Annotated in this window: 46 protein-coding genes (2 of these 46 cut by a window edge); 24 read left to right on the top strand and 22 right to left on the bottom strand. The window is 61.5% G+C overall.

The genetic code is table 11. The features are described 5' to 3' along the window. From EKH80_RS07355 to EKH80_RS07320, 9 genes are all read left to right on the top strand, one after another. On the top strand, positions 1-483 hold the 3' portion of the coding sequence (locus EKH80_RS07355) for a thioesterase II family protein (protein WP_158628786.1). Its footprint begins 309 nt before the window's first position; 483 of the gene's 792 nt are visible here — the last part of the coding sequence; its start codon lies beyond the left edge, outside the window; it ends in the stop codon at positions 481-483. Beyond that, entirely contained in the window at positions 480-1256 is a 777-nt protein-coding gene (locus EKH80_RS07350; protein WP_126684073.1) for a 4'-phosphopantetheinyl transferase family protein, read from the top strand. Before EKH80_RS07355 ends, EKH80_RS07350 begins: the two co-directional genes overlap by 4 nt. A gap of 113 nt (positions 1257-1369) precedes the next feature. Beyond that, complete coding sequence (locus EKH80_RS07345) at positions 1370-2197, top strand: hypothetical protein (RefSeq protein ID WP_126684072.1); 828 nt, start codon at positions 1370-1372, stop codon at positions 2195-2197. Between the two features lie 478 nt (positions 2198-2675). Beyond that, entirely contained in the window at positions 2676-3431 is a 756-nt protein-coding gene (locus EKH80_RS07340) for a c-type cytochrome (protein ID WP_230473482.1), read from the top strand. After that, positions 3428-4705, top strand: a complete 1278-nt coding sequence (locus EKH80_RS07335) for a c-type cytochrome (RefSeq protein ID WP_196240350.1) — start codon at positions 3428-3430, stop codon at positions 4703-4705. The genes EKH80_RS07340 and EKH80_RS07335 overlap by 4 nt, the downstream gene beginning before the upstream one ends. A gap of 15 nt (positions 4706-4720) precedes the next feature. Next, positions 4721-4894, top strand: coding sequence for a hypothetical protein (locus EKH80_RS23965; protein WP_196240349.1), 174 nt, complete (start codon positions 4721-4723; stop codon positions 4892-4894). A gap of 10 nt (positions 4895-4904) precedes the next feature. Next, positions 4905-5474 carry a cupredoxin domain-containing protein gene (locus EKH80_RS07330; RefSeq protein WP_230473481.1) on the top strand — a complete coding sequence of 190 codons (570 nt, stop codon included), beginning with the start codon at positions 4905-4907 and terminating at the stop codon, positions 5472-5474. Further along, the gene (locus EKH80_RS07325) at positions 5464-7086 is read left to right on the top strand and encodes a b(o/a)3-type cytochrome-c oxidase subunit 1 (RefSeq protein ID WP_126684071.1); all 1623 of its coding nucleotides are present in this window, start codon (positions 5464-5466) and stop codon (positions 7084-7086) included. Before EKH80_RS07330 ends, EKH80_RS07325 begins: the two co-directional genes overlap by 11 nt. After that, positions 7086-7883, top strand: coding sequence for a c-type cytochrome (locus tag EKH80_RS07320; RefSeq protein ID WP_126684070.1), 798 nt, complete (start codon positions 7086-7088; stop codon positions 7881-7883). The genes EKH80_RS07325 and EKH80_RS07320 overlap by 1 nt, the downstream gene beginning before the upstream one ends. Positions 7884-8060: 177 nt before the next feature. Here the strand turns inward: EKH80_RS07320 and EKH80_RS07315 are convergent, their stop codons facing one another. The 5 genes from EKH80_RS07315 to EKH80_RS07295 all read right to left on the bottom strand — a co-directional run bounded on the left by EKH80_RS07315 (position 8061) and on the right by EKH80_RS07295 (position 11604). Beyond that, on the bottom strand, positions 8061-8435 hold the full coding sequence (locus tag EKH80_RS07315; RefSeq protein WP_126684069.1) for a carboxymuconolactone decarboxylase family protein: 375 nt from the start codon (positions 8433-8435) through the stop codon (positions 8061-8063). Positions 8436-8447: 12 nt separating this feature from the next. After that, a complete protein-coding gene (gene merP, locus EKH80_RS07310; protein ID WP_126684068.1) occupies positions 8448-8729 on the bottom strand; it encodes a mercury resistance system periplasmic binding protein MerP in 282 nt (93 codons plus the stop codon). Positions 8730-8740: 11 nt separating this feature from the next. Further along, complete coding sequence (gene merT / locus EKH80_RS07305; RefSeq protein ID WP_126684067.1) at positions 8741-9091, bottom strand: mercuric ion transporter MerT; 351 nt, start codon at positions 9089-9091, stop codon at positions 8741-8743. A 96-nt stretch (positions 9092-9187) separates the two neighbouring features. Further along, complete coding sequence (locus tag EKH80_RS07300) at positions 9188-10669, bottom strand: asparagine synthase-related protein (RefSeq protein ID WP_126684066.1); 1482 nt, start codon at positions 10667-10669, stop codon at positions 9188-9190. A gap of 11 nt (positions 10670-10680) precedes the next feature. Then, the gene (locus tag EKH80_RS07295; protein ID WP_126684065.1) at positions 10681-11604 is read right to left on the bottom strand and encodes a glycosyltransferase family 2 protein; all 924 of its coding nucleotides are present in this window, start codon (positions 11602-11604) and stop codon (positions 10681-10683) included. 274 nt (positions 11605-11878) lie between these two features. Here EKH80_RS07295 and EKH80_RS07290 point away from each other — a divergent pair, with 274 nt between their 5' ends. The 5 genes from EKH80_RS07290 (at position 11879) to EKH80_RS07270 (ending at position 17080) form a co-directional block, all read left to right on the top strand. Continuing rightward, complete coding sequence (locus EKH80_RS07290) at positions 11879-12259, top strand: hypothetical protein (protein WP_230473480.1); 381 nt, start codon at positions 11879-11881, stop codon at positions 12257-12259. A gap of 654 nt (positions 12260-12913) precedes the next feature. Next, positions 12914-13924 (top strand): right-handed parallel beta-helix repeat-containing protein, encoded by a 1011-nt coding sequence (locus EKH80_RS07285; RefSeq protein WP_158628785.1) that lies wholly within the window; start codon positions 12914-12916, stop codon positions 13922-13924. Positions 13925-14126: 202 nt separating this feature from the next. Then, positions 14127-14630 carry a YciI family protein gene (locus EKH80_RS07280; RefSeq protein WP_230473479.1) on the top strand — a complete coding sequence of 168 codons (504 nt, stop codon included), beginning with the start codon at positions 14127-14129 and terminating at the stop codon, positions 14628-14630. A gap of 266 nt (positions 14631-14896) precedes the next feature. Further along, positions 14897-16780 (top strand): AI-2E family transporter, encoded by a 1884-nt coding sequence (locus tag EKH80_RS07275; RefSeq protein WP_126684061.1) that lies wholly within the window; start codon positions 14897-14899, stop codon positions 16778-16780. 93 nt (positions 16781-16873) lie between these two features. Continuing rightward, positions 16874-17080: a dodecin gene (locus EKH80_RS07270; RefSeq protein WP_126684060.1), complete on the top strand. Its 207-nt coding sequence runs from the start codon at positions 16874-16876 to the stop codon at positions 17078-17080. A 210-nt stretch (positions 17081-17290) separates the two neighbouring features. Here the strand turns inward: EKH80_RS07270 and EKH80_RS07265 are convergent, their stop codons facing one another. Genes EKH80_RS07265 through EKH80_RS07255 form a run of 3 tightly spaced genes read right to left on the bottom strand, consistent with a single transcriptional unit; the run spans position 17291 to position 20929 of the window. Continuing rightward, positions 17291-18700 carry a family 4 glycosyl hydrolase gene (locus tag EKH80_RS07265; RefSeq protein WP_425481134.1) on the bottom strand — a complete coding sequence of 470 codons (1410 nt, stop codon included), beginning with the start codon at positions 18698-18700 and terminating at the stop codon, positions 17291-17293. Beyond that, positions 18690-19637 (bottom strand): carbohydrate kinase family protein, encoded by a 948-nt coding sequence (locus tag EKH80_RS07260; protein ID WP_329955472.1) that lies wholly within the window; start codon positions 19635-19637, stop codon positions 18690-18692. Before EKH80_RS07260 ends, EKH80_RS07265 begins: the two co-directional genes overlap by 11 nt. Beyond that, entirely contained in the window at positions 19616-20929 is a 1314-nt protein-coding gene (locus EKH80_RS07255; RefSeq protein ID WP_126684159.1) for an APC family permease, read from the bottom strand. The genes EKH80_RS07260 and EKH80_RS07255 overlap by 22 nt, the downstream gene beginning before the upstream one ends. Positions 20930-21906: 977 nt before the next feature. On the opposite strand from EKH80_RS07255, the gene EKH80_RS07250 reads away from it, so the two are divergent. Both EKH80_RS07250 and EKH80_RS07245 read left to right on the top strand, forming a co-directional pair. After that, a complete protein-coding gene (locus tag EKH80_RS07250; protein WP_126684058.1) occupies positions 21907-23628 on the top strand; it encodes an AMP-binding protein in 1722 nt (573 codons plus the stop codon). A gap of 582 nt (positions 23629-24210) precedes the next feature. After that, a complete protein-coding gene (locus tag EKH80_RS07245; protein WP_126684057.1) occupies positions 24211-32520 on the top strand; it encodes a beta-1,3-glucanase family protein in 8310 nt (2769 codons plus the stop codon). 310 nt (positions 32521-32830) lie between these two features. Here EKH80_RS07245 and EKH80_RS07240 read toward each other — a convergent pair whose 3' ends face one another. The 3 genes from EKH80_RS07240 to EKH80_RS07230 all read right to left on the bottom strand — a co-directional run bounded on the left by EKH80_RS07240 (position 32831) and on the right by EKH80_RS07230 (position 37194). Continuing rightward, positions 32831-33643 carry a PA3715 family protein gene (locus tag EKH80_RS07240; protein ID WP_126684056.1) on the bottom strand — a complete coding sequence of 271 codons (813 nt, stop codon included), beginning with the start codon at positions 33641-33643 and terminating at the stop codon, positions 32831-32833. Continuing rightward, complete coding sequence (locus tag EKH80_RS07235) at positions 33634-34896, bottom strand: PA3715 family protein (protein WP_126684055.1); 1263 nt, start codon at positions 34894-34896, stop codon at positions 33634-33636. The genes EKH80_RS07240 and EKH80_RS07235 overlap by 10 nt, the downstream gene beginning before the upstream one ends. 201 nt (positions 34897-35097) lie before the next feature. Continuing rightward, a complete protein-coding gene (locus EKH80_RS07230; protein ID WP_126684054.1) occupies positions 35098-37194 on the bottom strand; it encodes a phosphocholine-specific phospholipase C in 2097 nt (698 codons plus the stop codon). Between the two features lie 328 nt (positions 37195-37522). Here EKH80_RS07230 and EKH80_RS07225 point away from each other — a divergent pair, with 328 nt between their 5' ends. Beyond that, positions 37523-38653: a PilT/PilU family type 4a pilus ATPase gene (locus EKH80_RS07225; RefSeq protein WP_126684053.1), complete on the top strand. Its 1131-nt coding sequence runs from the start codon at positions 37523-37525 to the stop codon at positions 38651-38653. A 12-nt stretch (positions 38654-38665) separates the two neighbouring features. On the opposite strand, the gene EKH80_RS07220 is transcribed toward EKH80_RS07225, so the two are convergent. Further along, the gene (locus EKH80_RS07220; RefSeq protein ID WP_126684052.1) at positions 38666-39007 is read right to left on the bottom strand and encodes an ArsR/SmtB family transcription factor; all 342 of its coding nucleotides are present in this window, start codon (positions 39005-39007) and stop codon (positions 38666-38668) included. Between the two features lie 82 nt (positions 39008-39089). Here EKH80_RS07220 and EKH80_RS07215 point away from each other — a divergent pair, with 82 nt between their 5' ends. The 5 genes from EKH80_RS07215 to EKH80_RS07195 all read left to right on the top strand — a co-directional run bounded on the left by EKH80_RS07215 (position 39090) and on the right by EKH80_RS07195 (position 42430). Beyond that, positions 39090-40187: an NADH:flavin oxidoreductase/NADH oxidase gene (locus EKH80_RS07215; RefSeq protein WP_126684051.1), complete on the top strand. Its 1098-nt coding sequence runs from the start codon at positions 39090-39092 to the stop codon at positions 40185-40187. A 196-nt stretch (positions 40188-40383) separates the two neighbouring features. Further along, positions 40384-40812, top strand: coding sequence for a YeeE/YedE family protein (locus tag EKH80_RS07210; protein ID WP_126684050.1), 429 nt, complete (start codon positions 40384-40386; stop codon positions 40810-40812). Then, positions 40809-41210, top strand: a complete 402-nt coding sequence (locus EKH80_RS07205) for a DUF6691 family protein (protein WP_126684049.1) — start codon at positions 40809-40811, stop codon at positions 41208-41210. Before EKH80_RS07210 ends, EKH80_RS07205 begins: the two co-directional genes overlap by 4 nt. 12 nt (positions 41211-41222) lie before the next feature. Beyond that, positions 41223-42089 (top strand): MBL fold metallo-hydrolase, encoded by an 867-nt coding sequence (locus EKH80_RS07200; RefSeq protein ID WP_126684048.1) that lies wholly within the window; start codon positions 41223-41225, stop codon positions 42087-42089. After that, on the top strand, positions 42086-42430 hold the full coding sequence (locus tag EKH80_RS07195; RefSeq protein ID WP_230473478.1) for an ArsR/SmtB family transcription factor: 345 nt from the start codon (positions 42086-42088) through the stop codon (positions 42428-42430). The genes EKH80_RS07200 and EKH80_RS07195 overlap by 4 nt, the downstream gene beginning before the upstream one ends. A gap of 57 nt (positions 42431-42487) precedes the next feature. On the opposite strand, the gene EKH80_RS07190 is transcribed toward EKH80_RS07195, so the two are convergent. From EKH80_RS07190 to EKH80_RS07145, 10 genes are all read right to left on the bottom strand, one after another. Continuing rightward, entirely contained in the window at positions 42488-44320 is a 1833-nt protein-coding gene (locus EKH80_RS07190) for a nickel-dependent hydrogenase large subunit (protein ID WP_126684047.1), read from the bottom strand. Positions 44321-44334: 14 nt separating this feature from the next. After that, positions 44335-45153 carry a M15 family metallopeptidase gene (locus EKH80_RS07185; protein ID WP_126684046.1) on the bottom strand — a complete coding sequence of 273 codons (819 nt, stop codon included), beginning with the start codon at positions 45151-45153 and terminating at the stop codon, positions 44335-44337. Positions 45154-45171: 18 nt separating this feature from the next. After that, positions 45172-46068, bottom strand: a complete 897-nt coding sequence (locus tag EKH80_RS07180) for a hypothetical protein (protein WP_126684045.1) — start codon at positions 46066-46068, stop codon at positions 45172-45174. Next, positions 46065-46676, bottom strand: coding sequence for a hypothetical protein (locus EKH80_RS07175; protein ID WP_126684044.1), 612 nt, complete (start codon positions 46674-46676; stop codon positions 46065-46067). The genes EKH80_RS07180 and EKH80_RS07175 overlap by 4 nt, the downstream gene beginning before the upstream one ends. Positions 46677-46723: 47 nt before the next feature. Continuing rightward, entirely contained in the window at positions 46724-47830 is a 1107-nt protein-coding gene (hypE, locus tag EKH80_RS07170; RefSeq protein ID WP_126684043.1) for a hydrogenase expression/formation protein HypE, read from the bottom strand. Next, positions 47827-48981 carry a hydrogenase formation protein HypD gene (gene hypD, locus EKH80_RS07165; protein WP_126684042.1) on the bottom strand — a complete coding sequence of 385 codons (1155 nt, stop codon included), beginning with the start codon at positions 48979-48981 and terminating at the stop codon, positions 47827-47829. The genes hypE and hypD overlap by 4 nt, the downstream gene beginning before the upstream one ends. Further along, entirely contained in the window at positions 48978-49691 is a 714-nt protein-coding gene (locus EKH80_RS07160; RefSeq protein WP_126684041.1) for a D-sedoheptulose-7-phosphate isomerase, read from the bottom strand. Before EKH80_RS07160 ends, hypD begins: the two co-directional genes overlap by 4 nt. Next, the gene (locus EKH80_RS07155; RefSeq protein ID WP_126684040.1) at positions 49688-49966 is read right to left on the bottom strand and encodes a HypC/HybG/HupF family hydrogenase formation chaperone; all 279 of its coding nucleotides are present in this window, start codon (positions 49964-49966) and stop codon (positions 49688-49690) included. The genes EKH80_RS07160 and EKH80_RS07155 overlap by 4 nt, the downstream gene beginning before the upstream one ends. An 18-nt stretch (positions 49967-49984) precedes the next feature. Continuing rightward, positions 49985-52414, bottom strand: a complete 2430-nt coding sequence (gene hypF, locus EKH80_RS07150) for a carbamoyltransferase HypF (RefSeq protein WP_126684039.1) — start codon at positions 52412-52414, stop codon at positions 49985-49987. Positions 52415-52510: 96 nt separating this feature from the next. Next, positions 52511-54373: a hypothetical protein gene (locus EKH80_RS07145; protein ID WP_126684038.1), complete on the bottom strand. Its 1863-nt coding sequence runs from the start codon at positions 54371-54373 to the stop codon at positions 52511-52513. A 658-nt stretch (positions 54374-55031) separates the two neighbouring features. On the opposite strand from EKH80_RS07145, the gene EKH80_RS07140 reads away from it, so the two are divergent. Further along, positions 55032-56399 (top strand): porin, encoded by a 1368-nt coding sequence (locus EKH80_RS07140; protein WP_126684037.1) that lies wholly within the window; start codon positions 55032-55034, stop codon positions 56397-56399. 43 nt (positions 56400-56442) lie between these two features. After that, positions 56443-57671, top strand: the 5' portion of a protein-coding gene (locus tag EKH80_RS07135) for a 2-hydroxycarboxylate transporter family protein (protein ID WP_126684036.1). 124 nt of this gene lie beyond the right edge of the window; 1229 of the gene's 1353 nt are visible here — the first part of the coding sequence; its start codon is at positions 56443-56445; its stop codon lies beyond the right edge, outside the window.

The following is a 57671-nucleotide window of genomic DNA, read 5'->3' as shown; positions in this document are numbered from 1 at the left end:
TTCGAGTTAGCGCGGCAGCTGCATGAACGCCGTTTGCCCCTGCCACAACGGCTGTTCGTTTCGGCTTGTTCCGCGCCGCAACTGTGCCGGCGCGAAAAATCGCGCGCCAGCCTGAGCGATGCCGAACTGTTGCAGACACTGGAAAGTTTTGCCGCCACGCCAAAGGAAATCCTCGGGCATCCCGAATACCTGCAGATGGTGCTGTCGGTGGTGCGCGCGGACTTCAACCTCATCGACAGCTACGTGGTGCCGGAAGGCAGCGAGTTGCGGCTCCCGATCACCGCCTATGCCGGTGCCGCCGACAAGCACGTCACGCCGACCCGGATACTGGCCTGGGAGCGCTGGGCGCAGCCGGGCTTTGCCTGCCGCAGCTTCGAGGGCGATCATTTCTATCTCCATCATCAGCGCATGGCGCTGATCGACGACCTGCTCGCACGTTGGAGCGGTGTCGGAGTGCCGGGCATGGCCGGAGGCCACGCATGAACGGTGCTACCGGCGTGCAAGAGCTCACGCCGGCAGTTCGCACGGGATGCCGCCTCACCGTCATCCATGCCATGCCGGCCGACTTGTGGCAGGAGGCGCGCCGCCTCTGCGACGATGCGCTGGCGCGAGGTTCCAGCTTTGTGGCGATCCTGCGCGGGGCCGACGCATTCGGCGATGAAAGCCTGTTGGTCGACGCCGATCGCCAACGTGCCTCACGCTTTCGGCTGGCTGGCGACCGGCATAATTTCGTGCTGGGCCGCACGCTGGTACACCATCTGGTTCGCCCCTGTGGGGCGCCCGTGCCGTACGCCTTTTCCCTTGGGCGCCACGGCAAGCCTTTTTTACCCGATGCCCCGGCTTATAACGTGTCGCATTCCGGTCGCTGGCTCGCCTGTGCAGTAAGCTCCGGCGAGCCGATCGGCATCGATATCGAAACGTTTGCGCGCCTCGGCGACTATCGCGACCTGCTGCCTGCCATCACGCACGCAGCGGAGCGGCGTCACATCGAACAGGCTCCCGCCGAGGATCGACAGGCGCTGTTCAAGCGCTGTTGGACACGCAAGGAGGCGGTGCTGAAAGCCATCGGCACGGGGCTCAGCGACAAGCTACAGGCCATCGATGTTTGCCTGGACCACGACGAGCCCGTGCTCAGCCATCCGGCTCGCTTGCGTCTGATCGATTTGCCCATGGGCAAGGAGCCAGTGACGGCTGCACTGGCGCAGGCTCCCTCGATGCCGGGTATCGTGATGATGCTGGTCTTGGCCGACACCTGAGCGGACCTGCTTGTAAAATCCCCCTGTTGGAGCGAGGCTTTCATCCGAACAGGGCGGGGGCGCGGCAGTCAAACGCAGGTCAGGCGAAGGTATTCGCCTAGGGGGAAGGAACCATGTTCGGCAGCATAGTCCTTGAAGTCGCCATCGGCATGATCGTGTGCTTCGGTTCCGTCGCGCTGATTGCAAGCAGCGTGCAGGAGGCGGTCGCTTCCATGTTCCGGCTGCGCGCCAGAACGCTGTTGGCGGGCGTTACCCAGTTGTTGAATGGTCACGCCTTGGTGCTGGACATCTACAATAACGCACTCGTCAATCCACGCAGCGATGGCTGCGCGGCCAGCATCGGCAACCTGTCCATGAAGCTGGCGCCGTCCTATATCGCCCCGTTGAATTTCGCGCGCGCACTGGTGGACGTGCTGGGACGGGGCCGGGTCGCGTTCGGCAATTTGCGTCCCGCACTCGAGGCCATTTCCGATCAGCAGATCCGCGACTGCCTATGCAGCATGTACGACCGTGCTGCGGGCAATGCGGCAGCTTTCGAAACCGAGCTTGCGCAATGGTTTGATTCGGCCATGGACCGGATCTCCGGCGCGTACAAAAGACAGGCCCAATTCTGGGCATTCGTATTCGCCATGGCGGTGGCGATCGCCTTCAACATCGATGCGTGCCACGTGCTGACCAGCTTGTGGAAGACGGCCGCCACGGGCCTGTTGCACTTGCCTGTTCCAGCGCCGGAGGCCAATGTCAACGATGCCGTTTCGACGCTCGACCGGCTGCCGATCGGATGGAGTGATCCGCCCGGCTTCATCGAAACGCTCTACCGGATTCCCGGTTGGCTCATCACCGCAACTTCATCCCTGTTCGGGGCGCCGTTCTGGTTCGGCCTGCTCGGCAAGATCACCAATCTTCGCGGGGCAGGGGACAAGCCCAACGTTGCCGCCTGAGCAAGGCTTGACCGTGTAGGCTGGGGTGCAAACCCCAGCATTGCCATGTATGCAACCTGCGGATGCTGGGATTGTCATCCCAGCCTACGCTCGCTACAAGCGCATACGGTGCGGTCCCGACATGGTTCGATCAGCAACGCGCCAAGCCAGACATTCCCTTTTCATCACGCCAACCATCCAGGCATTTTGGATATTCATGACGTTTTTTGTACAAAACGTTCGTGCGGTGAATTGATCTGGATCAAGTCCTCGTTGCGCCATTGAGCTAAATTCTTGCCAGGCGCCATGAAGCATGGCGAAAGTCGGGTCGACGAGATGGATGAGCGGCGTCCTGCCCTTTTTGGGATGGCAGCGTTCGTCCTATTCGATGGGGACTATTGATCTTGCGGCACCAGACTGATGTTTGTACATTTCGCAAGAGAGATTTTTACTATCGGTGCTGGCCTGATCCATTCACCATAGGCATGGGGTTTATTCCATGAGCAAGATCGACTGTCGTCACGGCGGTTTTCTTGGAGCCTTGCGCTACGCCGCCGTGCTCGTGGCGATCACCATGCTTCCCATCGTCGCCGGCCGACTGCATGCGCAGTCCCAGAGTTCGGTAACGGCGTCCGATTCCACTGCAACGCGAGTCATGGCTTGCACCGCCTGCCACGGAGAGCGGGGGCAGGGTAGTGGGGACGATTACTTTCCTCGGCTCGCCGGCAAGCCGGCCGGGTATTTGTACAACCAGCTGGTCGCCTTCCGGGACGGTCAGCGCAAATACCCGCCGATGAATTATTTGCTCGCCTATTTGCCGGATACCTATCTGCAGGAAATGGCCGACTACTTTGCAACTCAGCAAGCGCCTTTTCCCGCGTTGCCAAAACCCACCGTAGGGCCGCAAGTGCTGGCCCAGGGAAAGAAGTTGGTGTTGCAGGGGGATGATGCCCGCCACATTCCGGCATGCGTCGCTTGCCATGGCGCGTCATTGACGGGCATGTCGCCTGACATGCCAGGCTTGCTAGGCCTGCACAGCAAATACATCAGCGCACAGCTTGGAGCGTCGCGTTATGGGACGCGCACGTCGAGCAAGCCCAACTGTATGCAGCAACTGACCATGCAGCTGTCGGAGGCCGACATCACGGCGGTCTCGGCTTATCTATCGTCGCTTCCGGCGCCAGCGAATCCTGCACCGGCTCCTGCCGGTTCGCTGAAATTGGCGCTCACCTGCGAAGGTGCCCGGACAAAATGAGCAAGCCATCGTCAACTGAAGCACGAAGTAGGCTACGGGGCGGCGCTTCACGCGCGATGCTTGGCCTGGCGCTGGGTCTGTTTGCCTTGGTTCAAGGCGCGCGAGGCCAGGATGCATCAACGATTGCGCAAGGCCAGTACCTGGCTCGGGCGGGCGACTGCATAGCGTGCCACAGCAATCCGGGCGACCAGCCCTTTGCGGGAGGCCGAGCGATGGCAACACCGTTCGGTACCCTCTATTCGCCGGATATTTCGCCGGATCCTCAAACGGGCATCGGGGCTTGGACGCCCGACGAGTTCTACAAGATGATGCACACCGGGCGAACACGATCGGGGGCACTGCTTTACCCCGCGATGCCCTTTGCCGCCTACACCAGGGTGACTCGTGCTGACGCGGACGCCATATTTGCCTACTTGAAGTCGGTGCCGCCGGTACGTCAGAAAAACCGGGAACAGGATCTGCGGTTCCCGTACAACAATCGCAATCTATTGCTTGGCTGGCGTACCCTCTACTTCAAGGAGGGTGAATTCCAGCCTGATCCGTCGAAGTCGAGCGAATTCAATCGTGGCGCCTATCTGGTCGAAGGGCTCGGGCATTGCTCGATGTGCCACACCGCGATCAATGCGCTGGGCGGCAGCTCGAAGTCGGAAACCTTTCAGGGCGGGCTGATCCCGGCGCAGGAATGGTATGCGCCGTCCTTGACCTCCAATCGCGAGGCGGGGCTCGGCGACTGGAGCATCAAGGATATCTCGGACCTCCTGCAAGCCGGTGTATCGGCGCGGGGGGCTGTCTACGGCCCCATGGCTGAAGTGGTCTACAACAGTCTGCAGTATTTGTCGGATTCCGACATCCGCGCCATGGCAGTCTATCTGAAGGCGTTACCGTCTACCGGCGAAACCGCGGCCCCCAATGAAGTACAGACGCAGGACAAGCTTCGTCTATCGCCGCTGGGAAAGAAGATTTACGCAGCACAGTGCGCGGTATGCCACGGAGCGAACGGCGAGGGCAAGGGCTGGGACTTTCCCCCGTTGGCCGCGAACCAGTCGATTCAAATGGCATCGTCGGTCAATCCGATTCGTATGGTCCTCAATGGCGGCTACCCGCCGGGAACCATGCGCAATCCCCGGCCGTACGGCATGCCTCCGTTCGCGCAGCAGCTGTCCGACGAAGAAGTCGCGGCGGTCGTGACTTACATTCGCACGGCCTGGGACAACCACGGAACGGCGATTACAGCCGAGGATGTCAATGCGCTGCGCTCGGCTCCGCTCAATTGAGAAGGCGAGATCCCCATGGGTAGTGACGACGATCAACAGGCACGCAGCGAAGACGAACGTGTCGAGGAAATCGTAAGAGCCGGTCCCCGGGGCGCGCTTACGGTCGTCGGGATCGCGGTGGCAATCGTTATCGCGCTGTGGTTCCTGTTCTATTTCCTGGTCTTCCTTCCTCGTGGCGTGATTCGCTAAAGGACCTGTCGTGGCCCAAACGTTTTCCGCTGATTCGCATGATACGGCTGCGCTATCTCAGCGTATCGAGAAGCGATGGGCCTTGTTGATGGTCAGCATCATCGGCCTGCTCGTCGCGGTGATGATTTTTACCGGCCTGCATTGGGCGATGATGCCGCCTTCCCGGGTCGAAACCATCGATCCCTCGACCCTGCACCTGTCGGGCGAATTCGTCGAGAGCAACCTCGGCAGCGCCGTCGAAGCGGACGGGTCGGTCACGGTGCGGGTGATCGGACAGCAGTACTCGTTCACACCGCAATGCCTTGTGGTGCCGGCAAAAACGCCCATCAGGTTCCGGGTAACCAGCGCCGACGTCATACACGGAATGCTCATCACCGGGACCAACATCAATTCGATGGTGGAGCCTGGCTACATTTCGACCTTCAAGACCGAGTTCAAGCAGGCCGGCGATCACTTGATGCCCTGTCATGAGTATTGCGGCGCCGGTCATGAAGCCATGTGGGCGAACGTGAAGGTGGTCGACAAAGACGCCTTTTCAAAAATGGCCGTCAACACCAGGAGGCTGACCTGTGATCTCTAACAAACGCCTGGTGCTCGCCCATTTTTGGCTGGCGTTTGCCGTATTCGGCCTTGCCATCCTGCTGGGCGAGTGGCAAATGTTCATCCGCAGCCCCTTGCACGGCTGGCTGCACAACCCCGATCTCTACTACCGCTCGGTCACCGCGCACGGCACCGTGATGGGATACGTCTTTCCGACCCTCATTGCGATGGGATTCGGCTATGCCATCACGGAGCTTTCCCTTGGCCAGGCCCTGATCGGCCGGCGTTGGGCATGGGCAGGGTACGTGATGATCATCGTCGGCTCGGTCGCGGCCGTGGTGCCGGTGGCCCTGGGGCTCGACTCGGTGCTTTACACCTTCTATCCGCCGATGATCGGTAACGCCTTCTATTACATCGGGGTCGTGCTGGTCGTGCTCGGCTCGTGGATCTGGGTCGCGCTGATGGGGATCAACCTGCAGGCGTGGAAGCGCGCGCATCCGGGGGTTGCCGTTCCGCTGCCCATGTTTGCGAATGTCGCTGCTGCCTACTTGTGGGGGTGGACGGCGGTGGGTGCGGCCCTGGAACTGCTGTTCCAGATCCTGCCCGTGGCGCTGGGTTTTTCAAACACCATCAACGCGGGTCTCGCGCGCGTGCTGTTTTCCTGGACGCTGCATGCCATCGTCTACTTCTGGCTGATGCCCGCCTATATCGCTTTTTACACGATCGTTCCCCGTGCCATCGGCGGTCGCCTGTACAGCGACACCATGGCACGAATTTCATTCGCGCTGTTTCTCGTGTTTTCGATGCCGATCGGGATCCATCATTTGTTCGCCGATCCGCAAGTCGGCTCCGGATTCAAATTCATCCATTCCGTGTTTACCGCCATGGTGACAGTGCCTACGCTGCTGACGGTATTCACGATCGGTGCTTCGGTGGAAATTGCCGCCCGCCTGCGCGGAGGGAAAGGCGTATTCGGTTGGCTCAAGGCGCTGCCCTGGGACAACCCGCAAATGCTCGCATTGGCCTTTTCGTTCGTGATGCTTGGCTTTGGCGGCGCCGGCGGCCTGATCAACATGAGCTACCAGCTGGACTCGACCATCCACAACACCCAATGGATCACCGGCCATTTTCACCTGATCTTCGGCGGCGCAGTCGTGATCATGTACTTCGCCATCGCCTATGACTTGTGGCCGCACCTTACGGGACGAGCAATGCGGGACCTGGGCATGATCCGTATGCAGTTGTGGCTATGGTTCGTCGGCATGATAGTCACGACGTTTCCATGGCATTACGTGGGTATCCTGGGCATGCCCCGGCGCATGGCCTACTACGACTACAGCGCCCCCGGCACGTCCGGTGAAGCCATCTCGGTCATCATGTCGACGATGGGTGGTGCGCTGCTGGTTGTTTCGGCCGTCCTGTTCCTCGTCATCCTTTATCGCAATCATTCCGCCAGCCGGGTCGAGCCGGCCCCGTTCACCTTCAGCCGGGCCATTCACGAGCCAAGCTCGCTGCCGTTGGCCTTGAACGGACTGGGGCTTTGGGTGGGCCTGATGATCGCGCTGACGATCACGAATTATGCTTATCCCATCGTGCAGCTGATGGGCTTGCCCGACGCCAGGGTTCCAGCGGTCTTTGTTGGAGCGAAGTGATGAACGCTGATCGCCCGCGCCTGATTTCGCTTCGGAACCCCTGGTTCACGGCAAGCGCCGGGGCTCTTTCCCTGTTGTTCGTGTTTTCAGCCTGGGTAGGATTCGTCTGGCTTCCTTCGGCTCAGGATGACGCCTTGTTCAAGGGGCTGTTGAATGCGATTTGCAGCGCCGCAGGTGCGCCCAGGGCTTGGTTGGGCGAAGCGAGTCCTCCGGTTCCGCCCAAGGCGCCAGTCTCCAGCGTGGTGCTGACGCCCGGTATGCTTGAAGGCGCGTCTGCCGGCGGTTCCATCGGTCGCGGCGCCACCTTGGCGCTACGCTGCACGATGTGTCATGGCGCCCGTGGCGTGAGTGCTGCAAATACGCCGAACCTGGCCGGGCAATACGCGCCTTCGATCTATAAAGAGCTACGCGATTTTCAAAGCGGCGCGCGCACCAGCGCCATCATGGTGCCCATGCTGGCGGGTCTTGGCGACCAGGACCTGCGTGACCTGTCGGCGTATTACGCTGCTTTGCCCCGTGATAGCGCGCCTGAAATGTATCCAGCTCCCGATATCGTCGCCACGGGTTCGCCCATGCGTAACATCGCTCCTTGCGAATCCTGCCATGGCGCTATGGCGACCAAGCTGGGCGCGCCCTGGCTCGCTCTGCAGCCGCGTGAATATCTGAAATCCCAGCTCGAGGCGTTTGCCGGTGGCAGTCGCCATAACGACATCAGTGCCCAGATGCGAAATATCGCGCGCAACATGACGCCGGACGAAATCAACGCAGCCGCGAGCTATTACACGCAAAACAGATAGGTGGCCCATTCCGCCGATTCGGCTGCGGCGGAGCGTAGGCCTGGATGACAACGCCGGCATCGCGCCGAGTGCATGCATGGCAATGCCGGGTTTCGCAGCGTAAGCCTACGATGGCCATCGCAGTCAACGCAGCGCCAGGCGCGCGTGCAGTGACGGGTATTGGATCAGGGCATGCCGCTAGGGAGCGCAGCAATGCGGCTCGACGACGGCAGCCGAGCCTGCCGCAAACTCCTTATAGGCCTTGAAGGCTTTCAGCGCCCACATTTCACCTACGCAGCCGCCCATCGCGGCCGCGACGGCCAGGACTTCGCCCAGCTCGGCTTCGCTGGCTCCGTACTTCACGGCCTGTTGCACATAGAACACGATGCAAGGTTCGCAGCGGGCCGAAATGGACCACAGCATGGCACCCAGCGATTTCTGCCGTGCGGGCAGCGCGCCATCCGTAAAGATCGCGGCCTGCCGCATCTGCTGGATAGGCCGGGTGACGCCGTGGGTGAGCTTGTCGAAATCACCCATCAGGCCCAGCGCCGGATCAATGCTTTTCATTGACATGTTCGACGCCTCTCAATGTTGCACGGAGGATGGATAACCGGCATTGGCCGTCGCTTGAATCAGCGCGGCCGGCTGCGTCTTGGCGTCGTCGTAACTGATCGTGACTGTCTTGCGGGCCAGGTCGGAGCTGACATCTTCCACACCGGCGACTTTTTGCAAGGACTTTTTGATCGTGACTGGGCACATGGGGCAGGTCATGCCGGGCACGGCGAGGGTGACCGTGCGGGTGGCGGCCATACCGGCCATGGGGACGACGCCCAGCAGTATCGCGGCAAGGGTAGCTATCGCTTTCATAGGTGGACTCCTCAATAGAACCAAGGCGCGGCATAGGGAAAACCGAACGCAATCAGCACCAGGGCCGCCACGATCCCGAACAACGCTTTGTAGACCCTGCGCACCGCCGGAGTTGCACAGACCTGGTCCGGACCGCAGGCACTGGCCGGTCGGAAGATCCCTCGATAGGCAAAAACCAGCGCCAGCATGGAAACGATCAAGAACCATGGACGCAACGGTTCCAGGCGGGTCAGTTGACCGATCCAGACGCCACTGAGCCCGATGCTCACCAGTACCAGCGGGCCCAGGCAGCACGCGGAAGCGAGGATGGCTGACAGGCCACCGATGGTGAGGCTGCTCTTCTCACTGTGGTTTTGCGCCATGTCTGCCGCCGATAAGGGAAAACTCGTTCGTGGCAAGCCTACTTCCGTAGTCGACTACGGAGTCAATCGCGAGGCTGGCCCGCAAGTCCTGATGCGCTATGGCAACCAAGCGCCGGTTTGAACCTCCCGGGACGCCGGCTGCAGACGGTTCAGCAGCCATGGCAGCACGACGGCCAGCAGGTAGAACTTGGAGGCGAAGTATTTGTTGTCCAGATGGGCCCGATGGGCATCCAGCCAGGCGGGCGCGCCGGGGAGCAAATCCTGCGCTTTGGCGTCGATGGCAAATTGGCGCACGCGGTCGTAGCGTACTCGCGCAAGTGCGCATACGTCGAAACGGAAGCAACCCTTTTTCGCGATATAGGGAAGATTCAAAAAAGATCGCGCAATGTGCTTGCGCACAAGGATCTTGTTGGTGCCGTCCGGCCCGATCAGATGGTCCTCCGGCACCTCATGGGTGAGCCATTGGCCGAGCCGCGCATCGCAATAGGGGTAGGCGAGCGGCAGGGCCAGGGCGCTCGCCGTATACAGTCCTTTGCCGAAGCTCGCCGCCTCGACGATTGCCGCGGCGATGCGCCGGCGATCGGCCACCGTACGGGCCGCCTGGATGGCGCAGAGGAAAACGTCCAGGCGCCGCCGGGAGTACATGGCCATGGGCTCGCCAAACAGTGCATCGACCTCCTCGTCGCTGAAGCGCGAACCGGGATAAAAGCGCTCGAACGCGCTCATCTGCATGGTGCTCAGGGCGTAGCAAAGGCGGAAACTACGCCGGATGCCCCACAGATTGAACAGATGGTCCGGGAGCGCGAAATGCTGCGCCAGGACACGGAAGATCAGGTGGCGCCAATGGCTCGGCATGCCGAAATACACATCCGATCCCAGTGCGTCGAGCACCCCGTCGCCACCATTGCCACGGATCTCGGCGACCAGGTCCAGGTAGGACAGCATGGCAAAATCCGCAGTCAGCAACGGAATCTGCTGCACGTGCGCGAGATAACGGTCATAGGCCCGTCCCGGATCGCAAACCAGGGCTTCATGGCGCAAGCCGAGATTGCGGGCAACCCATTGCGCCGATGCCAGTTCGTTTTCCTCGCGCCCGCCAAGATAAGTGATGCAGGTGACGTCCGGACGCGCGTCGGCCAAGGCAATCGCCATCGAGGTCGAGTCCTTTCCGCCGCTTTGCAGAAACCAGGGCTGTTGCATACGGGCGGTCGAGTTCGTCACGGCAGCGCACAACAGCCGGTGATAGGTCTGCACGAGCGCGTCACTGCTGCGAGAGGTGCAAGATGGCTTTGCCGTTATCTTCCACGCAGCCAGCGCGGCGTGCAGCACGGGGTCATCGTTGCTCCCGAGCACGAGATAATCGTCCGAGAAAACCACCTTGATCCGGCGATAGACGGAGTGTGGCGGATAGACAAAAGCATTGCGCAAAAGATCGGCGATCGATACGGGGTCGAACGATGCCCGGTCTTTTGGGAGCGCGTCGACGAGGGAGAAATCGATGTCCCGAGTATCGGCGCGCAGACGCAGCGCCAGCGGGGACATGCATTCGTCGTAATGAGAAGGGGCGACAGAAGCCATGGCTGCGTCCCTCACCGGGTACTGTCCCGCAACGTCACGACGCGACGGCGGATCAAGGTGATCAGGCAACGGCGTAGATAGCGCGCAAAGCCTGCGGCATGCGCGATATACAGCTGTTTCGTGGTCAGTAGCCGCTGCTTGTGCAAGGTATTACGCACGTCCACCGCAGCCCGATACATGGCCGTCAGATCGCCGCTCAGTCCACCTGCCCCGAAAGGCGGTTTGTGCCAGGAAGCCAGTACCTGGTTGAGCCGCGCGCAGCGGTAGCCTGACAGCAGAATCTGCGCCCACAGCATGAAGTCCTCGGCTCGGCGCCGATTCTCGTCAAAGCGGAACGGCAAGTCGCGGCGCAGCACTACTGAAGCTGTCGGAAAAGCCTTGTGCCACAACGACAGCCGGTTGGGGCAGGGCCGGCATCGAATGGGGTAGCGCAGTGCGGGCGCATGCTTGCCTCGCGCTTGCACGTTCATGTCGTGGGCGATCAAGGCGATACGTGGATCGTCGTCCACAGCCTGCATCTGCAGGCGGAGCTTGTGCGGGTGCCAGCTGTCGTCGGCGTCCAGGAAGGCGACCCAAGGCTGGGTAGCGTTCTCCCAGCCCCAGTTGCGTGCTGCCGAAGGGCCTCGATTCTCGGGCAAGCCCAGCACCTTTACCCAGCCCGGCGGATAACGCCGCGCGACACCCTTTAACCGTGCCAGCGTGTCATCACCGCTGCCATCGTCGACCAGCAGCACCTCCGCGGGGCGCAGCTTCTGTCTGGCCACCGAGCTCACTGCCTGCTCGATCGTATGCGCGCATCGAAAACACGGCACCACCACGCTTACCGGTGCCCATATGTCTCGATTGCGGCCGCTCGTCCTGAAGATCGCCCTGGCGATCGGAACCACCGTACGACCCGTGGTATCGGCACTGCCCACTACCGTTGGATAGGCCATCAAGAGCGCTCCCCCCACCCACGCGCACCCCTACAGTTGCGCGACAAGGCAATCAATCCTCTGCATGCGATACGTGGCATCGCATGTAGGACGTGTCCCCTATTGAGTACCGGGCGGTGAGGTGAGTTTAATTACAGTGTTGTCGTCGTTTGGTGTAAGCGAGTGAGTTGGCCTGAATTTTTACTTGCGCAAAGCTGTCGGCGGGACGGCGCGTTGGCGCATGGTTAGCCCGCAGCTTCGTGCGGAAAAATTCACGTGCGGATGATACCCAGGCGTGCATTTTTCCGGCGTCAACCATGTTCACTTGGGGAGTATCAGCATGAACACGCTTTGTAAAACCTTCGTGTCGGTCATGGGTGCGCTTGCCTTGAGTGGTTCCGCGCTCGCGCAATACAACGAACCGAGCAGTTCGACGTCAAGCATGAGTACGAATGGCGGTATGCACGGCGACACGTCCGGCATGAAAGGAATGCATCACGCCATTCAGGGTATGCATGCCATGCCCGCCACCGTCACATCCGTGGATTCAAAAACCGGTGTCGTGGAAGCGGATACGGAAGGCATGAGCCTCAAGCTGCATTTCCCTCCGGCGTCCGTGGCAAACCTGAAGGCAGGCGACAAGATCACCTTGCACTTGGGATTCAGCAAGCCGTGACTGCAGGCTTCACGCAACTCAAGGGATAAGAACGCCGTCCTTGCCATGGCGAAGTCTTTTTCGTCATGTACCGCGCTGGTCGCGGGATGCAAGTGCGCGCCTTTACCACAACGTCCCGCCACGATCAGCAATACGGCGGAGAGATGGCCAGTACAGTTGCGCCGTGGTCCTGGGATTTGGCCGTTGCAGGTCGTGAAGGGTGCGATGTGGTCAGGGGGTAAGTTTCATCGGGCTGCGCGCAATGCGCAGCGTGTTTGATGATCATTCATTTGGACGTCTAGATGTCCAAATGATTATGAACAAATCGTTAAAATAGCCTTATTTCCCCGTGTTTGGTTCATTCGTGCCATCGGGGTGGTGCTCGGCCTCGATGTATTTTCTGTGAACGGAAACATCAATTCACATTTGCAATTTCACATGCCGGTGACCCATCGTATACGGACCGTTGACGAAAAATACGGGCTTCCTTAGGTGAAAAATTCAGTACGAGCTGCGCCGAAAGGCGTGCAGAGGTTTCTTATGCCGATTATGGGCAACTCACAAAATTTTAACTTCACATCTCGTCGCAAGGTCCTGGCAGCCGCTGCCGCTCTTGCTCTTACCGCGGTTGCCCTGCCGGCGTCCGCAACCAACTGGTGGAATCCGACGCCGACGGTGTCGATCGGTTCCGCTTCGGTCAATGTTCGCAATTTCGGCGCCATGGGCAATGGCTCCACGGACGATACTGCCGCCATCCAGGCCGCCGTCAATGCCTTGCCGTCCACCGGCGGCACGGTCGAGGTGCCAGCCGGCACTTACATGATCAATGCGCTCAAGGCCGTCAATCTGCGCTCGCATACGCGTCTGCTGCTCGACACCGGGGCGACGCTGCAGGCCATTCCGAACAGCGCTACGCGCTACTGGGTGGTGAAGGCGTGGAACGTGAACAACGTCGAGATCGCCGGCGGCACCATCCTCGGCGAGCGTTCCAGGCACCTGGGCACGACCGGCGAGTGGGGCTATGGCGTCAACGTTTCCGGGTCGAGTTATGTCTACATCCACGACATCTCGGTCGCCAATTGCTGGGGCGATGGCCTGATGGTCGGTGCGACGGGTTCGGGTACCACGGTGGTGCCTTCGTATAGCGTCACGCTGAACAACGTCAAATCCAACAATAACCGCCGCCAGGGCCTGTCGATTCTGCCGTCGACGCAGGTGTACGTGGTGAACAGCAGCTTCACCGGCTCCAACGGCACCCTGCCGCAGGCCGGCATCGACATCGAACCGCAGACGCAGGGACTCACGCGGAGCGTGCGCCTGGAGAACACCACGCTGTCGAACAATGTGGGTAATGGCCTGGAAGTGCACCTCAACGTGTCCGACCTGACCTTGAACAAGGTCACGGCGCAGAACAACCATGGCTTTGGCGTCTACACCGGCGGCCCGAGCGGCGTGGTGATCACCAATAGCAACATCACCACCAACTATCTGTTCGGCATTTCCATCTCCAGCGGCACCCACAACGTGCAGATCGCGGGCAACACCATCCAATGGAACTACGCCCTGTGGTTCTACCAGCACAACCAGTCGCCCTATAACATGGGCTGGACCCCGCGCGACATTTCGATTGCCAGCACGGCGACGAACGTGACGACGTCGAACAACCTCATCTCGCCGATGAAATGATGCAACACCCGCTAAGGATGGTCTGAAAAAGTCCGTCACGGACTTCCGCGCAGCGTCCGGTACACGCCTGGCCGTGGCTACGCTAAATCAAGCGCTTAAGCGCATGATTTGCGGCGGGCCATCCTGGCCCGCGGAAGCTCTGAACTTATTCAGTGGTTAACGGGCATCCCGAACCCTCTCCCTGGCGGAGAGGGTTTTTTTTATGATGCGGGCAGGGCGGGGGCTCGTTCCTGCCGGCCGCCGATCGAACGGCGGACAGCGTGTCGATCTGCGTCAGGCTGGTTCGTCGTATCGACAGGAGCGGGACCTGGCCCCGGCTCCGTTACCCCTTTACGGAGATACGACGATGCGCTTTCTATCGATGGTACGGATCAACGAAAACTCGGGCCTGCAGCCCAGCGCACAGCTGATGGCCGACATGGGCAAGCTGATGGAGGAGCTGACCCGGGAGGGGAAGCTGATCGACACCGCCGGGCTCACCCCCACCGCGCATGGCACTCGTGTCCGGCTGTCCGGCGGCAAGTTGAGCGTGGTTGATGGCCCGTTCACCGAAGCCAGGGAAGTGATCGGCGGCTATGCCTTGCTTGAAGCGGCTTCCAAGGAAGAGGCCATCGAGCTGACCAAGCGCTTCTTGAAAGTGCATGGCGACGAATGGCAGGTCGAATGCGAAGTGCGGCAGCTCATGACGCATGGCACATGCGGGTGATAAATGCCTAACTGGACGGGCGTAGGCCGGGATGACAATCCCGGCATCGCGCGAGTTGTATGCACAGCAATGCTGGGGTTTGCACCCCAGCCTACGTCCCGCCAGTTGGGTAACGGATACGTGGAATAGATCAGAGGTTCCTTAAGGCCCGTCTTGCCCGTTGCCGCCGCTCATGCGATCTTGGCATCGCCAATGCATCTTCCAAGGCTCCGAGGACGTCGTCGGCGCAGCACAGCCAACCAACGCAGGCCCATAGCTCCCTTTCCATGCCCGCCCTGACCGAGTCGCTTCCGATCCAGCACGCCAGTCAAAGAGCCTTGGTGATCGTCGCCACCGGCGTGCTGCTTGCGCTGCTGTACCTGGGGAAGGACGTGCTGGTCCCGATCATTCTGGCGGTGATCCTGGGGCTGCTGATCGCCCCGTTCGTGCGCAGACTGCAGCGGCTCGGGCTGGGGCACGCCTATGCCGCTTTCATTTCCGTATTGCTGCTGGCCTTGTTCGCCGCCGGGCTGATGACGGTGATCGGCTCCCAGATCGTGCACCTGGCCGGCAGCCTCCCGCAGTACGAAAGGACCATCCAGGCCAAGCTGCAGATCCTGCATGACATGACGATCGGCCGCCTGCAGGCGATGAGTGGCGAGATGGGCAAAGTCGTCGGTGCGCTTGGCGCCAGGAATGAAGCGGCTGGGGCAGGGCAGAATGCGGCTGCTGCGGCCAATGTCGCGCCAGTGGAATTGCCGCCGCTGAGCGGCGGTCCGTGGAATGCGATCAAGGGAGTGCTGTCATCCCTGTGGAGCCCGTTGGAAACAACAGGCATCGTGCTGGTGGTGCTCATTTTCGTCTTGCTTGAATACGAGTCGTTGCGGGATCGCTTCATTCGCGTGATCGGCGCTGCCGATCTACGCGCCACCACGGTCGCGATCAATGACGCAGGCGGACGTCTTTCCCGGTTTTTCGTGTCGCAGTTTTCCGTCAATTTTGGCGTCGGGCTCGCGATCTGGCTGGGGCTGACGGCGATCGGGCTGCCCAATGCCCTGCTATGGGGTGCGCTCACTGCCGTGCTGCGCTTCGTGCCTTATGTCGGCGTTTGGCTGGCGGCGTTGCTGGCCGCCTTGCTCGCCGCGGCAGTCACCCCGGGATGGTCCTTGCTGCTGCTGACCCTGGGCTTGTTCGCGCTGGTGGAAGTCGTGGTAAGCCAACTGGTGGAGCCGCAACTGTATGGCCATGCGACTGGCCTGTCGCCCTTGGCCGTGGTGGTGGCGGCGATCTTCTGGAGCTGGCTGTGGGGGCCCATGGGGCTGGTCCTGTCCACCCCGATGACGCTGTGCCTGGTGGTGGCGGGACGACACGTCAGAGCGCTTACCCTGTTCGAGATTCTGTTGGGCGACGCGCCGGCCCTGACGATGCCGCAGCGCTTCTACCAGCGCGCGCTTTCCGGCGATTCCGACGAGATCATTGCCGAAGCCCGCTTGTTACTGCGGCAAAAATCCTTCGCCCGCTATTGCGACATCGTCTTGTTGCCGGCATTGCAACTGGCGCAGTTGGACCTGAGACAGGGGGCCATTAACCCGGATCAGCTGCACAAGGCCCGCGCCGCCGTGGTAAGGGTGATCGAAACCTTGGGCAAGGAGGCACCTGCCCAGCCGCGCTGGCGCCGCCGCACCTCGGTGCTGGACGACGACAACATCGGCCACTACCTGCGCCAGCAACGCGAGCGCATAAGCGGACGCTGGCAGGGGCCGCTCGCCGTCGCGCCGGGCTCCATCGTGCTGTGCCTCGGCAGTGGCGTTCGCGAAGACGATCTGATCACCGAGATCCTGGTGCGCGTGCTGCGTGATGTGCACATAGACGCACGCCATGTCTCCATCCGGGACATCGAGGCCTTCCAGCAGGAACGGCCCCCGGAAGCCACCCCCAACGCGGTTTCCATGGTGCACGTGGTGATTTCCGACATCGCCAACGAGTGGGAGTCTGGCGACGCTGTCGCCAAGGAAGTACGTCAGCGGCTGGCCGAGGCGACGATCGTCGCCGTGCTGCTGCCCAATCTGCTGGAAGCCCCAGCTCTGCCGGATACGGGGCCGCATATCGATCGCGTCGCCAAGTCGTTCGAAGAGGCGGCACAGTGTGCGATCGAAAAATCCATGCAGTGACGTCATTCCCGCGAGGGTCCGTCACGGACTTTTTCACACGCTTGGCCGGGCAGGTGGAGTAAATGTGCTCTACGACCCACGGAGATCCAAGCCATGTCCGAGCACGTCTACAAGACCATTGAACTGACCGGTTCCTCCAAGACCAGCAGTGACGAAGCCATTCGATGCGCGATTGAGCGGGCCTCCAAGACGGTACGCGATATGCGCTGGTTCCAGGTGACCGAGACCCGGGGACATGTGGAGAACGGCAAGGTCGCTCATTGGCAGGTGACCTTGAAAGTGGGCTTTACGCTCGAATAGCCGGGTGGTTTCCGCGATGCACGATACGGCTCCCTTTCCGACGTGTAGTAGGGGAGGGCTGGGGTTGGGGTGAAGCAACCTCGCGGTGAACTCAAACACGGCGGCAAGCTCGTGCAACCCTATCCTAGCCCTCCCCTGGAAGCAGGGGAGGGAACCATCGTGCAGCTGACATTCGACGCTAGTCAGGTGCGTGCATGGCGCGAGCTCGCATCAGCCATGCAAATGCCCATGCATCGGCCCCTGGCAAAGGCATTCCCCATCCGCATCGATGGTGCCGAACATATTGCGCAACAGCGCTTCGCCGGGGCTCCATTCGCCAATCGCGGGGTGGATCAGCAGCGCCTTGCGTGCCGTGAGCCGGACGTTGTTTATGGCAGCGTCGATCGCCGCACGCTCGTAGGCTTTCACCGCATGCACCAGGCCACGCACTTCATCGGGCAAAGGGGCGATCGGCGCGGGCACGATCGAATCCAGATCGATGCTTGCGGCCGTCTCCACGATGTCTCCGTCCGGCAGGTCGGGAAGCGTGCCGCGATTGTGCGTATTGACCACGATGGTGGCGGGTTTGGCGCCAGTCAGGGCGCTCATCACGTCGATCGCGATGCGGTGATAGCCGGTCGCGGTGCGGAACGGGTCGACCTGCAGGCTTACATCAGGATCGAAGGCCGAGCCGCCTTCCGCTTCCAGTTTCATGTAGGAGCCGGAGCGCTGGTTGAGGTAGGCCGCGTAGGAGGCCACCGCGCCATCGCCGTCGCCGGCCATGAGCCTGCTCTTCAGCGTGTCGATCAGCAGCCGGTTCAATTGCTGGATTTCCGCGCCGCGGCTGCCGCCTTGTTCCAGCTGGTTGTGCAGGGCGCGCCGGCGTTCGTAGTAGAAGAACAGGTACTCGGTGGGGATCAGCCGCAACGAGCGAATCATGTTGAAATCGAACAGCGGCGCCAGGTAGAGCTGGCGTAGCAGCTCGTCACTGCCAAGCAATCGGTCCATTACCTCTTCGCCGCGCACACGTACGCCGCGCACCCAGCCCAGGTGATTGAGGCCGACATAGTCGCATTGCACCTGATCGAGCGGCTCGCCCAGCGCCCTGGCGATATTGTGAAAAAGTTCGGTGGGCGTATCGCAGATGCCGACCATCTTGGCGCGCGTGTGCGTGGTGACGGCCTGGGTGATCAGGCCGGCGGGATTGGTGAAATTGACCAGCCACGCATCCGGGCTCAAGCGTTCGACCAGGCGTGCCTGTTCGATTGCAGCAGGTACGGTGCGCAACGCCATGGCTACGCCAGCGGGACCGGTGGTTTCCTGTCCCGGATAGCCATGGTCGATCGCGGCGCGCTCGTCCGCCGCCCGTCCGGCGATGCCGCCGACGCGAATGCTGTTGAGCACGAAGTGCGCACCTTCGATCGCATCTTCGACAGAGGCGGCCGCGCGCAGGCGCAGCGAACCACCGGATTTGGCCACGATCGCCTTGCCCAGTTCGACCATGACCGCCAGGCGCTCCTGGTCAGGGTCGTAGAGCACCATCTCCGCGGCGCTCAAGGCTGCCGTCGCTTCATCGACACCGAAGATCACCAGGGGCGCGCGCACGCCTCCGCCACCGATCAAGGCGATCTTACGTTCCATAGGTTTGCTCATAGATGCTCCGTAACGAAAATGAATCAGGAAGCCCGTCCAGCGCACCGATCCGGGTCGTGCACGAGGCGCCGCAAATGCATGCGCGCCGCAGGCATTCCTCGGCTGATTCGCCGTTCAGCAGGCCATCGATGAAGCCGGCATCGAACGCATCGCCGGCTCCGGTCATGTCGACTGCGTCGACGTGTGGTGGCGCCACACGCAGCAGCCCGCGGTGCTCGACGGCGACCGCACCGCTTGCCCCGAGCTTGATGACGGCATGCCGGATAGCCATGGACGTTGCCCATTGCTGGAAAGCTTCGACGCCGTCGTCGCCGCTCAGCAGCCTGGCTTCTGCCTGATTGGGGAAAAAATAGTCGACAGCACGGCAGGTTTCATGATTGGCCGGATCGCGCAGCCAGTCCGGACTGAAGCCGACATCCAACGAGGTGGTGCAGCCTGCCTCGCGTAAAACCGGCAACAGGCGCCTGGCCAGATCCGCAGCCAGTGGCATGGCGAAATGCACATGGCGCGCGGCGATCAGCTCGGCATGGACGACCGTTTCATCCAGCAGTTCGGTCAGATGACGATTGGCACCCAGGTAGGTGTAGAAAGAGCGGTCTTGCGGCGTGGAAACGCTCACGGTCACGCCGGTATTCGCCGGATGGGAGCGCAGCCCTTCAGCCGACACGCCCAATCCCTCGAGGCGCGTTTCGAACCAGGCGCGGTCGGCTTCGCCGATCAATCCGATCAGGCGCACGCGGCGTTGCAGGCGAGCCAGGCCGCACGCCGTATTGACCGCGCCACCGCCGAGTTCGCGCAGGTAATGTTCAGCGTGTACTTCTTCTCCCGGGGCTGGCCAGTGTTGGAAGCCGCTGAAGACGTGATCGGTGTAGATCTCGCCCATCACCGCTACGTCCCAGCTCTTCATCGGTTGTGGAAGGGCCATGCTTGTTTTCTCCATGCGTCGATCGCGTAAACGAGCGTGCCGCCCAGCATCGTGGCCAGCCCGGCCAAGACGTGACGCCCGGGGCTGGTGCAGACGATGTAAAGCCAGCCGAACACGCTGATCAGCAATGGCAGGGGATACAGTGGCATGCGGAACGTGTCCGGATTGCGAGGTTGCCGCCGGCGCAACAGTACGATGGCCAGGCACTGCGCCAGGTACTGGAACATGATCTGGATGACGATCAGGGACGCGATCAAATCATCCAGCGACAACAGGCAGGCCAGCGCGGACACCGCTCCGGTAAACAGCAGCGACACGGTAGGGAAGCCTCCGTGCGGATGCAGTCGTGCAAAGACGCGAAAGAACTGGCCGGATGCTGCCGCGGCATAAGGCACGCGTGAGTAGCCCAGCAACACGACCAGGGCCGAACCCCAGCTCGCGAGCAAGATCAACAGCACCGCGGTGATACTGCCGGTTCTGCCGTAGATCGACTGCATGAAATCCGCTACCACTGCCTTGGACTGCGCCGCCTGCTGCCACGGCAACACGCCCAGCACCGAGATGTTGAGCCCGATGTAGAGCAGGGCCACGACCGGGATCGAAACCAACACTGCCAACGGGATGTTGCGCCGTGGCCGTTTGATCTCGCCACCCAGCATGCATACGTTGTTGTACCCGCCGTAGTCGTACACAGCGATGAGGCTGACCGCGCCCAGCCCCAGCCAGAATCCTTGTCCGGTATCTCCGCCGGCACGCATGAAACGCATGGCCAGACGCGGGTCGAAATGCAGCAACCCGCTCAGTACGATCCACAGGCAGGCGCCGATAACCACCACGCTGACCAGTAGCGACAACCGTTGCACCGAGTCGATTCTGCGATACAGCAGTGCGGTGTTGAGCAGGCACAGCAGCATCGCAATGAACACTTGCCCGGCATGACCCAGGCCCGGGACCAGGAAGGCCAGGTATTGCGCAAAGCCGACTGCGGCCGAACCGATCGACAAGGGTGCGGTGAGCACGGTTTGCCATAGGTACAGAAAGCCGAACAGACGTCCAAGCCGTTCGCTGCCATAAGCGCTGCGCAGGTAATGATAGGGGCCGCCGGACTCCGGAATGGTCGAACCAAGTTCAGCCCACACCATGCCATCGCACAAGCACAGCAGGGCGCCGGCCAGCCAGCCCACCAGAACCATCGGGCCAGCCAAGGCTGAAAGAGCCAAGGGAATGGAAATGAACGGCCCCACCCCGATCATGTTCAGCAGGTTGGCTGAAAGCCCGCCCCAGAAACCCATCACGCGTGGCGGGGCCGCGTTTGTTCCGGCCGGCGCTTGGGCATGCTCATCCGCGGCGGCGACTCGGGTTGTGATCACTTGTCTGCTCTCGTTCGTCACATTGCGCCCAGCAGATTGTCGGCGGTGGGGGTCGTGTTCATGACGATGGTTGCCACGATGAGGCCTTACCCATCGAGACCGCGCCCCCCCATGGTTTACGCCTTGAACCAGCCGTTTTCATTCGAGTTCCCCAATTGACGATGCGACCGCCCGACGGGTTCTCCCCCGTATGCGTTCGGTCTTTCATGGGTGCGACACGACGACGGGCTTGCCAGGCAAGCCACGGGCGCACGAACCGGTACGACCGAGGCCCAGCTCAATCAAGAGCGGGCACGATCACCACGCCGGAAGGCGAGTCGTCAGGTCAATCCTTGGCATTTCAGGCAGCAAACGGCGGCGAATAGCCCGCGATGCATTTGCCACGGGCGCGCAGCGCGCTTTTCCTGGCCTGGTCGCGTACGGAAATCGATCTGCACTGTCCCTTTGCGGCACAGGCACGGGCTACCACTGCCCAAACGCAGCTCGCTGAACTTACCGTCAGGAAACAGCGGTTCATCAGATAACCGTTCCTACCCAGCCTAATGCGCAACAGTGGTCCCCAATGACGGGAGGACTAAGCCCCATGGCGGCGTCTCCTCATTCCGCGTTCGGAACATGACGTCGATCCATCTACTACACCAACCTATCATCCCCATGGGCCCCAAGCCTTGTACTTCCGTAGGCACTTCAAGTCAACCTGTTTGATGTGAAACTTACGCAGGATGGCAGCGGCGGTGCCGGGACGGTTCACGCCGAGGCTGGCGGTTCCGGCATGTCCCTGAATCGCTCGTCCATGCGCGCTGATGACGGTATCGTGCAGCCGATGGCAAGGCTGCCGTTGAACTGATTGATCCGGACAAGGTCACTCGAGCCGCATTAGTGCTGTTAAGGAGATAGCCATGACTGGACACACTCGTTCTTCGCGAGTATTCATCGACGCACGCGATTTCCTGCTGCGCCATCGTACCGACTATGCAACCGCGTATCGCGACTTCCAGTGGCCGCAACTCGATACGTTCAACTGGGCGCTCGACTACTTCGATTCGATCGCGTGCGGCAACGACAAGCCTGCGCTGTGGATCGTCGAGGCGGCAAGCGGAGACCAGGCCTCCTATTCGTTCGCGCAGATGTCGGAACGCTCGTCCCGGATCGCGAACTGGCTGCGCGGCGTCGGCGTCGCGCGCGGCGACCGGATCCTGTTGATGCTGCCGAACCGCGTTGAACTGTGGGACGCGATGCTTGCCGCGATGAAGCTCGGTGCGGTGGTGCTGCCTGCAGCCACGCAATTGTCGGCCGACGAAGTGCGCGACCGCATCCAGGTCGGAGCTGCAAAATTCGCTATTGTCGACGAAAACGCCGCCGGAAAATTCGAGCAGTCGGACCTCGGGCTCATACAGAAGATCGTGGCTGGTGCGCCGCGCGACGGTTGGCTTTCGATGAGCGAGGGCTACGCATCACCGGCCGCGTTCAAGCCGGACGGCGTCACGCATGCCGACGATTCGATGCTGTTGTACTTCACGTCGGGCACAACGTCGAAGCCGAAACTGGTCGAACACACGCACCGCACCTATCCGGTCGGCAGCTTGACGACGATGTACTGGGCTGGCTTGCAGCCTGGTGACATCCACTGGAACATCAGCTCGCCTGGTTGGGCAAAGCACGCGTGGAGCTGCTTCTACGCGCCATGGAATGCGCAGGCGTGCGTGTTCGCATTCAACTACGCGCGCTTCGAGCCGAAGCTCGTACTCGATGCGCTCGTCAACTATCCGGTCACGACGATGTGCGCGCCGCCGACCGTGTGGCGGATGCTAGTGCAGCAGCCGCTTGCGTCGTTCGACGTGAAACTGCGCGAGATCGTCGGTGCGGGCGAGCCGCTGAACCCGGAAATCATCGAGCGCGTGAAGAAGGCGTGGGGCGTCACGATCCGCGACGGCTACGGCCAGACCGAAACCACCTGCCTGATCGGCAACTCGCCCGGCCAGCCGGTGGTCGCCGGCTCGATGGGCCGCCCGCTGCCGGGTTGCCGAATCACGCTGCTCGACCTCGATGGCGCGCCCGTCGACGAAGGCGAGATCGCTCTGCCGGTCGGCCCGGACGTGCCGCGTCCGGTTGGCCTGATGACGGGCTACGCAGACAACCCCGAGGCGACCGCGCACGCGATGCGCCAGGACCATTACCGTACGTCCGACATCGCGATGCGCCGCGACGACGGCTATTTCGTCTACATCGGCCGCGCGGACGACGTATTCAAGTCGTCCGACTATCGGCTGAGTCCGTTCGAGCTGGAGAGCGTGCTGATCGAGCATCCGGCGATCGCCGAGGCGGCCGTTGTGCCGAGCCCGGATCCCGTGCGGCTCGCGGTTCCAAAGGCGTTCATCACGTTGCGGCTGGGTTACGGGGAAAGCTCAGCGCTGGCGCTGGAAATCTTCCGCTACTCACGCGAGAAGCTCGCACCGTATCAACGCATCCGCCGCCTGCAGTTCGCGGAACTGCCAAAGACGATCTCCGGCAAGATCCGCCGCGTCGAGTTGCGCCTCCGCGAAATCGAACGTGGCGATGATCTAGTCACACGGATGCCTGGCGAATACTGGGAAGAGGATTTCGTTTCCGAACTGAAATGAGCTGGCGGCAGGCTGCGATGGCGCTGCGAAGAAAACTGGAGCCATCATCCCAGTGCACTATTTGAGTCGTAGAGACCTTTCAATCCTTTGCGGATTTTGCGAATCGGTTTCGAACTGGCCGAAGCGTATCGTGCTGGCCCATTTGTCATGCGTATCGCACTGTCAAATTTAGACATCTAAATGAGCAGTGCATCGCAATCCCTGAATGTTCACCCGAAAGAGTGCGTAAAAATGGATTTTTTATCATTGCGATGATTCTGAACAGCGCGGATGATTCAGCCGCCTTGTCTGAGCTGACATCCGGGGTGAAGCCCTAAGGACGTGCTGCCGCGGTCGGGTTTGCAACCGTTCGACGCAAGGCCATGTGCAGTGCGCATGGTTTTGTGCAAGGGGATGGCACTTCGTCTTCCCGTCAAAAATACGTCACGCAGCTGCTGCTGTGAGCACCAACCTTCCAGCGGGAGGTTTGCTCGCTGCCGCGTTCGGACATGGGCTTCAACTGTGGCAACTCTCGAATCCAAAGTTCTGGTTGTCTAAAGGGGGACGACAGTGGGACTGCATATTTTTTGCACATGGCAATTCATGGCCTCCAAACGCAATCCTGCGTCCGATGGCCACGGCGCCGGGCGCGATGGCTCGATCAAGGCTGACCGGGTACGGATGCTCGCCTCGATGCTTGCTGCATTGCTTGCGTTGGTGAGCGGACGTCAAGCCGATGCCCAACAGGTCGAGCCAACGCTACCGATCTCGCAGCGCCAGACGATCAACCTCGCCGCTGGCGTTCCGCAATACATAGGGAATGCAAGCTCGACGTCCAATGCTCCGCAAAGCAACTGGTGGTTCGAGAACAGCAACAATTCAACCGCGTACTCGACGCCGGGCTTCAACGAGAGTACCGATACCAGCGGCAACTGGATGCAAGTGGGCTTGCCCTACGATGCCAATATCCCGCGCACCTTCATCAACCAGGCTTCCGGCGGCGGCCAAGGGTCCTTGACGGGTAACTTCAACTGGTATCGTCTGCACTTCAAGGTGGACCCGAAGTACGCCGGCCAGAAGTTCCTGCTGAGGCTCGAAGGTTCGCACACCGGTGTCCAGGTCTTTATCAACGGTACGTTGTTGCAGGGCGTCAGCGCGGTCGCTGCCGATGCGCAAGCCACGCACGTGGTAGGTTTCGTGCCAGTGATCGTCGACCTGACGCCGTATATCACGACGGACGGCAAGACGGACAATGTCATCGCCATCGATGTTTCGCGTGGCGCCCCGTGGTACGAGCAGCCGAATTTTTCCGGCGCTTTCCGCTTCGGCCAGGCGATGGCGGGCTTGTTCCGCAATGTGAAGCTGTATGTCACCCATCCGGTGCATATCCCGCCGAACGTCTATTCGAATCAGAAGACCTGGGGTACCTACGTTGGGACGGTATCCGAGGTTGCAGCCGCACAAGGCACCGCAACGGCCGCTTCGGCGGTCGTCGACGTGCAGACTAATGTGGTGAATGAATCGTCGGTCGCGCAACAAGTTACGTTGACCACGCAGATCGTCGACGCCAAGGGCAATGTGGTGGTGACTACGCCGCCGGTCACACAGTCCGTGCCGGCAATGACGGCCGCCACGTTCCCGTCCGGCGCTACGCCGATGTTCGACCAGAAGATTACGATACCCAATCCCACCTTGTGGTATCCGAACAACGCGACCTGCGGGACGCCTGCGGTATTGTGCGGATCGCCTTACCTGTACAAGGTCTACCACATCATCAGCGTGAATGGTGTCGTGGTCGATTCGACGCAGGATACGCTGGGCATTCGTACGATTACCTGGGATGCGAACTTTCCTTATTTCAACGGCCACCCCGTCTACCTGTGGGGCGGCTCGGGCCGCTATGACTATCCCGCCCTGGGCTCGTCGGTTCCCGACGAACAGGTGTGGCGCGACATGGCGCAGCTTGCGGCGCAAGGCGGCAACGTGTACCGCCCTGGCCATTCGACCAGCAGCCTGGAGCTGGTGGAGGCCGCGGATGCCTACGGCATCATGATCGACCAGCCCAGCGGCGATGGCGAGGGTTACTGGAATGCCAGTTCGAACCCGACCGCCGACGACCTGCAACTGAAACAGGAACTGCATCGCGACATGATCATTCGCGACCGCAGCCATCCGTCCGTTCTCGATTGGGAGCGGGACAACGGCGGCATGAATACGACGCTTGCGAGTGAGCTTGGGACCATCGAGACGACGTGGGACAACATCAACCCGCGCGGCAGCGCCGACCGCACGTACGCCCCATCCTTCGGTTTGATCGACGAATGCGACGGCGCCGGCTGCGAGGCCGGCAACAAGCAGCAGAACCCGAACAATCCGGCCTTCGGCGCCGAGTATTGGGACAACATGGGGACTGGCCGCGGCCTGGCTTACGACTATGAGCTGGCATTTGCCGCGCCGTACCTCGACGATTGGCGCAAGGGCAGGGCAGCCAATGCCTTCGGCATGGCGCAGTGGTATTTCGCTGAGTCGCCGGGCGAGATCAGCCTGTGGGCCGAATACCAGAATCAACCCAACATGGCGAATTTCGTACGCTCGCTGGGTTACTCCTCGACCGATGCGAATCGTTTCCCGCGCTTGCTCTACTACATCTACCAGGCCAACTGGATACCGTATTCGGTGAAGCCGGTGGTGCATCTGGCGCATCACTGGAATCGCGCCTACGAATACACCGCGGGCACTCCGATCCAGGAGAACGCCTTCAGCAACTGCCCCTCGGTGCGCCTGCTCATCAATGGCCAGCCCAACGACCCGGTCACCGGCACGCTGCTGGCGGACCAGGTGCCGAATCCGTGGAACGTCAATTCCAGTGCGAACCTGGCGCAGAACACCACCGTCATGCCCGGGCAGGTTCACTGGATGGCGAACTGGGCGGCGGGTACCGTTACTGCGCAATGCCTGGATGCGAACGGCAACCCGGTAGCGGGCGTGAGCGATACGCAGACGACCGCGGGTGCGGAGAGCAAGATCGTGCTCAGCGTGGTGCCTGACCTGACCAAGCCGGACGGCGCGAGTTTCCAGTGGACCGCCAATGGTTCCGATGCGGCCTTCGTGGTTGCCCAAGTACAGGACGCCAACGGCAACCTAGTGCCCACGGCGGCGGACAATGTCACGTTCTCCGTTACGGGACCCGCTACGTACATGGGCGGCACCCAGCAGATCGTTGCCGATCCCACCTTGACCAGCTACTACCAGGACGCGTTTTCCAAAGCGAACAGCACGGTGATCCAGGGCTTGCCGTATGCGTTCTTCCATTCGCCCGGCGATCCGGAACTGAATTTCGAAGGCGGATTGCAGAAGATTGCTCTGCGCAGCACGTTTACGCCTGGGACCGTAACCGTAACGGCGAGCGCGCCGGGGCTGCAAAGCGCCAGCGTGACGTTGAGTTCGGTCGCGCCGGTTGCACCCTCGCAATCTCAGGCGCCGGTGATTATCGTTCCGCCGGTGAACGAGGCAGCCACGTCGGGCTATCCGGCGACCTTCACGGTCGTGGCCTCGGGTTCGGGCACGCTGAGCTATCAGTGGTCGGACAAGAATGGCCCAATCGCCGGCGCAACCAGCGCTACGTACACTACGCCGGCAACAACTGCTGCAGACAACGGCGACACCTTCACGGTGACGATCGCCAGCAGTTCCGGCACGGTGACATCGACGCCGGTGACTCTCAGCGTCGATGCGCCTGCCAACGTGGTGATCACCACGCAGCCAGTTGCCCAAGCGATTGTGGTAGGGGATTCGGCCACGCTGACCGTGGCGGCAACGGGCTCCCCCCAACTCACCTACCAGTGGTACCAGGCCGGCTCCGGCGCTATCGCGGGTGCCACACAAGCGTCGTACACCACGCCGTTATTCACCGCGGCTGGAACCGAAAGCTTCTATGTCGTCGTCACGAATGCACTGGGTTCGGTGCAATCCGGTACCGTTGCGGTGACGGTTGGCGCTGCAACACCCGTGTCCTTCACCACGCAACCGACCAGCACCATCGTGCCGGTGAATGAGCCCGTGCAATTTACGGCTGTCGTCGGCGGCTCGGCGCCGTTTACCTATCAATGGCAGTTCACGCCCCCGGGTGGCACCGCCACCGTTCTCAGCGGCGGTACGCAACAGACCAATACGCTCACGTACACGATCCCTGCGGTGAGTGTCGCGAATGTAGGCACCTACACCGTAACGGTGAACAATGCCGCCAATGCGCCGGTCACCAGCAACGCGGCAAAAATCACGCTCGCGCCGCCAGGCGTAAACCTGGCCCTGGACGCGCTTGCGACCTCAAGCAGCACGCAGAATGCGTGCAACGACGCAACGACCACGCCGCCGTATTCCGGCACGAATTGCCTGGGGCCGGAGAATGCCGTCGACGGCAATCTTTCCTCTCGCTGGGGTTCGGCGACTGCCGGTGCACCGCCGACGCCTGCCGTTCCCGGTGTCGATCCCTCGTGGCTGCAGGTCGACCTGGGTTCGGTACAGCTCTTCAATACGGTCGTCATCAACTGGGAGAACGCCTATGCGACCCAGTATCAGATCCTCTACAGCAGCGATGGGAGTTCGTGGAAGACGGCCTACAGCACAACCACCGGTGCAGGCGGAACGGAAACGCTCGGCTTCCCGACGGTAAGCGCTCGCTATGTCCGTCTGAACGGCACCCAGCGCGCGACGCAGTACGGCTACTCGGTCTTTGAGTTCCAGGTCTACAACGTGCCGCAATGCGGCGGTGCATCGGAGCGTTATACAGTCAATGCGTCGAACGCGAGCCTGGTGACGGACAACCTGACCGGTCTGACCTGGACTCGCACCGTTACCACGGACACTACGCCGGGTTCGCAGTTCACCGGTGTAAATGCCCAGGCGTACTGTGCGGGCATCAATATGCGTTTGCCCACGCAATCGGAAGCACACAGCATCGGTGGCGTGAACAATGCCACCTGCGCCTACTCGGGAACCTGGAGTACCTGGACCTCGACGGTGGATCCGAACGATTCCACCAAGACCGCCGTGGTGAACTTCGACGGCAGCTCGGCTTACCAGGTCACCAACAACTATCCTGGCGCCACGCTGTGCACCTCCGGCACCGACGCCGGAGCGGCGCCCACCATAACGGTGCAGCCGGCCAGTCAGAGCGTGGCCGTCGGACAGACGGCAACCTTCGGCGTGACGGCCACCGGTCTGGGTACCTTGAGCTACCAGTGGTCCAAGAACGGAACGGTCATCGCCGGAGCAACATCGGCCAGCTACACGACGCCGGCCACCACGACGGCTGACAATGGTGCGGTCTTCAGCGTGGCTGTCGGCGATGTGTTCGGCACGGTCAACAGCAGCAATGCCACGCTCACTGCACAAGTGAATAGCTGTAGCGCTGCTCCGAGCGTGCCAGGTACATTGACTGCCGGCGCCAATGGCTCTACCCAAGTGAACCTGACGTGGGGGGCGAGCACGGCCGGTAGCGCATGCACGGTCGGTTACACCATCTATCGCAGCACGGTTGCCGGTTTCACTCCTTCGGGCGCCAATCAACTGGCTACCTCGACCGGAACGGCCTATGCAGATACGAGCGTGGCTGCCGGCACCACGTATTACTACATCGTTGAAGCCACCGATGCGGTGGGCGCTTCGGCAGCCTCCAACACGGCCACGGCAACGACCTCCGCTTCGACCTGCACGACGAACTGCAACAGTTCGGATGCCATCGCCATCAGCGCGGGTGGTCCTGCTGCCGGCAATTTCGTCGCCGATGCGGATTTCAATGGCGGCACGGCCTCGGGCAGCAATGCGGCGATCAATATCAATGGAGTAAGCAATCCTGCGCCGCAGTCGGTCTACCAGCATCAACGCTTCGGCAACTTCACGTATACGCTTCCCGGCCTGACGCCAGGCACCAGTTACGTGGTGCGCCTGCACTTCGACGAGTTCTATTGGACTCAAGCTGGGCAGCGTGTGTTCAATGTGAGCATCAACGGCACGCAAGTGCTGACCAACTTCGATGTGATTGCCGCCGCCGGAGGGAAGAACATTGCCATCGCCGAGCAGTTTGCGGCGACGGCCAATGCTCAGGGTCAGATCGTGCTGCAGTTCAGCACAGTCAAGGACAATGCCGAGGTCAACGGCATCGAGATCGAAAACGCAAATGCAGCCAATACGCCGCCCAATGCGCCGTCGAACCTGTCGGCCACGGTGGCTTCCTCCAGCCAGATCAATCTGAGCTGGACGGCCTCGGCGACGCCGGGCGTGACTTACAGCGTGTTCCGCAATGGAACGGCCGTGGCCAACAACCTTAGTGGTACGAGCTATGGCGATACCGGCCTGACATCCTCCACCGCCTACTCCTACACGATCGAAGCGGTCGATTCGGTGGGCACGTCGGTGGCTTCCAATACCGCCACGGCCACCACGTTCGATGTGGACTGCGTGTCGGGCTGCGGTTCGGAAGTGCTGGCGATCAGTGCGGGCGGTTCCGCATCGGGCAGCTACGTCGCCGATGAGTACTTCAATGGTGGTGCAGCGTCCGGCACCGGCTCGACCATCACTACCGCCGGCGTGACCAATCCTGCTCCCCAGTCGGTGTACCAGCACCAGCGCGTGGGCAACAATTTCACCTATACGCTTCCGGGGTTGACTGCAGGGGCCAGCTACGTAGTGCGCCTGCACTTCGCCGAGTTCTACTGGACCAAGGCGGGGCAGCGCGTGTTCAACGTGGGCATCAATGGCACGCAGGTGTTGAGCAACTTCGACATCGTGGCGACCGCCGGTGGCCAGGACGTTGCGATCGTCGAGCCCTTTACAACGACCGCCAATGCGCAAGGGCAGATCGTGCTGCAGTTCACCACGGTCACCGACAATGCCGAGATCAACGGTATCGAAGTGATTGCCCCGCCGCCTGGCTCGCCCAGCAAACTGACCGTGACGCCGGTTTCCACCAGCCAGATCAACCTGAGCTGGACGGCGTCGTCGGCCTCGGGCGTGGTCTACGACATCTTCCGCAGCACCACGGCCGGCTTTACGCCCTCCAGCGCCAATCAAATTGGCACGGCAAGCGGTACCAGCTATTCGGATACCGGCCTGGCGCAGAACACCACCTACTACTATGTCGTAGAGGCTTCCAATACGACCGGCACGTCGGCGCCGACGGCGCAAGGCAGCGCCAGCACCCTGTCGATTCCGCTTGCGCCGACGAACCTGACCGCGACGTCCGTTTCAACCAGCGAGATCGACCTCAGCTGGACGGCATCGGCCACGCCTGGAGTGACGTATACGGTCAGTCGCAATGCTGCTGCCGTTGCGAATGGCCTGACCGGAACCGCCTACAACGATATTGGCCTGACAGCTTCAACCGCGTACTCGTACACGGTCGATGCAGTCAACGCGGCAGGTGCTTCGCCAGCCTCCAACACGGCCCTGGCTACGACATCGGCGCAGCCGACGGCAACGGTACCTGCCATTACCACGGCGCCAGTCAACCAAACGGTCACGATCGGGCGGACGGCCACGTTCTCCGTGGTTGCCAGCGGTAGCTCACCGACTTATCAGTGGTACAAGAATGGCGCAGCCATTGCGGGGGCAACGAGCGCAAGCTACACCACCCCGGGGGCCACGTATGGCGACAACGCCAGCAGCTTCACGGTGACGGCCAGCAATGCCGCCGGGTCTGCCACCTCTTCGGCGGCCACGCTTAGCGTCAATCTTGCGCCCAGCTACACGGTAGTTCCCGGCTATATCGTCACCGACCTCAACAACAACACCAACGGCGCATGGACGGACAACCAGATCTATGTCGAGATCCTCGGCAATGATCCGGCTACCGGCAAGCTGGCCTGGGTCAACTACGACGGCACGATCACGTTGGCCAACGTAGCGGATAACACGGCCGCCAATGCACTGGTCGGGCCGAACGGGCAGACGTATCCCAACTATGCATTCACGCTTGCCCAGGCCAACCACCAGCTCAAGCTGCCGCCGATCACTTCCGGGCGCATCTACATTTCGGAAGGCAACCCGCTGTACATGTCCATCATGGCGGGCGCGAACGGCGGCAACAATGGCTATGCCGGGCCCAATCCGCAAAACAACACCGACCCCAACATCAACGTCCACTACGACTGGTACGAGTTCAACTACGCAGCCAATGGCGGCATTTATATCAACACCACCCAGGTGAATCAGTTTGGCCTGCCGCTGCTGCTGGATGTGTGGGGCGCCAACGAGACCTACCACATGCAGGTGGGCATCAATGAGTCGATCGCCAATCTCGACCAGGAGTACCTCAGTCAGACGCCGGCCGCATTCCACACGCCGACTCCTAGCAATTTGCGCATCCTGTCGCCGGCGGAAACCACCTTCAACGCCGGTGGAGCCAATGGGAACTACTTCGACAGCTACATCGCCAGCGCGTGGACGCAGTACAGCAGTACTCCGGTGACTTTGACTGTCAATGGTCGCCAATTCAGCGGAAAGGCCTCCGGCTCGACCTTGACCTTTACCGAGGTCAATCCGGCTGCGGCCAACGTCGGGGAGACCTATGTCGTGCAACAGCCGTCCACGCAGGATGTGTTGCTGTGCGCTGGGACGATGGCCAGTGGCGTGGCGGGCAGTTCGCCCCAGCAACAGGACGAAAACGCCATCCAGTTGCAATTGCAGAATCAGATCTGTTCGGCGACGAATCGCGGCGTGCTGCTTACTCCTGCGAACTGGGCGACGGCCTCGACTTATTACCAGTCTTCGCCGGCGAACTCCTATTCACAGTTCTGGCACCAGCACTCGGTCGGAGGTTTGGCATATGGCTTCTCGTACGACGACAACAACAACCAGAGCACAACGATTGTGACGCAGCAACCTGAGCACATGGCGTTCGGGATCGGCTGGTGATGCCGCGATTTTGCATCGAATGGCACACTTGAGCGTATTGCTTCATCGTTGCCACAAACTGCTCTCTCCCCTACGTTTAGTAGGGGAGGGCTGGGGTGGGGTGAAGCAATCTCGCGGTAAGCTCAAACAGCACGTAGGCTGGGATGACAATCCCAGCATCAGGATGTCGCGTGGAATGCCGGGATTGCCATCCCAGCCTACGCGATGGAGTGCAGCCGGGCGCGCATACAGTGCCGCCCAAAAGCGTGCCGCCCAAAAGCGTGCCGCCCCAAAGCGTGCGGCTCCAACATTTCTACATCGGCCTGACTTTTCAGTGCGCGTCGGAAGACATTGCGTGATCGTGCAATTGGTCGGCGTTGAACCAGGCCTCGAATCCGCTTGAGAGAGAGCCGTAGTCCTTGCCGTTGAATTTCAGGATTTCCACGTAAGGCTTTACGTTGACGATGGTGGTTTTTCCGTCTTCGCCGGCGATTTCGTAGTGCGACACGGCCGTAACGATGATGTCGTTGAACTTATTCGTGCTGCTCTTGCTGATACTCAGGTACAGCTTGGCGTATTTGTTTATGACTGTTCGCGCTGAACTGCATACGCCCTCTATATTTCGCCAGTATTCGGTGTCGATGCTGAGGATGGGGCGCAATTTCGCTGGTTCATGGATGTAAAGGGTCAGCGAGTTGTTTTGAGAGGCATCATTGCAATGTGGAGGCGGGCTATTGAAAAGCCTTACGCCAAAGGCCCTGGTGTTTGATGCGAGGATGTAGGGAGCCGTGTCGATGACAAGGTCGCCGAGTCCAAAGCCGTCATCTTCTTCATACTCATCCTCGTACGAGGCTATGACGGTGGATCGATCGAGCACGGCAACATGCCCGGTATAGCTCTTGAACTTGTCGGAGTCGCTTCCCGCGTCGACATGGGCTGAGACCGCAATGGTGAGCTGCGGATCTCCCGGAAACGCTTTGGCGTGACACAGGGCCAGGTCCTCGGGCTTTCGCTTGAAGTAGGTGTTGAGTTTGCTGGAGACGTCTGCACTGCAGTTCTGATCCTCGGCAGCGTGGCAGTTCCATGCCAGCAAGGACAGTGCAAGCAAGATCGAGGCTCTGGCTAAGCGGATTTTCATTTGCATTTTCCTGCGCGATTCAGTGCGCACAACTTGCCGTCTGCTTGCAACCATAAATACTCATCACCGGCGGGCCAATGCGCCTTGAGGACCGGTCCGTACGTGTAGAGATGGCCCGTGATTCTAACCGTCGTTCTCTGCGCTTCCTCGAGGTCCAGGGTGAAACCGCCATCCGGCAGGAATCGATAGGTCCCGCCGATATCGCCGAGGTACTCTGCCTTTACCTGAAGCGATGCCTGGCCATGCCAGGCAGTCAGCGGCTTGAAGTCGGACGGCTGAGCCAGCGCGTCGCGCGGTAGCCAGTTGAGATGCGCCTCGTCGCCAAAATGTTGTACCAGGATCGCATCCGGTTTGCGCACCACCATCTGTACCTGCATGGAGGGCAAAAAGGGAATGGCAGCGGCCTTGGTGGATGCCGCTGTCGCAGGAGTAGCCTTTACGACAATGGCAGGGGGAAGCCAGCAAGCCCCGCAGGATAGCGCAAGCTGCACTATATCCGTGTTGTATTGCTTGCCGTCGTAATGCAGGACATAGTGCAGAGGCGACAATTCCTTCGGATTTCTTTCATCATTCTCGGCCCGCTTATCGTCCCGCGAGAAGGTTGCAGTGACCAGCAGGTCGCGATACCCGTGCGATGAGGTCGGCGCCATCGCCAAAGACAAAGTGGTGTCGCCGATGACGGTCGGCGCATCGGGATCGGCGTCACTATTGCAGCGATCCTGGCCTCGCCGGATGAACTCCCAATACGACATGTACATCGCGTTCAATACAGGCCGTATCCGCCTCCCTTCGCGTACATACAAATTACGCGATGGACCCACGCCACCGTCTCCGCAATTGGGTGAGTAACCGCCGAGCTGGTCCACGGCAAAGGCCCGCACGCCTTCCGTCAAGGCGTAGTTGGCCGTGTCGATCCAAAGGCTTCCCGTTCGGACCGACATCATCGGATCTTCGCCGATCTCGCCTTGGTAGTCGGCCAATACCCGTTGATGCCCATTGTCCAGGAGGATGATGCCCAGCGCCTTGCTATCTTGCTTGCCGGCATCGTAGGCGACCGCAACGATCGTCTGACCTCGCGCCGCAGGATTGGCTTTGCAGGCAGCGGCTACCAGGATGGAATCCCTGGGTTCTCCATCGTCGGACTTCCATTCGAGCGTGAGCAAGTTGAGGAATTCGGCCACGGCGTCGATTTCGGACGGCTTGCAAAGCTGCGCCGTCTGCGCGCCAGCTTCCATCGGTTCCTGCGGAGAGCTTGCCATGCATGCCCAGGGCAAACCCAAGCAAAACCACAAAGCGAGCCTTGTTCTCATCCCAAGCCCCGAGGCATCCATTAAGCCGGTTATCGTTGTTCGACAGGATCAGTCGACACAGGGCAGGTGCAGCCGTTTCCCCAGTCGCGCCAATTTGGCCGACGATTATGGCAAAGCCGCGAAGCGGCGGGCGCTTTGTCGGGCGATGGCCTACCCGGTTACCGATGCATTCCCCGTCTCAAGGTGCCCGGTGTAACGACGTATCCAACTGGAATCGTTACCGAGGGTGAGGGTGAAATCGTACCAGCCATCGGTTTTTGCCACGGCGGCGAAGTAGGTATCGACCGTGGCGCCGGCAGCGACGTCGTAGGTCCAGGGACCTTCGCTGGTGTAGTTGTTGGCGCTGAGGGTGAAGGTGGCCGATTCACTGCCGGCATTGCTCAGTGCGAAGTAGATCGCCAGCTGGCCGGAGACAGGATCGATGGCATAGGACGAGGTGACGCTGCAGTTCCGGCCCGCGTTGTTGAGATCACCGGCAAAGCGGCGCAGAAAGCGGTTGGGACCGACCACGGTCAGGTCATAGCTGCCACTGCCGTAGCCGCTGCCAACATTGAAGTAATCGCTGACCGCACCGTTGCTGCCGTTGCCATACGCATCGACCGTGTATTGCCACGGACCTCCGCTGCGGTGGGCGTTGGCGTAAATCGCCAGTGGCACCGCGCGGGTGGCGACGGGGCCGACATTGAGCATCTGTATCCAGACCAGGATCTGGCCGTTCGCCCCGTACTGGACCGAAGAAATATTGGCATCCGGCTGGTAGGGCAGGGCGCGCGCGGTACGCGTGCCTGGCTCCTGTGCTGGAAGACTGTTGGGCGCATTGCCGTTGCCGGGATTCGGCAGCGGATCACACGTGCCGGTGCGATTGATGACCGTATTGGTGGCGGGCAAATTGCTCGGCAGGCCCAAGATTGGATTGTTGAAATCGAAGGCGCCGGCGAGGTCGCCGCTGACCTGGCGCCGCCACGCGCTGATCGACGGGCAGATCGCCGGCGTGCCCAGTGCGCTCGTCCAGGTTTCCAGGAAGCGGATCACCGAGGTGTGGTCGTAGATCTGTGAATCGACGACACCTCCGCGTGTCCACGGCGAACAGATGATCATCGGCACGCGAAAGCCCATGCCGATCGGTTGCGTCTGGCCATTCACGCTGATGAACTCGCCGGCCGTACCGCCAGGCGGAACCGGTGGCGGCACGTGATCGAAGAAGCCGTCGTTCTCGTCGTAATTGAGGATGAGCACGGTGGAGTTGAACGTATCCTCGTCGGCCGCCAGCGCTTGCAGCACCAGGCTGAGGAAATGCGCACCATTGTCCGGCGGTGCGTCGGGGTGCTCGGAGTAGTCCTGGCTGGCCACGATCCAGCTCACCTGCGGCAGAGTGCCGTTGAGCACGTCGTTGCGGATGGCCAGGGCGATGTCATCGGGCGTGGAACCGGTAGTGTTCGGCACTGACGCCATGCCTTGCTGATACAGCGGGCTGGACGTGGGCGCGTTGGCGAACTGGTTGAAATAGGCCAGGCCGTTGTCGCCGAAATTGTCGGCGGAGTTCTGGTACAGCTTCCAGCTCACGCCGGCAGCCTCAAGTTCCTCGGCATAGGTCTCCCAGCTGAGGCCGGATTCGGAACCGCCGTTGTACGCAGGGCCGCCGTTCTTCCCGGACGGATCGATCATGCCGCTCCACAGGTAAGTGCGATTGGGGCCGGTGGCGCTGAGGATGGAACAGAAATAATGATCGCAGACGGTGTACGCGTCGGCGAGGGCGTAGTGGAACGGAATGTCCTGACGCGTAAGATAACCGAGCGTGCGTACCGTGCCCTTGGCGGCTACCCACGAATCCATCTTGCCGTTGTTCCAGGCCCCATGCTGGGTCGACCACGAATGATCGAGGCTGCCATCGCATTGAGTGACCACTTCGCTGCTTTGCCCGAATAGGGGCGAAGTAGTGTTGAAGGCCCAGGGGTATTGGCGCGACAGCAGGTTTGGTTGATTGAATACTGAATAGCCGCCGGAAAGCGTGATGCCGGCCCTGTCGCCAAAGCCGCGCACACCCTGCAGGGTGCCGAAATAATGGTCGAAGCTGCGATTCTCCTGCATGAGAATCACCACGTGCCGGATGTCGGTGATGCTGCCCGTACTGGCGGTGGAGGCGGCCCGCGCCGGCTTGATGGTGCCGCCCAGTGTGTATCCGGTAACGCCAAGGGCAGCAGCCTTGATCGACAACGCAAGAAACTTACGGCGATTCATCTCGACCATGGGAGCCTCGCGCCTGCGTCCGAGTTGTTCGATCAACGATAAGCGTTCCGTATGCCGGTTTTGTGACGCGGGTGCGACGTGTGTAACGGCGTGTACAACGGCATTGCTTTTCACGGCTCTTGCACGCCAGTTGTGGTGCAAGCGATGTTGTGCAGCTTCAACTCAGGGTTCGTCTGTAGGTGAATGGGAACGCTTCGCAAATCCCGTCGATGCTGAACGAGGGCGGCAAAAAGGCGCTGAAAACGTATCAGTTGCCGGCAGCCGGACGAAGTTCTAAAGTCCGCCCCAAGCGCCGGTTCGATGTTTTCCTTCGCAAAGAGGTGAGGGCATGGACATTTCCGATCTGCTGGCCCGCATGGCGACCGAGCATGCGTCCGACCTTTACCTGAGCCATGGCGCGCCACCTGCGCTGGTTGTTGCGGGCATGTCGCGCTATATCGGCGACAAGGTGCTCTCGCCGGTGGATACCCATGCGATTGCGTATTCGCTAATGAGCGACCGCCAGCAGAAGGATTTCGAGTCCACCCTCGAGATGAACCTCGGTATCGCGCCGGCAGGCATCGGCCGGTTTAGGGTCAACATCTATCGGCAGCGTGGCGAAGTCGCGATTGCGATTCGCTACATCACCACGGACATTCCGGACATCGATAGCTTGCGCCTGCCGTCGAAACTGCGCGACCTGGTGATGTTGCCGCGTGGACTGGTGCTGGTGGTGGGAGCCACCGGCTCGGGAAAATCGACGACGTTGGCTTCGATGATCGACTATCGCAACCGTAATCGTAGCGGGCATATCCTCACTGTCGAAGACCCGATTGAATACTTGCATCAGCATCGGCTATCGATCGTCGACCAGCGCGAGGTCGGCATCGACACCCTGAGCTATCCCGATGCGCTGCGCAATGCCATGCGCGAGGCGCCCCATGTCATCATGATCGGCGAAATCCGCGACCGGGAAACCATGCAGCAGGCCATCTCCTATGCCGAGACCGGCCATTTATGCCTTTCGACGCTGCATGCCAACAATGCCAACCAGACGCTCGACCGCATTCTCAATTTCTTTCCCGATACCGCACGGCATCAGTTGCTGATCGATCTGTCCCTCAATCTCAAGGCAGTCGTCTCGCAACGTCTGCTGCATGCTGTTGATGGCACCCGCGTGCCGGCGGTGGAACTGCTGTTGACCACCGCCTACATTTCCGAGCTGATCGAAAAGGGCGAGATTGCGACCATCCGCGATGCCATGAGGCAGAACAGCGAGGTCGGCATGCAAACTTTCGATCAGGCTCTGTACGCGCTTTATGCTGCCGGTACGATCGATTACGCGGAGGCACTGGAGCATGCGGACTCGCGCACCGATCTGGCCTTGCAGGTCCGCCTGCAGGGGCCGGCGCCACGTGGAATCGCGCCCAGCGTAGTGGAAGGGATCGACGTGCCGCTGTCCTTGAAGCTGGGCAGGTAGGCCCCGGTTTGCTCAGCGTTTGCGCCTAGGTTTGGCGGAAGCCGCGCCACCGCTCATGGCCTGCGCAAGGATCGCATGCATCAGCCCCGGAAAACGCGCATCGAGATCCGTGAGGCGCAAGCTGTTCTGATGGGTGGTGCCTTCTGCGCGCGTATGTACCAGCCCCGCATCGCGCAAGATGCGGAAGTGGTGGGACATGCTTGACTTGGGGCGATCGCCGTCCAGCTCTCCGCAGGTGGCGGTCTCCACGCGTGCCAGATGCAGGACGATTTCCAGCCGGATCGGATCGCTGAGGGCGTGAAAAATCCGCTCGAGGGTCAGTTGGTCGGCGGCGGGGTGTTTGTACGGACGCATCGGTGGAATGGTAAGGCCTTTGACCTTTCTTTGAAAGTTCGATTATTATCGAACAATAGTACATCAACCCGGAGCCCTCCCCATGCCCGCCCTGTTCGAACCGTTCAAACTCAAGGATGTCACCCTGCGCAATCGCATCGCCGTTCCGCCAATGTGCCAGTACACGGCGCAAGACGGCCTGATCAACGATTGGCACCGTGTGCACCTTGCTGGCCTGGCGCGCGGCGGCGCCGGCCTGGTCATCGTGGAGGCGACCGCGGTGTCGCCTGAAGGCCGCATCACGCCCGGTTGCACCGGATTGTGGACGGATCAGCAGGCGCGGGCTTTCGTACCGGTGGTCGAGGCGATCAAGGCGGCAGGCGCGGTGCCCGGCATCCAGATCGCCCATGCCGGCCGCAAGGCCAGCGCGAATGTGCCGTGGGAGGGCGATGACCATATCGCCGTGGACGATGCGCGTGGCTGGCAGACCATCGCTCCTTCGGCCGTACCCTTCGGCGCCCATCTGTCCAAGCCGCCACAGGCGATGACCCTGCAAGACATCGCTCGCGTGCGCGCGGACTTCGTTGCGGCAGCTCGGCGCGCGCGCGATGCCGGCTTTGAATGGCTGGAATTGCACTTCGCCCATGGCTATCTGGCGCAGAGTTTTTTCTCGGTGCACTCCAACCAGCGTGATGACCTTTATGGCGGCAGCCTTCAGAACCGTAGCCGCTTCCTGCTTGAAACCCTGGCTGCGGTGCGCGAGGTGTGGCCCGAGCATTTGCCGCTCACCGCCCGTTTTGGCGTGATCGAATACGACGGACGCGACAATGAGACGCTGGCCGAATCCATCGAATTGGCCAAGGGCTTCAAGCAGCGAGGATTGGATTTGCTCAGTGTCAGTGTTGGTTTTTCCACGCCCACGGCCAGCATTCCGTGGGCGCCCGCCTTTCTGGCACCGATCGCCGAGCGGGTGCGCCGCGAGGCGGGCCTTCCGGTTGCCTCGGCCTGGGGCATCGGTACTCCTGAATTGGCCGAGCGTGTGCTGCAGGACAGGCAGCTCGACCTGGTGATGGTCGGCCGGGCTCATCTCGCCGATCCGCATTGGACCTACAAAGCTGCTCGCGCCTTGGGTGTCGAGCGCGCGTCGTGGACGCTGCCTGCGTCTTATGCCCATTGGCTGGAGCGCTACGAAGCGGCATGACCCGATCTTCTCCGCATACGCGTCACCGCACTGAACGCGCGTAGGCTGGGTTGCGAAACCCTGCTTTGCCATGCACGCAAGCCACGCGATGCTGGGATTGTCATCCCAGCCTACGTTTCGAGGTGACGCGGCAGCCGCATTGCCCGGTAGAACACATGTGTGATATATTAGAAGTATCTAATATGCGAATATTATTATGCATGCCTGGCTCTTCGCCACCTTGGGTGGTGTTCTGGTTGGCTTGGCCGCCGTCTTGCTGATGGGCTCATTGGGTCGGGTCGCTGGGATCAGCGGCATCGCTGCGGGCCTGGTATCGGGTGTGTCGCCAGGGGATCGCGCGTGGCGCGTCAGTTTTCTTCTCGGCCTGGTCGCGGCGCCGGTGGCTTTGTGGTGGTGGCCGGGAACCCGCGTGGGAGTGCCCCAGGTTGGCTGGCCCTGGATGCTTGCGGCAGGTCTGTTGGTGGGGGTGGGGACCCGGTTGGGCCGTGGCTGCACCAGTGGCCACGGCGTATGCGGGGTGGCGCGCCTTTCGCCACGCTCGATGGTGGCGACCGTGGTGTTCATGCTCACGGCCATGGCCACAGTGTTCGTGGTGCGGCACATTATCGGAGGTCTGCCCGCATGAAGTTCCTGATGGCCGGGTTGGCGGGATTGCTCCTTGGTGTTGGCCTGGTGCTGGGTGGCATGACGCAGCCGGCGGTGGTGCTAGGCTTTCTGGACGTGGCCGGTGCCTGGGACCCGCGCCTGCTGTTCGTGATGCTGGGAGCGATTCCGGTCACGATGCTCGGTTACCGCTGGTCGTGGCGACGGTCCACACCATGGCTGGCCGATGGTTTTCGCCTGCCGGAAACGCGCCGTATCGATGTGCGCCTGGTGGGCGGCGCAGCTATCTTTGGTGTGGGCTGGGGGCTTGCCGGCTATTGCCCGGGGCCGGCCCTGGTGTCGTTGGCAGGCGACATGCTGCCGATAGGGGGCCTGGTTGCCGCGATGGTGCTGGGCTGGCGATTGGCTGATCGTATTTGAAGGAAACCGCGCATGACAGCTCCTGAGGTCAAGGCATTCTTTGACGCATCCAGCAACACCTTCAGTTACGTGGTGTGGGATCCGGCGACGCGCGAAGCGGCAATCATCGATAGCGTGCTCGATTTCGACCCGGCCTCGGGACGCACCGGCCACGTCTCGGCCGATGCCATCGTGGCCTTCGTGCAAGCGATGCGCTTGTCGCTGGTCTGGCTGATCGAAACCCATGTGCATGCCGATCACTTGTCGGCGGCGCCCTACCTGCAAGCCCGATTGGGCGGAAAAGTGGCTATCGGTGAGCACATCGCGGCCGTGCAGGATGTGTTCGGTGAACTGTTCCATGCGGGGGCGGCATTCCGGCGCGATGGCAGCCAATTCGACCATCTGTTCAAGGACGGTGAACATTATCACTTGGGCAGCATCGAGGCCGTCGCCCTTTACACGCCCGGGCATACGCCTGCATGCATGACACACGTGATCGGCGATGCGGCCTTCGTCGGCGATACGCTGTTCATGCCGGACTATGGCTCGGCACGTTGCGATTTCCCCGGCGGCGACGCCGCTGTGTTGTATCGCTCTTCGCGCAAGCTGTTCGAGCTGCCGGACGACACCCGCGTATTCCTGTGTCACGACTACAAGCCGCCGGGCCGCGAAGACTATGGCTACGCGACGACGATGGGCGAGCAGAAGCGGAACAATATCCACCTGCGTCAGGGGGTGAGCGAAGAGGAGTTCGTACGCTTGCGTACTGAGCGGGATGCCAGGCTGGCCGTGCCGCGGCTGCTGCTGCCATCGGTGCAGGTCAACATGTGGGCGGGACACTTGCCGGCGGCCGAGGAGAATGGCATTCGCTATCTCAAGCTGCCGCTGGATGCCCTATGAGCAGGATGCCTGCCGGCACGTCCCGCAAGCGGCAGGCCGGAAGCCTGGATATCCAGGCCATGCAACGCCGCGCTGAGGATGTCGTGGGCATGCTCAAGGCCGTCGGCAACCAGAACCGCTTGCTGCTGCTGTGTCAAATGCTGGACGGCAAACGTTCGGTCAACGACCTCGCCGAGACGCTGGGGGTGGCGCAAAGCGTGGTGTCGCAGCATTTGTCCTTGTTACGGCGCGAGGGCCTCGTCCAGGGGCGTCGTGAAGGGCAGTCGATCTATTACCGCATCAGCGATGAGCGTGTGCATGCGCTGATGGCGGCGTTGCATGAGGTGCTTTGCAAGCGCTGAGTAGCATCGCGCGGGTTGTGTGCATGGCAATGCAGGGTTTTACAACCGAGCCTACGATTACCGGGCGCGCGTATCGATGGTGCGTTCCAGTACCGTTGCGCCATCACCGATCAGGATATGAACCGTGCAATCCATGCATGGATCGAAGCTTTGCACGACACGCTGGATATCGATGCCGGTGAAATCATCCGGACCGCTGTAGCGGCTTTCAACGATGCGCGTGTTGGACAAGGCTTGCTCCAGCGGTCCCGGAGTACGATCCGGCATGCGCGTTCCGACGTTGATGCGCGAAGGGATGGCGATCTGGTAGTTGTCGATCACCTGACTCTCCAGCACGGCCCAATGCGCAAGGAAACCGCGGCTGGCGCCCCACAAGCCGACACCGAGGCACCGCCCGGTTGGTAGATTATCGAGCGATACGCGCGTTCTGGTTTCGCCCGAAGCAATGGCCGCCTCGGCCAGCGCGATATTCTCGCGCGTTACGCCAAGGTTGAACGCAAGGGAGTACGCACGGGCGCGGTTGCGCTCAAAGGTGTTCCATAGTGCAGGGATATTCCAGCGCAAGGCGAGTTCCCGGCCCATTTCATCCGGTAAGCTGAAATCCAGTCCAGCGCCATCGGCCGCAACATGCCTGCTGGGTGGCAGAGCTCGCGCCGCTGCACTCAAGTAGAGGCGCGCATAGGCTCCGACCTCGAAATTGTGGCCGCGCCAGGCAAAGCTTGAGCCCCAGCTATACGCGTGGGGATTGTGCGCTTTGGCGGGTTCGGTCCTCTTGTTCCAGGGATGGAAGCGCGAGATGGGGTTACCGTTCGGATCAGTGCTGATGAAGGCGCGCGGTTCGGCTGCGCGCTGCTGATAGGAGTGGTCCAGATGTTCTTCGATGCCAGCGTTGAGCAGGCTCAGCTCGGTGCAGGCCAGCTGACCATCGATCAGCGCACCTGGCGTTGACCAGCGCTGCGCACCCCAGATGTCGCAGCGTGCGTAGCTGCCGTCGTAGTGATCCGGATGATCCCATTGGCCAAAGTCGAGCATCGAGGCGCGCGCGCGCCCGAGTTCGGCGTAGCGCGGTTCGATCTCCAGCAGGAAGTCGAACACTTCGTCCCAGACCGCGGCGGCCTTTTGGCTATAGGCGGCAAACGGCTGCAACACAGCGCTGAATTCGGCGAGTTTGGCCGCGTCGGCGAGGAGCGCCACCCCGCCAGGAACGATCGATTCCGAGTGCGGGTATTTGCCGCCCAGCAGCGTGTAGGCCTGGCGTGCGCGTGCCGCCATCTGCAGCGCCTCCTGGTACAAGGCGCCAGTTCCTTTGTCGAGCGCGGCCATGAGGTCGCCGATGCGCGTGTAGCCGTGCTGTTGCGCGTGGCGGGACGGTGCCTTTACTGCACGGTTCCAGATTTCCGGATTGGTCCGTTCGAACGCCTGGCGCGAATAGTCTGGTCCGGCCAGTACGAACAGATGCAGGCAGCTGTCGTTGAGGTACTGACAGCTCAAAAGCAGGTTGCGCAACACGATGCCCAGAGGCGGCGGCGCCAGGCCAAGCGCCATCTCCAGGCACAGCGCCGAGGCAGTGGCGTGGACGCCGCCGCAAATGCCGGAGGCGGTCGCGCTGATCAGTCCGACCTTGCTCAAGTCGCGCCCTGGCAGCAGCGCTTCGTAGCCCTTGAACAAGCTGGCCATCGAAGCACTTTCCAGCATCGTGCGGCTGGCAAGATCGACTCGGCAATGCACGGCCAGGCTGCCTTCGAGCCGTGCCAGCGGGTCGGTCTGCGCCGCCGCCGCGGCGAGGTTCGCACGATTGCGTGCACGCAACTCGCGCATCATCGCAGCGCTCAATTCGCCGACCGCGTCCGGGTTCCCCGTCATCGCGCGGGGCTGCGTTTGAAAGTCCATAGGCAAATGCTCCTTCAGCCTGCGAGCGCGGCCGGGGACCGGGGCGGGGCGTCGACGTAGCCGTACCAGGCCGTCTCCAGCGCGTCGCCGTAGACCGCCCGCTTGACCTTGATCCAGATCTGGTTGCCCCAGTCGTGGTGCCAGTACAGCAGCGGGTCGTTGGTAATGTCCTGGCTCGATAGCGCCCAGTGCAACAGGCGCCGGTTCCACAGCCGGTGGTCGTCCTGGCTGATCGCATCCTGCAGCAGCTGGCGTTCGAAGTAGTCGGTGACGCTGGCCTCGGTGTATTCGTCGAAGCGCGAACCCATGTCGAGCCATTGCCCCGTCGAGCGGCTGCGCAGCACGACGTCGATGGATGCCCCGGTGCAGTGTATGGGGAACGTGCGTGCGTCGTTGCGATCAAAGGTGCGCGGGTCCCGCAGGTAGCGCGACGCATATTGGCGCAGGTCTTCGTCGCTCGCCGCGGGGTTCTCCTTGCGCCCAAGTTCCCAGAAAAATCCCCACAGTCCGTGCTGGCATTCGATCGAACGGTAGGCGTCGAGAATCAGCAATTGCGCATCGTACTCGGCAAGCAATCGGTCGGCGCGCGCCAGCTTTTCGGCGAACGTCCTGCGCAGCCAGCCGTCGGTCCTGCTGCCGGCGATTGGCTTGCCATAAGGCGCATTGCTGCCGTCATCGATGGCATGCCAGGACAGGAAGCTGAGGCCGTAGTCGCGCACGTCGACCATTTCCTCGGCAAACAACCCGGAAGAGCGGTCCAGCGGAATCTGGTAGTGCGGCTTGCGGATTTCCGCCAGGTCGACTTGGGGGATACGGTAATTGATGGCGTACATGATCGGATTTGCCTCCGTCTAGTCGCTACCGGCCAGTAGGCGCATTTTTTCGGCGAATAAGGGGATGTCATAGCGCTCCTCGTCCCTCGCCAGGCGATAGATCCGTTCGCGCGCATTCGGTTGCAGTGTGGCGACCAGATAGCGGAACTGATCGGGTTCTGTATTGAACAGACGCGCCAGGCAGCGCGCTGTGTGGCGCGTTGCCGGATCCGACAGCAGGGCTGCATAGCTGTCGAGATCGGCCAGGTCGCTGTTGTTGATACGGTGTTCGATCTCTGGGCAAGCACGTGCCAGCTCATCCTCGATGTGGAAGATATACAGCCAATGACACTCACTGGCACCGGCCGCCGCCAGTTCGAGTTGCATGAAGCGCTGCTGCGTGCCGGTGACGTGAATATCGTTGACGACGATCACCTTGCGCTTGGCGAAGCGCCGCCGGCTTGGGTCCGAAGGCGCCATATCGTGCAGGCGTTGCCGTTCGATGACGCGCTGGGCCAGCGGGCTCAGGCTGTAGTCGTGGGAGAGCCGAAACTCCTCGAGGCTGTGCACGGCGATCTGTTCGAACGACTGTCGCAATGCCACGAGCGACAATGCGACGCCTCGATCGCACAGCATGCTGTGCATGCGCTCCGCCAGCAGATTGGCGCCGGCGGGAAGCCGGTAATAGGCCGGTGCGGTCAACACCCACTCATCGTCCGCCGTGCCTTCCGCAAGCACCTGCGCTGCCAGGTCGCACAGTTTCCCCGCAAAAAAGTCGACATCGGACATGCGTCCGAGCTTCATGCCGGGATAATGCCCGAACAGGTCGCCGTCGTAGTCACGTGGTGGTTCTGCCACACTCGCCAGCACAAGCATTCTCGCCGGAATCTCGTCCTTCAGCGGGTCCATTGCAAGCGGAAACGGGCTTTCCGTCATGCAGGTTCCTTGACCCAAGCGTGGCCAACCGGCCGTTCCCCCCGCGCCATCGGCGGCAGCAACTCGAACGTAAAGCTTTGCTCCAGCGGCGCCACCCAGATCCGCGAGGACAGGTTCACCTTGTACAGCTCGAACAGCTTGTCATCGTCGGCACGGGTTTCGCTGTACACGCGCCGATCGATCAATTCATAGAATTCGCGCGGAACGAAGTCTTCGTCGAGCCTGATGTGGGCGGTGCGGTCGCCGTCGCTGACCCACCACTCGAATTTCATCTCGCTATTGCAGCGATTGACGCAATGGTCGTTCTGCAGCACGGTCAGCGTGCCGCGGTCGGCGCACAGCGTGACGTAGTTCAGTGAGTCGAGCACGCCGGGTCCGGGATGGGCACTGACGACGACCAGGTTGTCGCGCCGCCAAAGGCTTTCTGCCGAAAGCGCGACGGCCGCAACTTGCATGGCGCGATAGCCCACGGCAGTGCCCCACCAGAGCGAGCGCTGATGACGACGCGTGGCTTCCTGGTAGTCCAGCGTCAACACTTCGTCTTGGTCGACAATGCGGGTCAGCAGGCCTTCTGCCGGGATGTACTGCTTGGAAGAGAATGTGTGCATGGGGGAACCTTGGCGGAGAGGGGGGCACGCTTACAAAGGTGCCGGCATCAACAAATGCGCGGCAGCTGTTCACCGATCAGCATGTCAACGATGCGCTTGCCGCCGAAAACGGTCTGCATGTGGACGCGGCCGGCGTGGCCGTCGGCAAGCACCGCACCGATGTCGGCCGCTTCGCGCCCCAGTGGGTGTGCACGCAAGGCTTGCAGCGCAGCAGCTGCTTCAGCTTCCGGCACCACGGCGACCAGCTTGCCTTCGTTGGCCAGGTAGAGCGGGTCGAGGCCCAGTATTTCGCAGAATCCCTTGACCTCCTGGCGAAGCGGCGTGGCAGCCTCGGCGATTTCGATGCCGCACGCCGAGGCTTCGGCGATTTCGTTCAGCACCGACGCAATGCCGCCGCGCGTGGCATCGCGGATGAAGCGCGTTCCCGGTGCAGCTGCAAGCAGCACGGAAATCAAGCCGTGCAAGGCAGCGCAATCGCTCTGGATCGGACTGCTCAGATGCATGTCGCCACGCGCATTCAGCACGGCGGCACCATGATCACCCAGATAGCCGTTGACCAGGATGCGGTCGCCAGGGCGCGCCCGGTTGGCGCCGAGCTGATGGTTCTGGCGAATCACACCGACCCCGGCGGTGTTGATGAATATTTTGTCGCAGCTGCCACGTCCGACGATCTTGGTATCGCCGGTGACGATGCTGACGCCGGCCGCCCTGGCAGTCTCGGCCATGGAGGCAACGATGCGACGCAGTGTTTCCACCTGCATGCCTTCCTCGATGATGACGGCGCACGTTAGGTAAAGCGGCGTGGCACCGCCAACGGCCAAATCATTCACGGTGCCGCAGACGGCCAGCTTGCCGATGTCGCCGCCGGGGAAGAAGATCGGGTCGATGACGTAGGAATCGGTCGTCATGGCCAGGCGGTCGCCAAGGCGCGCCAGCTCGGCCAGCGGAATGCGCGCCTGGTCCTCCAGCGTGTTGAGCGTAGGGTTGCTGAAGGCATCGATGAAGACGTCATCGATCAGCTCGCGCATCGCCTTGCCGCCACCGCCGTGCGCCAGCGTGATGAGCGGACTGGCCAGCTTGCTGCGCCGAATGCGGGAATCTTTCGCGGCGCTACCGGTCAATCCGGCCAAGGATTTTTCCTGCGTGACGTTCATGCGGCGTGTTCTCCTGGCGGGTGTTCGTTGACGAGTCCGCGCGGACCGCCGCCGTACTGGTAATAAGCGGCGCACGCGCCTTCGCTCGACACCATCAACGCACCCAGCGGTGTCTGCGGAGTGCAAGCCTTGCCGTAGACCTTGCATTGCCAGGGCTTGATCACGCCCTTGAGCACTTCGCCGCATTGGCAGGATTTGGGCTCTGCGATGGCGATCGAGGGCAGGGCGAATTTCCGTTCCGCGTCGTAGGCGGCATAGCGCGCGGTGAGCTGCACGCCGGAATGGTCGATCGAGCCGAGGCCGCGCCATTCGAAGTAGGGGCGCAGCTCGAAGACGCGGCCGATCGCCTGGAGTGCCGCGGGGTTGCCATCCTCCGGGACGACGCGGCTGTACTGGTTCTCGATCCGCGCGTCCCCCGCATCGAGTTGCTTCAATACCATCCACAGCGATTGCAGTATGTCCAGAGGCTCGAAGCCTGCTATTACGACGGGGCGCCGGTAGTGCTCGGCGATGAAGCCATAAGGGCGGGTGCCGATCACCATGCTGACGTGGCCGGGACCGAGAAAGCCGTCGACCTGGAAGTCTTCCGAGTCGAGCACCGCCTTGATCGTCGGGATGATGGTGATGTGGTTGCAGAACAGCGAGAAATTGCCGATGCCCGCCGCCTCGGCCTTGAGCACGGTCAAGGCCGTGCTGGGCATGGTGGTTTCGAAGCCGAGTCCGAAGAACACCACCTCTTTGTCGGGATGGCTACGTGCGATCTTGAGCGCGTCCAGCGGTGAATAGACCATGCGCACATCGGCGCCCAGTGACTTCGCCTGCAACAGGCTGCGTTTGGACCCCGGTACGCGCATCGCGTCGCCGAAGGTGGTCATGATGGCGTTTTCGTGTTCGGCGATCGCCACGCAATCGTCGACCCGCCCTATGGGCAGTACGCAGACCGGGCAACCCGGCCCGTGGATCAGCTCCACACTCGGCGGGAGCATGTTCTCGATGCCGTAGCGGAAGATCGAATGCGTGTGGCCGCCGCAAACTTCCATCACGTTGACCGGTCGGCCACGTTGGGCGGCGAGCTTATCGGCGAGCCGCGTGATTTCCTTGATCAGCTTATCCGCCGCCACCGGGTCGCGATACTCATCCACATACTTCATGACTTGGCCCCTGTTGGTTCTTGGGTTTTGCTGCCCGAAAATCCGCGCTCGTCGGCCAGCAGTGTATGCACCAGATCCCACAGCACGTGATAGATGGCGACGTGGCACTCCTGGATGCGGTGGATGCTGTCCGAGTCGACCACCAGGCAATGGTCCAGCTCGGCCTTGGCCATTTCGCCGCCATCGCCGCCGCACAGGCCGATGGTGGCGGCGCCGATTTTTTTGGCCTGGACAAACGCACGCAGTAGGTTGGCCGAATTGCCGCTGGTCGAAACGCCGATCAGCGCGTCCTCCTTGCGCACCAGGCTCGCCACCTGACGCGCATAAACGTGCTGGTAGCCGACGTCATTGGCGATCGCACTCATGACGGTCTTGTCGCAGCTGAGGTCGAAGGCCGGAAGTGCCGGACGGCCGGTCGTCACCGGATGCAGAAACTCGACCGCAATATGCGAGGCGTCCGAGCTCGAACCGCCATTGCCCATCGTGAAGAGCCGGCCCTGGCTTCGATAGATGTCGGCAATGGTGCGCGCACACGCGATCACGGCCTCGTTTTGCGTCGCAAAAAATCGCCCGACTATATCCAGGTGTTGGGCGATTTTTTGCTGCACCGAAATCAGCAGGGCCTGCTGCATGGCGGCGCTATTGGTTTTTTTTGTACCCAAGAATGGATAGAGCGCGTGCAGCTGTTCGATGTTCTCGCCGCCGCTCATGATGCGCCTTCCTGCATGGCGGCCAGCTCTTCCTGGACCTGGCCCAGCTCGGTCAGTACCGCGAGAGTGGCCTGAGCCTCGCTTTCGTCGATCACGCTCATGGCGAAGCCCACGTGGACCAGCACCCAGCGGTCGATCAGCGATTCCAGCGATTCGTAGCCTTGGGCGACGCAGCTCAAGTCCACCGCGCGTTGTATGCCGCCCACGTCGACGATGCCGAGCAGTTGCACGCTATCGCTAATGGCGACGATTTTTCCTGGTATGCCTAGGCACATATGCCTTTCCTCTTCCGGTTATGCATGAACTTGGGGAATCGATGCGGCGATGGACGGCTGTCCGGCAATGCGTGCAGCGGCGACCACGGCTTGTCCGAGTGCGATGCCACCGTCGTTGGCCGGCACGAGCGTATGGGTCAGGCAGCGCATGCCAACGGCGGTGAACGTGTCGACCAAGCCCTCCATCAGCAGTGCGTTCTGCATGCAGCCGCCGGATAGCACCACGTCGCCGAAGCCATGCTTGCGGCGCAAATGCTCGGCCATGTCGGCGATGCCCAGGATCAATCCTGCATGGAAGCGGGCGGCGATGACGGCGGGCGGTACGCCGTGCAGCAGGTCGTCGCAAAGCCGTGGCCAAATGCTGCCTGGATCGAGCACGAGCGGTACGGCATCGGCCACGATAGCCAGGCGGTAGGCCTCGCCACCATGCTCCATGCCGAGCGCGAGGCAGCTTTGCAGCGTAGGGCGGTCGGCCAGCATTTCCAGCGCGATGGCGGCTTGCCCTTCGAACTGCGCCTGCTCAGTGTGCAGGCCGAGCGCGCCGGCGACGGCGTCGAACAGGCGGCCGGCGGAACTGGCCATTGGGCAGTTCACGCGCTCACACAACATGGTGCGCAATGTCGGGATGGGTTGGGCCAACAGCATTCGGCCTATGCCCGTATCGCCGTAGCGCGTAGCGAAATCCTCCCACTCCATGCAGGCAAGCAGTTGGGCCAGGGTGTTGCGCCATGGCTGCCGGACCGCTTGTCCGCCGCCAGGCATGGCCACCGGCTTCAGGCAAGCCAGCCGGCGGTAGCCCGCGTAGTCGGCCAGCAGGAATTCGCCGCCCCACAGGCTACCGCCGTCGCCCATGCCCAGCCCGTCGAAGGCGATGCCCAGCACCGGGCGATGCGTTCTGGCCAGACCGTTTTCCGCCATGGCGCAGGCAATGTGCGCGTGATGGTGCTGTACCGCGATAACGGAAGCAGGGGACTCGCGGCGCGCCAGCTTGCTGCTCAGGTATTCGGGGTGCAGGTCGACGGCGTAATGGCGCGGAGTGAACTCGAACAATCGGCGGTAGAGGCTGAGATTGCGCTCGTAGTCTTCGTAGGTGTTGACCTCTTCCAGGTCGCCTTGGTGTTGCGACAGGATGGCTGCGCCCTGTTTCACCAGGCAGAACGTGGACTTGAGCTCGGCGCCGTAAGCGAGGATGCCATCGGCACGCTCGAAACCCGCGGGCAGCGTGATCGAGCGCGGCGCATAACCGCGCGCGCGCCGCAGTAGCCGAGCTTGGCCGGCGACGACGCGCACGACCGAATCGTCCATGCGGTTGGCGATGTCGCGATTGTGGGTGGCGATCAGGTCGGCGATGCAGCCCAATTTGAGCAGGGCTTCGGCGTTGTCGATCAGTTGCGGTTCGCCGGACAGGTTCCCGCTCGTCATGACCAGCGGCCGGCCGAACTGGCGGCACAGCAGGTAGTGCAGCGGCGTATAGGGCAACATGAACCCGAGCAGGCGGCTGTTCGGCGCAATGGCGTCCGCAAGCGCCGGGCGGTCGGGCGCCGGCTCGTTGCGTGCCTCGAGCAGAACGATCGGCGCGGCGGGGCTTCCCAGCAGTTGCTCTTCAAGCGGGGAGATATCGCAATAGCGGCGTATCGCGGCCAGGTCCGCAGCCATCAGGGCGAAAGGCTTGGCTTCGCGTGCCTTGCGCCGGCGTAGCGTGGCGACCGCCGCGTGCTGGGTGGCGTCGCAGCACAAATGGAATCCGCCGAGACCCTTCAAAGCCACGATCTTGCCCGCGGCCAGTGCACGGCACAGGTGCTCCAGCTGGCGCGCCATCGTCGCACGCGCATTGCCGTCTGCGCCGAAGCGTAGCGCTGCTCCATCCTCGTGCAGCGTCAAAGTTGGACCGCAAGTGTGGCAAGCGATCGGTTGCGCATGGAAGCGCCGATCCAGCGGATCGCCGTATTCCCGCGCGCACGCGGGGCACATCGCGAAAGCTGCCATCGTGGTGGCCGCACGATCGTAGGGAATGCCCAGCACGATGGACAGCCGCGGTCCGCAATGGGTGCAGTTGGTAAAGGGATAGAGATAGCGCCGCTGCTGCGGATCGCTGATCTCGTCGAGGCAGCTTTGGCAGACTGCGGCATCGGCGGCCACTTCGGTGCGGCCCGCAGCGTGGCGCGAATCGGAGATGCGAAAGCCGCGGTATTCGCGGAAGTCGGCACGCTCGGTCGCGGCAATCGAATCGATCTTCGCCAGCGGCGGCGCTTCGCCGGGCAGTCGGCGCATGAAGTCACGTACATCATCCGGAGCGCCGGCCAGCCGGATCAGTACGCCTTCGCTGTCGTTCAGGACTTCGCCGTCAAGTCCGCAGGCGAGGGCCAGCCGATATACCGTAGGGCGAAACCCCACGCCCTGTACTGTACCGGTGACCCGCACTTCGAGGTGTTGCCACACAGTCGACATGTGCCGTTCCCAACGTGGATGCACAGGTCCGCACCAGGCCCTGGTACGGAAAGGGACGATGCCCTGCGGCGCCGGCGGCGCCGCAGGGCCATGCGGCTAGTTCGACTTCGGGTATAGCGGGACCAGCGTGGTGAAAATATGGCTTACTGCGGTATTGGCCGGTTGCCCCGCAGGCTGCGAGCCGTTGGCATGGCAGCTGAAGCAGTTCGAACCGTTGGATCGGGCATCGATGCCCTGATCGTAAGTCTCCATGGTGGTGTTGTTGAGCAGATTCGTGCCGATCTGGTTGTTGGGCTGCGTCTGGCCGGGCGGCGGGTTCTGCACCGTCTGCCCATGGATGGTCCAGGTCGCCCCGGTCATGATGTAGTTGGCGCGCACGTCACCCTTCGCGATCTGGGTCAACACACTGCTGTCGGACGAAATGACTTCGGTATTTTCCAAGACGAAGTCCGACGCGTCCGAGCCGGTACCCCAGGCCTTTGAACGCAGGGTGTCGCTAGGCGTGATATCCGTGACATACGTGTTGGTGCCGTCCTTGTAGGTCTGCCCCTGGATGTTTGGCGCAGCCTTGTAGTTCGCCTTCTGCAAGTTGTAGACCGTTGCAGTGGGTGAGGCGAATGCCCACTTGCCGGCCTTGCCTTGCGGCACCGAGGACGTCCCGCCCTGGACATTGGTGTACTGGTAACCGGAGCTCGGCGCATTGGTGACGTGCTCGAAGGTGGCCCAGGCCATTTCCGGATGTCCGGCGACGCTGCCGACCACATGCATGCCCACCATGGCCAGGTTGACTTGCTTGGTCTGGCTGGTAGGAATCCATAGCTTCGGATTACTGCGGTTGTACACGGGTACCGTGGTCGTGACGGTGATGAAGTCGCTTGGCTTCAATCCCAGCGCAGGCAGGCCCGCGGTATCGATCCACGAGGTCTTCAATTCCATCGTCAGGGCGACCCGGTCCGGCAGGTTCGAACCCTTCGAGGCAGCGTACCTGAGCACCGGGGTCAGTTGCTGGGCCGAGGTGGGGAAGAAGCTGTAGCCGCTCGGGCCGCTTGGGAAGGTGCCATTCACGGTGCCGGTCTGGAAAAACGCATAAACGTCGTTGACCATCGTGGCGTAGTACACCAGCGACTGGTCTTGCGCGAGCAGCACGCCCGACAAGCCGCCGGCCTGGCCCTGGGTCGGGTCGATGGTGTTGCCGTTACTGTCGACGAACACCACCTCGCCGTTCACCTGGAACCCTTGCACGAAGTTCTTCTTTTCCGCGGGCGTGGCCGTGGCCAATTGCGGTGCGACGCGCAAAGCCAGCGTAGTATCGAGCTTCGGAGCCTTCGGTTGCACGATCTCCTTGTCGGCCGCATCGAAGAACTTCGGCTTCTTGCCGGGCTGCTCTTCGACGCGACGAATCTCGATCATTTTGCCGGCCGCGTTGCGCAGTAGCGAATTGCCGTTCTCGGCCTGCGTAGCCGGCACCACTTCGAAGATCTGACCGTTCTTGTCGGTGACCAGCTGCAAGCCGTGCTCACCGGCCTGAGCGGCGCGTACGTTGAGCAGGGGAAGCGGGTTGTCCGGCTGGTTTTGCGAATAGGTGCGCTTGCCGTTACTCAAGCCGGAGACGTTATAGAAAATCGGCGACGTGAATACGAAGCCTTTCGAGCCATACGCGCCAGATGCTGGAGAGGTGAGCCAGAGAAACATCTGCGCACTCCAGTTGTAGAAGTTGCAGTCGTTCTGGTTCGGGAACTTGATGCTGTCGGCCGGATTGACCGCGCCATTCAGGCTTGGCTTGCCGCTGACAAACCAACTGGCGAAGGTGGTTGGCGCGACTGCGCACAGCGCTTTCGCATTCGACGGCACCACGGTTTGGGCGCCGACGAATCCCACCGGCGCCAGCGCCAGTACCGAGGCGCCCAGGAACCTGAAAACCGCACGATTGTTCCGCTTCGTTGCAGCTAGTTTTCTCATCGCTCTCTACTCCTGTGGAAAGTAAGAAAAAGTCGATCAGTCAACTTTCTTGCGCGGTGTATCAAATCGGTGCGCGCCCCGGCTTTCGTGGGCGATGACATGCAGGCACCATGAGCTTGCTTTGCGCAAATTCGAATCAAACGATGACGAGTCGCGGCCTGCTTGCCGGCGCGACTTTCTGCAAACGCGATCTATTGGGTGAGTTACTTACCCTGGTTGTCACCAGACGCGTGAAAAACGGAACTCACTCCCCCGCTAGATTCCCCCAAATCTTCGGGGGCGATCAAACAATGTGCCCCGTGAAAACGGCGTGAGGAAAGACGCTGGTAAACGTTTTCGCCGGGTGCCCTGAAGCCTTGCCGGAGGTTGGCTTGCGTCAACCTGCGTTCCGCTCAATGGGAGGATGGCCAGGGAGCAGCGCGACGTGCGCTAAAACCTCGAAGCAGGCCGTGGTGCGCGTGCGCCACGGTACTCACCTGCATCTCTAAACAATTTAGGAGTTCTTTTATTGGGCGATCGATCTGAGGTCGGTACATTCGACTGCAACGGGCTCCCGCCGCGCTACGCCGCATCTGCAAGAGTCATGCAATGGATGACTCTCGGTGCGTGCGCCCGTGATGGTGTGAGCGAGTGACGAATGCAATGACCGAGGAGTGCCATGAACTGCAAGCGTATTGCGATGGAGTCGGTTGCGAGAAAGGGAATGGGTCGGTCTGCGCTCGCCTTGCTTGTCATGGGCATGCTGGCCCCCTCCGAAACGAAAGCGGCGGAGGACGAACTGACTTGGCATGGCATCACGTTGTACGGCGTTTATGACATCGGCGTTGCGTATTTGCGTGCAGGTGCCAAAGTCAGTGGAAGCTCGGCTGCGGGCTTGAACTACTTTATCAATAAGACCGCGCATCAATCCCTGGTTTCGATCGCGCCCAATGGCCTAAGCCAGTCGTCCATCGGCTTGCGCGGCAAGCAAAAGATAGCGGGCGATTTCGACTTCGTGTTCAAGCTGGAAACCGGGTTTTCGCCGCATTCGTTCCGTTTGACGAATGGTCTGCAATCCCTCGTCGACAACAACGGGGTGCCGCAAAGTCGACAGCGTGCGGCGGGCGACTCCAGTCGCGCGGGACAAACCTTCAACGGACCGGCCTATTGGGGTATCAGTTCCAAGACCTATGGCAGCCTCACGCTGGGGCGCAACAACCTCCCGGACAGAGACGCGATGAGCCACTACGATCCCTTGGCCGGCTCCTACGCCTTTTCCATCCTTTCTTATTCCAATGCCGCGGCGGGCATCGGCGTAACCGAAGACGGCCGTTTGGACAACTCCATCAAATACGCTTACCAGTACAAACATTTTCGGATCAGCGGACTGTTCCAGCCGGGCTACACCCAAGGAAGCCCGGGCATGGCCAAAAACATCGATGTCGGCTTTGACCAGGGACGATGGTCCATGGACATCGCATGGGGACACAAAAACACAGCCCTTTCCGCGAGTTCACTCACGGCAGGGCAAATGGCCAAGGGCGCTCCACCCGATTCGTTGGTCGCCACCGTTTCGGACAATACGTCCTATCTGGCCATGGCCAAATACCGTTTGGATCACTGGACGCTCTACGCGGGTATCGCAAACCTGCGATTGCGCAACCCTTCGCATGCACTTGCGGCGCCGTTGCAAGGGCTGGGCGGGTATTGGTTTAGCGTAGTCAACGATTCGGCCTATCCGCATGCCAAAGTACTGACTGTGTATTGGATCGGCTTTGACCATCCCATCACGGCCAAGCTGGATCTGGCGGCGGGCTGGTACTACTACCACCAGAACGCCTACGGAAAGACCCAATGCTCGGGGTCCGATTCCCCACAGTGCTACGGCACCCAGACCATGCCTTCAGTGCGGATGGATTATCGGATCAACGGCCATTTCGACACCTATGCCGGCGTGATGTATTCGCGGGTCAGAGGGGGATTGGCCAGCGGCTATCTGCACCGGTGGAACGTCGATCCCATGATCGGCATCCGTTTCCGCTTCTAGGCGCAAGCACCTCGGCCAGGATGGGATCAGGATGGTTTGAACGATGAGTGCTCCAGAGACCTGCACGAAATCCGCGCTTGCCGCTCGCCGATTCTGGCCGGAAGGCTGGTGGCGGTGGATGGACATCCGCATCGGCATCATTCCCCTGCCTGTCTATGTGTTGTTGCTTGCGTTGCTTGGTGTCATGGTGTGGCAGGGATGGATGCCGGGTGAAATCAACATCGCCATCGCCGTACTGGCAGTGGGCGGTTTTACCTGCGGCGAGATCGGCAAGCGCTTGCCCTATCTTCGACATGTCGGCGCCGCGGCGATTCTGGCGACCTTCCTGCCGTCCTACCTGGTCTACGCGCAATGGCTTCCGCCAATCGTCGTGCATGGTGTCACTAGCTTTACCAAGTCGACCCATTTTCTCTATCTGTTCATCTGCATGATCATTGTTGGCAGCATCCTGTCGATGGATAGGCGTGTGCTGATCCAGGGTTTCCTCAAGATCTTCGTGCCACTGGCCTGTGGCTCGGTCGCGGCGATGCTGGTAGGCACCCTGGTGGGCAGCCTGCTCGGGCTGGACGTCCGCCACACGTTTTTTTACGTGGTGATTCCCATCATGGCTGGCGGGGTAGGCGAGGGTGCGTTGCCCTTGTCCTATGGGTATGCGGCGGTACTGCATCAGGCGCAGGATGAGGTGTTCGCCCAGGTACTCCCCTCGGTGATGCTGGGAAGCCTGACGGCCATTCTGCTATCGGGCCTGTTCCATTTCGTGGGGCGCAAATACCCGCATCTGAGCGGGCGCGGATACCTGTATCCGGGGGAAGAAAACGCGGTCCATGCTTACGTAGACCGCGACCAGGAAGGCGCGAGCGTGGATATCGCCCATCTGGCCGCAGCAGGGATAACCGGCATCAGCTTCTATGTGGCGGGTCTGCTGGCCTTCCACCTGTTCGGCTTACCGGCACCGATATCGATGCTGTTCATCGCCGTACTGGCCAAACTCGGCATGGCCATTTCCCCGCAGTTGCAGCGGGGAGCGAGCCTTGCCTACCGGTTCTTTGCCGTTGCGGTGACTTATCCGTTGCTGTTCGCTATCGGTGTCTCCATGACGCCCTGGGACAAGCTGGTCTCGGCATTGACTCTGAGTAACGCCCTGACGATAGCTTCGACGGTGGCTACGCTGATGATTACCGGTTTCTACGTGGGCCGCCGCATGGGCATGTACCCGATCGATACGGCAATCGTTTGTGCCTGCCACAGCGGACAGGGTGGCACCGGCGATGT

The organism is Dyella choica (genome assembly GCF_003977665.1).
Classification (GTDB): domain Bacteria; phylum Pseudomonadota; class Gammaproteobacteria; order Xanthomonadales; family Rhodanobacteraceae; genus Dyella_B; species Dyella_B choica.
The sequence above is the reverse complement of the archived record's forward strand: the minus strand, read 5'-3'. Positions and strand labels throughout refer to the sequence as shown.

What these genes read in the sequence shown, in the direction of transcription:
- EKH80_RS07350 (WP_126684073.1), top strand. Translation starts at nt 480, where the DNA reads ATGAACGGTGCTACCGGCGTGCAAGAGCTCACGCCGGCAGTTCGCACG.
- EKH80_RS07345 (WP_126684072.1), top strand. Translation starts at nt 1,370, where the DNA reads ATGTTCGGCAGCATAGTCCTTGAAGTCGCCATCGGCATGATCGTGTGC.
- EKH80_RS07340 (WP_230473482.1), top strand. Translation starts at nt 2,676, where the DNA reads ATGAGCAAGATCGACTGTCGTCACGGCGGTTTTCTTGGAGCCTTGCGC.
- EKH80_RS07335 (WP_196240350.1), top strand. Translation starts at nt 3,428, where the DNA reads ATGAGCAAGCCATCGTCAACTGAAGCACGAAGTAGGCTACGGGGCGGC.
- EKH80_RS23965 (WP_196240349.1), top strand. Translation starts at nt 4,721, where the DNA reads ATGGGTAGTGACGACGATCAACAGGCACGCAGCGAAGACGAACGTGTC.
- EKH80_RS07320 (WP_126684070.1), top strand. Translation starts at nt 7,086, where the DNA reads ATGAACGCTGATCGCCCGCGCCTGATTTCGCTTCGGAACCCCTGGTTC.
- EKH80_RS07315 (WP_126684069.1), bottom strand. Translation starts at nt 8,435, where the DNA reads ATGTCAATGAAAAGCATTGATCCGGCGCTGGGCCTGATGGGTGATTTC.
- merP (WP_126684068.1), bottom strand. Translation starts at nt 8,729, where the DNA reads ATGAAAGCGATAGCTACCCTTGCCGCGATACTGCTGGGCGTCGTCCCC.
- merT (WP_126684067.1), bottom strand. Translation starts at nt 9,091, where the DNA reads ATGGCGCAAAACCACAGTGAGAAGAGCAGCCTCACCATCGGTGGCCTG.
- EKH80_RS07300 (WP_126684066.1), bottom strand. Translation starts at nt 10,669, where the DNA reads ATGGCTTCTGTCGCCCCTTCTCATTACGACGAATGCATGTCCCCGCTG.
- EKH80_RS07295 (WP_126684065.1), bottom strand. Translation starts at nt 11,604, where the DNA reads ATGGCCTATCCAACGGTAGTGGGCAGTGCCGATACCACGGGTCGTACG.
- EKH80_RS07280 (WP_230473479.1), top strand. Translation starts at nt 14,127, where the DNA reads ATGATGCGGGCAGGGCGGGGGCTCGTTCCTGCCGGCCGCCGATCGAAC.
- EKH80_RS07275 (WP_126684061.1), top strand. Translation starts at nt 14,897, where the DNA reads ATGCCCGCCCTGACCGAGTCGCTTCCGATCCAGCACGCCAGTCAAAGA.
- EKH80_RS07270 (WP_126684060.1), top strand. Translation starts at nt 16,874, where the DNA reads ATGTCCGAGCACGTCTACAAGACCATTGAACTGACCGGTTCCTCCAAG.
- EKH80_RS07265 (WP_425481134.1), bottom strand. Translation starts at nt 18,700, where the DNA reads ATGGAACGTAAGATCGCCTTGATCGGTGGCGGAGGCGTGCGCGCGCCC.
- EKH80_RS07260 (WP_329955472.1), bottom strand. Translation starts at nt 19,637, where the DNA reads ATGGCCCTTCCACAACCGATGAAGAGCTGGGACGTAGCGGTGATGGGC.
- EKH80_RS07255 (WP_126684159.1), bottom strand. Translation starts at nt 20,929, where the DNA reads ATGGGTTTCTGGGGCGGGCTTTCAGCCAACCTGCTGAACATGATCGGG.
- EKH80_RS07250 (WP_126684058.1), top strand. Translation starts at nt 21,907, where the DNA reads ATGACTGGACACACTCGTTCTTCGCGAGTATTCATCGACGCACGCGAT.
- EKH80_RS07245 (WP_126684057.1), top strand. Translation starts at nt 24,211, where the DNA reads ATGGCCTCCAAACGCAATCCTGCGTCCGATGGCCACGGCGCCGGGCGC.
- EKH80_RS07240 (WP_126684056.1), bottom strand. Translation starts at nt 33,643, where the DNA reads ATGCAAATGAAAATCCGCTTAGCCAGAGCCTCGATCTTGCTTGCACTG.
- EKH80_RS07235 (WP_126684055.1), bottom strand. Translation starts at nt 34,896, where the DNA reads ATGGCAAGCTCTCCGCAGGAACCGATGGAAGCTGGCGCGCAGACGGCG.
- EKH80_RS07230 (WP_126684054.1), bottom strand. Translation starts at nt 37,194, where the DNA reads ATGGTCGAGATGAATCGCCGTAAGTTTCTTGCGTTGTCGATCAAGGCT.
- EKH80_RS07225 (WP_126684053.1), top strand. Translation starts at nt 37,523, where the DNA reads ATGGACATTTCCGATCTGCTGGCCCGCATGGCGACCGAGCATGCGTCC.
- EKH80_RS07220 (WP_126684052.1), bottom strand. Translation starts at nt 39,007, where the DNA reads ATGCGTCCGTACAAACACCCCGCCGCCGACCAACTGACCCTCGAGCGG.
- EKH80_RS07215 (WP_126684051.1), top strand. Translation starts at nt 39,090, where the DNA reads ATGCCCGCCCTGTTCGAACCGTTCAAACTCAAGGATGTCACCCTGCGC.
- EKH80_RS07210 (WP_126684050.1), top strand. Translation starts at nt 40,384, where the DNA reads ATGCATGCCTGGCTCTTCGCCACCTTGGGTGGTGTTCTGGTTGGCTTG.
- EKH80_RS07205 (WP_126684049.1), top strand. Translation starts at nt 40,809, where the DNA reads ATGAAGTTCCTGATGGCCGGGTTGGCGGGATTGCTCCTTGGTGTTGGC.
- EKH80_RS07200 (WP_126684048.1), top strand. Translation starts at nt 41,223, where the DNA reads ATGACAGCTCCTGAGGTCAAGGCATTCTTTGACGCATCCAGCAACACC.
- EKH80_RS07195 (WP_230473478.1), top strand. Translation starts at nt 42,086, where the DNA reads ATGAGCAGGATGCCTGCCGGCACGTCCCGCAAGCGGCAGGCCGGAAGC.
- EKH80_RS07190 (WP_126684047.1), bottom strand. Translation starts at nt 44,320, where the DNA reads ATGGACTTTCAAACGCAGCCCCGCGCGATGACGGGGAACCCGGACGCG.
- EKH80_RS07185 (WP_126684046.1), bottom strand. Translation starts at nt 45,153, where the DNA reads ATGTACGCCATCAATTACCGTATCCCCCAAGTCGACCTGGCGGAAATC.
- EKH80_RS07180 (WP_126684045.1), bottom strand. Translation starts at nt 46,068, where the DNA reads ATGACGGAAAGCCCGTTTCCGCTTGCAATGGACCCGCTGAAGGACGAG.
- EKH80_RS07175 (WP_126684044.1), bottom strand. Translation starts at nt 46,676, where the DNA reads ATGCACACATTCTCTTCCAAGCAGTACATCCCGGCAGAAGGCCTGCTG.
- hypE (WP_126684043.1), bottom strand. Translation starts at nt 47,830, where the DNA reads ATGAACGTCACGCAGGAAAAATCCTTGGCCGGATTGACCGGTAGCGCC.
- hypD (WP_126684042.1), bottom strand. Translation starts at nt 48,981, where the DNA reads ATGAAGTATGTGGATGAGTATCGCGACCCGGTGGCGGCGGATAAGCTG.
- EKH80_RS07160 (WP_126684041.1), bottom strand. Translation starts at nt 49,691, where the DNA reads ATGAGCGGCGGCGAGAACATCGAACAGCTGCACGCGCTCTATCCATTC.
- EKH80_RS07155 (WP_126684040.1), bottom strand. Translation starts at nt 49,966, where the DNA reads ATGTGCCTAGGCATACCAGGAAAAATCGTCGCCATTAGCGATAGCGTG.
- hypF (WP_126684039.1), bottom strand. Translation starts at nt 52,414, where the DNA reads ATGTCGACTGTGTGGCAACACCTCGAAGTGCGGGTCACCGGTACAGTA.
- EKH80_RS07145 (WP_126684038.1), bottom strand. Translation starts at nt 54,373, where the DNA reads ATGAGAAAACTAGCTGCAACGAAGCGGAACAATCGTGCGGTTTTCAGG.
- EKH80_RS07140 (WP_126684037.1), top strand. Translation starts at nt 55,032, where the DNA reads ATGAACTGCAAGCGTATTGCGATGGAGTCGGTTGCGAGAAAGGGAATG.